Source organism: Denitrobacterium detoxificans, assembly GCF_001643775.1.
Taxonomy (GTDB): Bacteria; Actinomycetota; Coriobacteriia; order Coriobacteriales; family Eggerthellaceae; genus Denitrobacterium; species Denitrobacterium detoxificans.
On the sequence record NZ_CP011402.1, the window covers coordinates 115,343 to 173,013 of the forward strand.

Annotated in this window: 47 protein-coding genes and 1 pseudogene (2 of these 48 running past the window's edge); 41 read left to right on the forward strand and 7 right to left on the reverse strand. The window is 59.6% G+C overall.

Annotated features, from left to right (window positions below; translation table 11 throughout):
* The 5 genes from AAY81_RS00260 to AAY81_RS00280 form a co-directional block, all read left to right on the forward strand.
* A protein-coding gene (locus AAY81_RS00260) for an FAD-binding protein (RefSeq protein ID WP_066659936.1) crosses the window boundary here: on the forward strand, positions 1–306 show its end. 1,398 nt of this gene lie to the left of the window's left edge; only the last 306 of its 1,704 coding nucleotides appear in the window; its start codon lies off the left edge, out of view; its stop codon occupies positions 304–306.
* 197 nt (positions 307–503) lie between these two features.
* Entirely contained in the window at positions 504–1,778 is a 1,275-nt protein-coding gene (locus AAY81_RS00265) for a glycosyltransferase family 2 protein (protein ID WP_066659938.1), read from the forward strand.
* Between the two features lie 5 nt (positions 1,779–1,783).
* Positions 1,784–2,617, forward strand: coding sequence for a sulfite exporter TauE/SafE family protein (locus tag AAY81_RS00270; protein WP_066659941.1), 834 nt, complete (start codon positions 1,784–1,786; stop codon positions 2,615–2,617).
* Between the two features lie 12 nt (positions 2,618–2,629).
* Positions 2,630–3,940 carry a GAF domain-containing sensor histidine kinase gene (locus tag AAY81_RS00275; protein ID WP_066659944.1) on the forward strand — a complete coding sequence of 437 codons (1,311 nt, stop codon included), beginning with the start codon at positions 2,630–2,632 and terminating at the stop codon, positions 3,938–3,940.
* Positions 3,941–4,180: 240 nt separating this feature from the next.
* Positions 4,181–4,894 carry a LytR/AlgR family response regulator transcription factor gene (locus tag AAY81_RS00280; RefSeq protein ID WP_066664661.1) on the forward strand — a complete coding sequence of 238 codons (714 nt, stop codon included), beginning with the start codon at positions 4,181–4,183 and terminating at the stop codon, positions 4,892–4,894.
* A 231-nt stretch (positions 4,895–5,125) separates the two neighbouring features.
* Here AAY81_RS00280 and AAY81_RS00285 read toward each other — a convergent pair whose 3' ends face one another.
* On the reverse strand, positions 5,126–5,545 hold the full coding sequence (locus AAY81_RS00285) for a hypothetical protein (RefSeq protein WP_066659947.1): 420 nt from the start codon (positions 5,543–5,545) through the stop codon (positions 5,126–5,128).
* A gap of 142 nt (positions 5,546–5,687) precedes the next feature.
* Between AAY81_RS00285 and AAY81_RS00290 the strand changes: the two genes are divergently transcribed.
* Together AAY81_RS00290 and AAY81_RS00295 are read left to right on the forward strand one after the other, a co-directional pair.
* Positions 5,688–6,500, forward strand: coding sequence for a DUF6591 domain-containing protein (locus AAY81_RS00290; protein WP_066659949.1), 813 nt, complete (start codon positions 5,688–5,690; stop codon positions 6,498–6,500).
* A gap of 66 nt (positions 6,501–6,566) precedes the next feature.
* On the forward strand, positions 6,567–7,787 hold the full coding sequence (locus AAY81_RS00295) for a serine/threonine protein kinase (RefSeq protein WP_066659952.1): 1,221 nt from the start codon (positions 6,567–6,569) through the stop codon (positions 7,785–7,787).
* 126 nt (positions 7,788–7,913) lie between these two features.
* On the opposite strand, the gene AAY81_RS00300 is transcribed toward AAY81_RS00295, so the two are convergent.
* From AAY81_RS00300 to AAY81_RS00310, 3 genes are all read right to left on the reverse strand, one after another.
* Positions 7,914–8,753 (reverse strand): phosphatase, encoded by an 840-nt coding sequence (locus AAY81_RS00300; protein ID WP_205630832.1) that lies wholly within the window; start codon positions 8,751–8,753, stop codon positions 7,914–7,916.
* A gap of 147 nt (positions 8,754–8,900) precedes the next feature.
* Positions 8,901–11,090, reverse strand: coding sequence for a formate dehydrogenase subunit alpha (fdhF, locus tag AAY81_RS00305; RefSeq protein ID WP_066659955.1), 2,190 nt, complete (start codon positions 11,088–11,090; stop codon positions 8,901–8,903).
* Between the two features lie 16 nt (positions 11,091–11,106).
* Entirely contained in the window at positions 11,107–11,673 is a 567-nt protein-coding gene (locus AAY81_RS00310; protein WP_066664666.1) for a 4Fe-4S dicluster domain-containing protein, read from the reverse strand.
* A gap of 1,156 nt (positions 11,674–12,829) precedes the next feature.
* Between AAY81_RS00310 and AAY81_RS00315 the strand changes: the two genes are divergently transcribed.
* The 15 genes and pseudogenes from AAY81_RS00315 to AAY81_RS00385 all read left to right on the forward strand — a co-directional run bounded on the left by AAY81_RS00315 (position 12,830) and on the right by AAY81_RS00385 (position 28,262).
* Positions 12,830–13,363, forward strand: coding sequence for a 4Fe-4S dicluster domain-containing protein (locus tag AAY81_RS00315; RefSeq protein WP_066659958.1), 534 nt, complete (start codon positions 12,830–12,832; stop codon positions 13,361–13,363).
* Positions 13,364–13,443: 80 nt separating this feature from the next.
* A pseudogene (locus AAY81_RS10855) lies at positions 13,444–13,581 on the forward strand (hypothetical protein); the annotation flags it as partial.
* Between the two features lie 33 nt (positions 13,582–13,614).
* Positions 13,615–15,660 carry a formate dehydrogenase subunit alpha gene (fdhF, locus tag AAY81_RS10755; protein WP_476728646.1) on the forward strand — a complete coding sequence of 682 codons (2,046 nt, stop codon included), beginning with the start codon at positions 13,615–13,617 and terminating at the stop codon, positions 15,658–15,660.
* A 116-nt stretch (positions 15,661–15,776) separates the two neighbouring features.
* Entirely contained in the window at positions 15,777–16,382 is a 606-nt protein-coding gene (locus tag AAY81_RS00330; protein ID WP_066659966.1) for a 4Fe-4S binding protein, read from the forward strand.
* Between the two features lie 6 nt (positions 16,383–16,388).
* Positions 16,389–18,392 carry a hydrogenase 4 subunit B gene (gene hyfB, locus AAY81_RS00335; protein ID WP_066659973.1) on the forward strand — a complete coding sequence of 668 codons (2,004 nt, stop codon included), beginning with the start codon at positions 16,389–16,391 and terminating at the stop codon, positions 18,390–18,392.
* 13 nt (positions 18,393–18,405) lie between these two features.
* Positions 18,406–19,344 (forward strand): respiratory chain complex I subunit 1 family protein, encoded by a 939-nt coding sequence (locus AAY81_RS00340; protein ID WP_240480597.1) that lies wholly within the window; start codon positions 18,406–18,408, stop codon positions 19,342–19,344.
* Between the two features lie 18 nt (positions 19,345–19,362).
* A complete protein-coding gene (locus AAY81_RS00345) occupies positions 19,363–20,802 on the forward strand; it encodes a hydrogenase 4 subunit D (RefSeq protein WP_066659975.1) in 1,440 nt (479 codons plus the stop codon).
* A 12-nt stretch (positions 20,803–20,814) separates the two neighbouring features.
* Positions 20,815–21,474 carry a hydrogenase 4 membrane subunit gene (gene hyfE / locus AAY81_RS00350; protein ID WP_066659979.1) on the forward strand — a complete coding sequence of 220 codons (660 nt, stop codon included), beginning with the start codon at positions 20,815–20,817 and terminating at the stop codon, positions 21,472–21,474.
* 10 nt (positions 21,475–21,484) lie between these two features.
* A complete protein-coding gene (locus AAY81_RS00355) occupies positions 21,485–23,041 on the forward strand; it encodes a hydrogenase 4 subunit F (RefSeq protein WP_066659982.1) in 1,557 nt (518 codons plus the stop codon).
* Positions 23,042–23,068: 27 nt separating this feature from the next.
* The gene (locus AAY81_RS00360; protein WP_082867757.1) at positions 23,069–24,805 is read left to right on the forward strand and encodes a hydrogenase large subunit; all 1,737 of its coding nucleotides are present in this window, start codon (positions 23,069–23,071) and stop codon (positions 24,803–24,805) included.
* 11 nt (positions 24,806–24,816) lie between these two features.
* Positions 24,817–25,455, forward strand: a complete 639-nt coding sequence (locus tag AAY81_RS00365) for a formate hydrogenlyase complex iron-sulfur subunit (protein ID WP_066659987.1) — start codon at positions 24,817–24,819, stop codon at positions 25,453–25,455.
* Positions 25,455–26,339: an NADH-quinone oxidoreductase subunit B family protein gene (locus AAY81_RS00370; RefSeq protein ID WP_082867758.1), complete on the forward strand. Its 885-nt coding sequence runs from the start codon at positions 25,455–25,457 to the stop codon at positions 26,337–26,339. Before AAY81_RS00365 ends, AAY81_RS00370 begins: the two co-directional genes overlap by 1 nt.
* Positions 26,340–26,376: 37 nt before the next feature.
* A complete protein-coding gene (locus AAY81_RS00375) occupies positions 26,377–26,853 on the forward strand; it encodes a formate hydrogenlyase maturation HycH family protein (protein WP_169815765.1) in 477 nt (158 codons plus the stop codon).
* Entirely contained in the window at positions 26,850–27,317 is a 468-nt protein-coding gene (gene hycI, locus AAY81_RS00380; protein ID WP_240480598.1) for a hydrogenase maturation peptidase HycI, read from the forward strand. The genes AAY81_RS00375 and hycI overlap by 4 nt, the downstream gene beginning before the upstream one ends.
* A 66-nt stretch (positions 27,318–27,383) precedes the next feature.
* Complete coding sequence (locus tag AAY81_RS00385; protein ID WP_066659990.1) at positions 27,384–28,262, forward strand: formate/nitrite transporter family protein; 879 nt, start codon at positions 27,384–27,386, stop codon at positions 28,260–28,262.
* Positions 28,263–28,473: 211 nt separating this feature from the next.
* On the opposite strand, the gene AAY81_RS00390 is transcribed toward AAY81_RS00385, so the two are convergent.
* The 3 genes from AAY81_RS00390 to AAY81_RS00400 form a co-directional block, all read right to left on the reverse strand.
* Positions 28,474–28,842, reverse strand: a complete 369-nt coding sequence (locus AAY81_RS00390) for a PIN domain-containing protein (RefSeq protein WP_066659992.1) — start codon at positions 28,840–28,842, stop codon at positions 28,474–28,476.
* Positions 28,823–29,110 (reverse strand): type II toxin-antitoxin system RelB/DinJ family antitoxin, encoded by a 288-nt coding sequence (locus AAY81_RS00395; RefSeq protein ID WP_066659995.1) that lies wholly within the window; start codon positions 29,108–29,110, stop codon positions 28,823–28,825. The genes AAY81_RS00390 and AAY81_RS00395 overlap by 20 nt, the downstream gene beginning before the upstream one ends.
* Before the next feature lie 197 nt (positions 29,111–29,307).
* Positions 29,308–29,793: a hypothetical protein gene (locus AAY81_RS00400; RefSeq protein ID WP_066659998.1), complete on the reverse strand. Its 486-nt coding sequence runs from the start codon at positions 29,791–29,793 to the stop codon at positions 29,308–29,310.
* Positions 29,794–30,237: 444 nt separating this feature from the next.
* Here AAY81_RS00400 and AAY81_RS00405 point away from each other — a divergent pair, with 444 nt between their 5' ends.
* The 19 genes from AAY81_RS00405 to AAY81_RS00495 form a co-directional block, all read left to right on the forward strand.
* Positions 30,238–30,537 (forward strand): hypothetical protein, encoded by a 300-nt coding sequence (locus AAY81_RS00405; RefSeq protein ID WP_066660002.1) that lies wholly within the window; start codon positions 30,238–30,240, stop codon positions 30,535–30,537.
* A 187-nt stretch (positions 30,538–30,724) separates the two neighbouring features.
* Positions 30,725–32,434 (forward strand): glucose-6-phosphate isomerase, encoded by a 1,710-nt coding sequence (locus AAY81_RS00410; protein WP_066660004.1) that lies wholly within the window; start codon positions 30,725–30,727, stop codon positions 32,432–32,434.
* A 69-nt stretch (positions 32,435–32,503) separates the two neighbouring features.
* On the forward strand, positions 32,504–34,954 hold the full coding sequence (gene hypF, locus AAY81_RS00415; protein ID WP_066660006.1) for a carbamoyltransferase HypF: 2,451 nt from the start codon (positions 32,504–32,506) through the stop codon (positions 34,952–34,954).
* Positions 34,955–35,003: 49 nt separating this feature from the next.
* Positions 35,004–35,258, forward strand: coding sequence for a HypC/HybG/HupF family hydrogenase formation chaperone (locus AAY81_RS00420; protein ID WP_066660009.1), 255 nt, complete (start codon positions 35,004–35,006; stop codon positions 35,256–35,258).
* A 1-nt stretch (position 35,259) separates the two neighbouring features.
* Entirely contained in the window at positions 35,260–36,390 is a 1,131-nt protein-coding gene (gene hypD, locus AAY81_RS00425; RefSeq protein WP_066660012.1) for a hydrogenase formation protein HypD, read from the forward strand.
* Positions 36,391–36,541: 151 nt separating this feature from the next.
* Entirely contained in the window at positions 36,542–37,321 is a 780-nt protein-coding gene (locus tag AAY81_RS00430) for a PspC domain-containing protein (RefSeq protein WP_066660015.1), read from the forward strand.
* Complete coding sequence (locus AAY81_RS10035; protein ID WP_205630833.1) at positions 37,321–37,752, forward strand: PspC domain-containing protein; 432 nt, start codon at positions 37,321–37,323, stop codon at positions 37,750–37,752. Before AAY81_RS00430 ends, AAY81_RS10035 begins: the two co-directional genes overlap by 1 nt.
* A gap of 240 nt (positions 37,753–37,992) precedes the next feature.
* On the forward strand, positions 37,993–38,673 hold the full coding sequence (locus AAY81_RS00440) for an RlpA-like double-psi beta-barrel domain-containing protein (RefSeq protein ID WP_156501469.1): 681 nt from the start codon (positions 37,993–37,995) through the stop codon (positions 38,671–38,673).
* 69 nt (positions 38,674–38,742) lie between these two features.
* On the forward strand, positions 38,743–39,405 hold the full coding sequence (locus AAY81_RS00445) for a potassium channel family protein (protein ID WP_066660021.1): 663 nt from the start codon (positions 38,743–38,745) through the stop codon (positions 39,403–39,405).
* Positions 39,406–39,413: 8 nt separating this feature from the next.
* Positions 39,414–40,091 (forward strand): potassium channel family protein, encoded by a 678-nt coding sequence (locus AAY81_RS00450; RefSeq protein WP_066660025.1) that lies wholly within the window; start codon positions 39,414–39,416, stop codon positions 40,089–40,091.
* A gap of 113 nt (positions 40,092–40,204) precedes the next feature.
* The gene (gene purB, locus AAY81_RS00455; protein ID WP_066660028.1) at positions 40,205–41,548 is read left to right on the forward strand and encodes an adenylosuccinate lyase; all 1,344 of its coding nucleotides are present in this window, start codon (positions 40,205–40,207) and stop codon (positions 41,546–41,548) included.
* A gap of 165 nt (positions 41,549–41,713) precedes the next feature.
* Positions 41,714–42,451 (forward strand): LytR/AlgR family response regulator transcription factor, encoded by a 738-nt coding sequence (locus AAY81_RS00460; protein ID WP_169815766.1) that lies wholly within the window; start codon positions 41,714–41,716, stop codon positions 42,449–42,451.
* 2 nt (positions 42,452–42,453) lie between these two features.
* Positions 42,454–43,800 carry a sensor histidine kinase gene (locus AAY81_RS00465; RefSeq protein WP_066660032.1) on the forward strand — a complete coding sequence of 449 codons (1,347 nt, stop codon included), beginning with the start codon at positions 42,454–42,456 and terminating at the stop codon, positions 43,798–43,800.
* Positions 43,801–43,966: 166 nt separating this feature from the next.
* Entirely contained in the window at positions 43,967–45,142 is a 1,176-nt protein-coding gene (locus AAY81_RS00470) for a GGDEF domain-containing protein (protein WP_066660034.1), read from the forward strand.
* Between the two features lie 78 nt (positions 45,143–45,220).
* The gene (locus AAY81_RS00475) at positions 45,221–54,598 is read left to right on the forward strand and encodes an MBG domain-containing protein (RefSeq protein WP_066660036.1); all 9,378 of its coding nucleotides are present in this window, start codon (positions 45,221–45,223) and stop codon (positions 54,596–54,598) included.
* Positions 54,599–54,603: 5 nt separating this feature from the next.
* Positions 54,604–55,119, forward strand: a complete 516-nt coding sequence (locus AAY81_RS00480; protein ID WP_066660039.1) for a hypothetical protein — start codon at positions 54,604–54,606, stop codon at positions 55,117–55,119.
* Between the two features lie 141 nt (positions 55,120–55,260).
* Entirely contained in the window at positions 55,261–56,238 is a 978-nt protein-coding gene (locus AAY81_RS00485) for an MBL fold metallo-hydrolase (protein ID WP_066660042.1), read from the forward strand.
* 87 nt (positions 56,239–56,325) lie between these two features.
* Positions 56,326–57,558, forward strand: coding sequence for a sensor histidine kinase (locus tag AAY81_RS00490; protein WP_066660043.1), 1,233 nt, complete (start codon positions 56,326–56,328; stop codon positions 57,556–57,558).
* A 1-nt stretch (position 57,559) separates the two neighbouring features.
* On the forward strand, positions 57,560–57,671 hold the beginning of the coding sequence (locus AAY81_RS00495) for a response regulator (protein ID WP_082867764.1). Its footprint extends 674 nt past the window's final position; 112 of the gene's 786 nt are visible here — the first part of the coding sequence; its start codon is at positions 57,560–57,562; the stop codon falls past the right edge of the window.

Genomic DNA, 57,671 nt, shown 5'->3' on the forward strand with positions numbered 1-57,671 from the left:
GGCGTGGATGCCGAGTTCGGCACGAATCCCTGGTACCTTTCGAAGGTGGCAACGCCTCCGTTCTACGTTACGCAGAACGAGCCTAGCGCCTGGAGCACCTTCGGCGGCGTGCGCACCGACGATAACTGCAACGTGCTGAAGGCCGAGGACAACACGCCCATGCCCGGCCTGTACGCTGCGGGCACCGACTCGGGCAGCCTGTACTATTCGCCGTACTATGACGTCCCCGGCTTCTGCTATGGCCTGTGCATCGATTCCGGCTATATCTCGGCCACGGAGGCTCTCGAGTACATCAAGAAAGCCTAGGAATAGCGCATAACATCGCTCCCTGTCAGCACATCCCTCCCAGTGTTGGCATGGTATGGGCCCGCCTTCTACCTCAGGAAGGCGGGCCTGCGTTGCATCTGGCGCATTGCCGGCAAGCGGAACGCGGCTGGTTTGGTGAAACATGATGCCAAGGCCCGTTACGTCGGCTACAATAAAGCGGTTTCGAAAGGAGGGGCATGAATCCGCTAATCATCGTCCCGACATACATTTCCGCCCGCGAGAAGGCGCGCCCCACGGGGCATCATACGGTGTACGACCACGTTACCCCGCTTTCCCGCCCCGGCGAGCTGGGCCGCATGCTGAAATCGCTCCAGCGCGTGCGTGGCGTGGGCCAGGTCGTCATTCCCGTGGCAGCAGAGCGCGACGCCGCCGTTCCGGCTATGCAGAAGGTGCAGGCCATCTGCGCCCAGTTTCCGTCGCTGAACATCATCGCCGTTGGTCAGGCCGAACTCGCGCTCATTCGTCAGCGCTTCGAGCAGCTGAACATGGGCCGTATGGAATACGAAATCGGCCTGGAAGGCTATAGCGCCGTTCGCAATCTGGGCCTGGTGCTGGCCAATATCTTCGGCTACGACTCCGTGGTGTTCCTCGACGACGACGTCGTCATTCAGGATCCGGAGTTCCTGGCGAAGGGCGTCTACGGCCTGGGCAAGCTTACGCGCCGTGGTATTCCCATTCTGGCCAAGACGGGCTACTACCTGAATTCCGAAGGCACCTACCATTCGAAGAGCCAGGACAAGTGGTACAACCGCTACTGGGAGCAGGGCTCCGCGTTCAATTCCTGGATCGATTCGGCCATGCGTGGCCCGCGTCTTTCGCGCAGCAACCATGTCTGCGGCGGTTGCCTGGTGCTCCATCGCGAAGCGTATCGTCGTGTTTGCTTCGACCCCTGGGTCGTGCGCGGCGAAGACCTCGACTACATGCTCAACCTGCGCATGTACGGTTCCGACATTTGGTTCGACAACAAATGGGTCATGCTGCACCTTCCGCCCGACACGAAGAGCGAGGGCACGCGTTTCCGCCAGGACATCTTCCGTTGGCTCTACGAGTACCGCAAGATGGAATACGCGCGTACGCAGATTGACTTGAACCAGGTGAAGCCCGAATCGCTCATGCCGTATCCTGGGCCGTTCCTGGAGTCGGGCATTCGCCATCGCATCATGCGCACGGCGTTGCTGCGCAGTTTCGGGCGTCCCGACAAGAAGCAGTATCGCAATGCCGCGAAAGTGGCGTTTACCGATGCCACGGCATACGCGGAATCGAACTGCTCGAAGTATTTCGAGTTCCAGTACATATGGCCCGAGCTTATGGCTCGCACGGAAAACGATCGTATTCTGCGTACGGCGCTGCTGGAATCGGCGGCTTTGCGCCATGGCGAAATGCGCCAGCAGGAAAGCCTCGACCCGGGCGCTACCAGCGAGATTCGCTTGAATCTGCCCGATTCCGAATAGCATAGGTGCCCCTTTTGGCGACGTTTGCCATATCCGTTTTCGTTGGGGTCATCGTAGGCGTCCTTTCGGGGATGCTTGGCATAGGCGGGGGAACGATCATCGTTCCCCTGCTTCGTTTGGGCTACGGCCTGCAGGCCATTCAGGCTACCGCCACTTCGCTCTTCACCATCATCCCTACGTCGATTGCCGGCGTGATTACGCATGTTCGCAACCGCACGTGCCTGGTGCCCGTGGGGTTGGCGGCTGGCTTGGGCGGTGCCTGCACGAGCCCTGTGGGCGTGTGGCTTGCAAGCGTATCGCCGTCGTGGCTTATCATGCTGGTGGCGGCTGGCGTTATCGTCTACAGTGCATCTCGCATGCTCGCAAAGGGCCTGCGCAAGCCCAAGGCGTCCGTGCGCAAGGTCGATGCGGTATCGCAGGATGCTCGCGGCCCTGAATCGAGCGATGATGCCATATCCCCTCGTCGTCGCATCCTGGTGGGAGCTAGCGTTGGTCTTGCCGCCGGCGTGCTGAGTGGTTACGTGGGCGTGGGCGGCGGCTTTATCATGGTGCCGCTGTTTCTAGCCTATGCGGGTGTTTCCATGCGCCAGGCGTCGGGCACGTCGCTTCTGGCCGTGGCTATCCTGTCCGTTCCCGGTGCGGCCACGCAATACCTGCTGGGAAACGTGCAAGTGCTTGCGGGCCTCGCCCTGGCCGTGGGGTCTATTCCCGGTGCCGTATTGGGTGCTCAGCTTGCGCGTCGCATTCCCGACCGCGTGCTGCGTCTTATCTTTGGCGGTATGTTGATGCTTATGGCCATCATGCTCGCCGTGAACGAGATCGTCTCTTTGGGCAATTAGGAAGGTCTGCCTATGTTCTCGCATGTTTCCCGTCATACTCAATACTTGCTGGCGGAAGCCGCATTCGCCTTTGTCGCGGTTATTGCGGCAGTGTGTATGATCGTGATGGTCATCGACCCCATGCGCAACATGCAGCTCATGGTGGCTGTGGGCACCATTTTCACCATCAGCCTCATCATTCTTATTCGCCTCTGGCTCGACCCCGACCGCATTCGCGCCGTGCAGAGCAACGCCGTGCTGAAGCTGGCCAGCAAGATGGCTGCTAGTATGTCGGGTGGCCTGAACCAGACAAGCGCTCAGGAGATTTGCGAGGCTCTGCTGCCTGCCACCAGCGCCATTGCCGTGGCCATTACCGACGAGCGCGTGATTATCGGCTACGCAGGTAGCGGCAAGGAATACAACAAGCAGGGATCGCCCATTCGAACGGTTGCCACGCATGCCACCATCGACGATGGAAAGATGCGCGTGCTTCATTCCTCGAGCGAAATTGGCTTTCCCGAAGACCATCACATCATCAACGCGGGCATCGTGGCCCCGCTCATCGTGAGCGGCAAGGCCGTGGGCACGCTGAAGTTCTACTACCCGCGCCCGCGCAATATCAACGAGACGCAGCAGTCCATCGCCGCGGGCTTTGCCGAACTGCTTTCCACGCAGGTTGCGGCGTCGGCGCTGGAGGAGCAGAAGAAGCTCGCCACGTCGATGGAACTAAAGGCACTGCAGAGCCAGATCAACCCGCATTTCCTGTTCAACATCATCAATACCATCGCGTCGTTCGTGCGCACCGATCCCGACAAGGCGCGCGTGCTGCTGCGCGAATTTGCCACATTCTACCGTCGCACGCTCGAAGATGCGTCCGACCTTATCCCCCTGTCGCGCGAAATCGATCAGACGCAGCGTTACCTGACGTTCGAGATTGCGCGTTTCGGCGAGGAGCGCCTGCAGATGGAATCCGATATCCCCGCTTCGCTTTCCGGCAAGCTCGTTCCTGCGTTCATGGTGCAGCCCCTGGTGGAGAACTCGGTTAAGCATGCCATGCCCGCGCGCGGCACGCTGCATATTTCCGTGAAGGCATGGAGCGAGGGCGATGATTTGCTCATATCGATTGTGGATGACGGCGTGGGTATGAGCGAGGACAAGCGCCGCAACATTGCCGCCCCCGGTTCTTCCACGGGTTTGGGCATTGCCGTGCGCAATATCAACGAACGCATCTTGGGCTACTTCGGTCCCGATTCCTACATGGACGTGCAGAGCGAAGAGGGCAAGGGAACTACGGTGACCCTGTTCTTGAAGGATTGCTGCAAAGGATTGAATAACCCCAGTTAGAGCGCGTCTTTTGGTGAGATTGCATCCATGGTCGTATATATGCGGACGCATGCCATATATTGTGGCTTGACGCATATGGTTCCAGACGCATACCGTATTCAGATGTAACACGTTTACGTCGTTACGGCGAACATGCGAAATTCTCGGATAAACGGCATGCGTTGTCATATACTTGGAACGGTAAATCGATGCGTACCACCACAATATGTGGGGTAGACCGGTTGAAAGGAGCACCACGTGGTGCTGAAAGCTATTATCGTTGATGACGAAGCTCCTGCTCGTTCAGAGCTTAAGTTCCTGCTCGATGAGCTCGGCCAGACGGAAGTCGTTGCCGAGGCTGCCAGCGTGCGCGAAGCTATCGAGAAGCTGAAGGACTATCCCTGCGATGTCATGTTCCTCGACATCAGTATGCCGGAGGCAAGCGGCCTGCAGCTGGCCGACGCCCTGCAGCATCTGAAGTTCCCGCCGGCCGTGGTGTTCGTTACCGCGTACAGCGAGTTCGCCATCGATGCCTTCAAGGTCAATGCCATCGATTACCTGGTAAAGCCCGTGGAAACCGAGCGCCTGTCTCAGGCAATCGCCCGCGTGAAGGAACATGTGGCGCTGCATGCCAAGGTTCAGAAGCTCGAGCGCATCCCCGTGGAAAAGGGCGGCAAGAAGATTCTCATCGGCATCGACAGCATCCGCTATGTCATGGCGCGCGACGATTACGCGTACCTGCAGACCGATACCGACAAGTACTTCAGCACCGTGAGCCTGGCCCAGCTGGAAAAGCGCCTCGATGGTCATGGATTCTTCCGCGTGCATCGCGGCTATCTGGTCAACCTTTCCCAGGTGGCGGAAGTCGAGTCCGTTTCCGGCGGCACGCTGCTGCTCACGCTCGATGGCTGTGAGGAAAAGGTTCCCGTTTCCCGCCGCCGTGTGTCTTCCCTGAAGAAAGCTCTGGGCCTGTAGTTCGGCCTGGTCATAACAGTGCAACGCCCGGTTCGCTTATGCGGCCGGGCGTTTTCGTGCGTGATAGACGTGGCGTGCGGCGGAAACGCTTTGGGCGTTGAGTGCGCACCTCGGGAATTTGGGTCGCTTTAGGCATTCGGGCGCGTTGCGTGCAAATGCCAGAAGTCCGCGGGCACGTGCATGCTCGCGGGCTTCTCGTGCTTGGCTTATGCGTGGGGTACCGCCAAGCTGCTAGCCGATGATTTCCTCCCCGAAGCGGTAGAGCTCTTCGTTTGTCTTCTGCAAGCTGCAGCCGCGGTCGATGCAGAAGATGATGATGGCGTCGCGCCTGTTCTTCGAATACAGAAGGCTTGCGCCAGCCGCTTCGAGCGCGCGGTTGGTTTCGGTGAGGTTCAGCGCCATGGCAAGGGCGATTTGGAGCACCTTGTTACGGCTTGGTCGGCGTTGCCCCTTGAAGATCATGTAGCCGTAGGTGGGGATGATGTTGGCCATGCGCGTAACCTGGGCCTCTTCAAGACCCTTCTCTTTGAGCAGGGTCTGCAGGTATTCCGAAAGCGAACGCTCGGTGAATTCGTGCCCATCGATGAACTCGTCAACGCTGGGAGCGTTGAGCAGCTCGTCGAGCATCTTGTCAGTTAGCGGTTCTTGCATGGGTTTCCTTTCTGTTTCAAGGGTACCCTACCCGAACTTTTTTGGCGCTTCATTAACTGCGAGTTAATGAAATCGCTTTTCGCCTCAACCAAACTGGGTGGTGCCGTAACGGAGTGTTTCATATGTTTGAGAGGGGTAGATTATGAACGCAGGGATAAGAATTCGCAGCGTGTTTGCCGCGTGCGTGGTGGTTGCTGCGCTCGTGGTTGGAGCGTGCATGACTGGTTGCTCGGGGTCTGGATCGCAGCAGTCGAATTCGTCTTCGACTACTCAGGAGCAGAAGAGCGAGTTCGTGGGCTATTGGCAGCTTGATTCGGGAAAGGTGAAGGGGACGACCTATACGTCGGATCAGATTTCTCAGGCGCGGAAGCAGAATGGTTTCAATTACGTGATGGTTGTGAATGCCGATGGTACGGGTTCCGTCACTTCGTCGGAGGATGACCCGTTCAAGTGGACGGAATCGGATGGGTTGGCGACAATTAAGTCTTCGGAAGCTGATGACGACTGGAGCGCAGTGGCTCAGATGGAAGATGGGAAGCTCTCTTTCCAGATGGGGTCGGATACGCTTCTTTTCACTCCCGTTGATGAATCGACGTACAAGACCGCATACGATGCCCTTATGAATTCGTCCAGTTCTTCGTCGTCCTCCTCGAGCTCGTCAGGCTCCTCCAGTTCGTCTAGCTCCTCGAGCGATAGCGAGGTAACGCCTGAACTCAAGTCCTTCCTGGACGAGTATGAGGCGTTCATTGACGAGTACGTCGACTTCATGAAGGAGTACAAGAGCTCGGGCAATGTCTCGTCGCTGCTGAGCAAGTATTCCAGCATCATGTCGAGGTACAGTTCGTTCATGGAGAAGTACAACGCTATCGATAAGGATTCGCTTTCCACTGCCGATGCGGCGTATTACGCCGAAGTGAGCGCACGCGTTACGCAGAAGCTTGCCGAAGTCATGTAGCGTTTGGCGAAATACGTTGTGAGGGGGGTCGCTCTGTGCGGCCCCTCTTTTGGTACGATGGCCTGTATGAACGAAGACTCTCTACATCAGGACCTAAGCAGCTACCTGCAGGCGCGTGAAGAGCGCGATCGGTATCGCGTCGATGCCGTGCTGAAGGAGTCTCCCTTCGAGATAACGCAGCGCGTATATCGTTCTAACCCCGACGATTCCGAAGATGGCCCGTATGTGCGCAAGATCTTTTCCGGCGAAGCCGATAAGCGCCAGGTGGGCGGCACGTATGGTTTGCTTTGGCGGGAGCAGCAGGCTGGCGGGGAGATGCGCAACCTGCCTTGTTTGTACGGTGTGTATGACGCTGTAGATTCCCTTGAAGTGCTTATGGAATGCGTGGGTGGCACGTCGTTGCGCTCGCGCATACTTGCGCATCCCGAGCGACGGATGGCCCTTACGGCAACGGTGTTTCCGCAGGTGTGCGATGCCGTAGCGTCCTTGCATGATGCTTCGGTGGGCCCTATCATCCATCGTGATATCACGCCTTCGAATGTCATGTGCGATGGGGCGGACGACGGTCGTGTTCGTGCCGTTCTCATTGATTTCGGCGTTGCGCGCGTTCATAAGCGGGAAGCCACCGCCGATACTGCTCACTTTGGCACGGCTGCGTATGCGGCGCCCGAGCAATACGGCTTTCGCCAGACCGACGTGCGTACCGATGTGTATGGCCTTGGGGCGTTGCTGGCGTTTTGCCTGCAAGCGCATGACCCCGTATGGTCTGGCAGGGGAGTGGAGTTTCGTGTTCCGGGGGTTCCCGAGGCGTTGGCTGCGGTGGTGAGGAAGGCGATGGCCTTCGACCCCGATGATCGCTATCAGACGGCTCGCGAGCTCAAGGAGGCGTTTCTCTGTGCGCTAGAAGGCCGCGTTGCTCCTCGAGCGCAGCAGGGTTCGCGTGTGCCTGCAGGGGTGGGTGTCGCATGGAATGCGCTGCTGCTCATTTTGTTCGTGGCCTGGACGGCGAGCATAGGATTCGCTTGGGCGAACAAACCGCTATTGCTTTTTGGTTGGCCGGTGGGGATGAAGGCGTTCCTCTTTGTAGTGTTTGCTGCGCTGTTCTTCGTCTTTCCTGCGGTACTCGTCTGGTTTGCCGCAGATAAGCGTAGGCTTCGCAGGAGGTTTCCTCGTATCGATCGTGGGTCCACGCGGAGGAATGTGCCCATCTTGCTGGTAGCACTGGTAGCGTGCCTGCTGCTGTTTGGCCTGCTCTGGTGGCTGATACGCGCCTTGGGTTTGCAATAGGACGCTATACGGGCCGTCCATTGTTGGAGTGGGCTCAACTGCAGGGGCGAATGTCCGAATGTGAAAGGAGCCTGCAGCCAAGATGGCGGCAGGCTCCTTGTAGCGTATGAGGTGGATATGCAGCGTTTACAGCCCGGGTATGGGCTCGCACTCTTCGGCAGGTGCGATATGTGCGGCACGCAGGGCGTCCAGGAACGCGTCAGCCGAGCGCGTGGCGATGAGCTCGCGCGGGAAGTGCATCTCCTCTAGCAGCTTGGGGACGTAGCGGAAGTCTCCGATTTCGGCCGAGATGTGGCTATCGGTGTTCACGGCGATGGGCGTGTTGGTCTCCGCGCAGCGTTCAAGGATTTCCAGGCACATCTCGTGCGACTTCTCTACGTGCGTGAAGCTGTATTCGTTGATCTCGATGAGCTTGTGGTTCACGCGGGCGGCTTCCAGCACGGTGTCGATGTCGTAGCGAATGCCCGAACGGCCCGAGTGACCCAGCGTGAGCACCTTCGGGTGCTCGAGGGCGCATACGTACATATCGGTTGCCTGGCCAATGGTTGCGTTGCGTGCGAACCACTTGTTGTGAACGCTTGCGACCACGTAGTCGCAGCGGCGGAAGACGTAGTCCTGCATGGATATGGGTTCTACGGGCGTGCCGTCGATGCTGGTGGCGAATACGTCGTCGGCGCCATATAGGTCGCCGTGCAGGTTAACGATGTCCGCTTCAGCGCCATGCAGCAGTTTTACGCCGTGCCATTCGCGCGGCCATACGCGATAGTTGTTGTAGTACTGGTAGTTGCGAATGTCGCGCTGTAGGTACAGCATGTCGCTGAAATGATCGGTGCTGCCCAGCAGCTCGATGCCGCGTTCTGCGGCGGTGCGCACGTTTTCTTCGATGGTGGAGTATGCGTGGCGGGAAAAGATGGTGTGCGTATGCGTGTCACATGCAAGGCGCAGAGGTTCGGTTTGCGTGCTCATGGCTGCCCTTTCGTTCGCGTGTCTTCCGTTCGTATTGTTCTCCCTCGTTTGGCGCGGCGCAAGCTCATCGGGAAATGATACGGCGTAAAAGCACGCGGGCGACCCCGTGAGGGGCCGCCCGCTACAGCATGAGGCTGAGGAGGCTAGTTATGCAAGGATGGTTTGTGCTTCTTTAACTTCCTCATCCTGAGCAGCGGCTTCGCCAGCCAGGAAGTCCTTCATCTCGTTGTACAGAGCGGTAACCTTGCGCTCTGCGGCAACCTGATCGGGAAGGGCGATGACCTGGCAAGCGGAGTGCTTGTCTTCGGGCGTGCCGGACAGGGGGTCGACCTGGTGCATGGTGAGGACGTTGCACTTGCCGATCCACCACTGGTAGGTCATGTAGACGGCACCCTTGTTGATGCGGTCGTCGATGATGGCACGCGTGTACACGGAGCCACGGCGCGACTTGACCTGAACGATGTCCTGGTCATTGATGCCACGCGCAGCTGCGTCGGCAGGATTCATGTGAATCTCGCCCGGCTCGTCGGCGAGCGCGGTGAGGGTGCGGCAGTTGCCCGTCATGGAACGGCAGCTGTAGTGACCAACCTCGCGAACGGTGCACAGAACGAGGGGATATACCTCGTCGGGCGTCTCGGTCGGCTTGATGTAGTCGTGAGCCATCAGGATGGCCTTGTGGTCGGCCGTGGTGAACTGGCCGCCCTTGTACAGCGTGGGGGTGCCGGGGCAGTCGAGCGTGGGGATAGGCCACTGGGCATGGCCCGTGCCTTCCATCTTCTCGTACGTGGCGCCATAGAAGTTGGGGCATAGCTCGCGCATTTCGTCCCAAATCTCCTTGGTGTTGTTGTAGTGCATCGGGTAGCCCATGCGCGTGGACAGGTCGGCAAAGATCTCCCAGTCGTGACGGCACTCGCCCTTGGGCGGTACGGCAGCGGTGAAGCGCTGGAACGTACGGTCGCTGGCGGAGAACACGCCGTCATGCTCGCCCCAGCTGGTGCCGGGCAGAACGACGTCGGCCAGAGCAGTGGTCTGCGTCATGAAGATGTCCTGGCTGATGAACAGGTCGAGTTTGCTAAGCGATTCGATCATGTCGGTAGAATCGGGCTCGGTCTGAACCGGGTCCTCGCCGAAGTTGTAGAACGCACGAATCTCGCCGCTCTTCGCGCCATGGGGCACGTCGGTGAGCTTGAAGCCCTCGCGGCCGGACAGGAAGCCCTCGGGGAGGTTCCAGGCCTGCTCGAACTTGGCGCGCGCCTTCGGGTCGGCAACCTTCTGGTAGCCGGGGAACAGGCTGGGCCACATGCCCATGTCGCAGCTGCCCTGAACGTTGTTCTGGCCACGAACGGGAGCAACGCCTGCGGCATCGCGGCCGATCTGGTTGGTGATGCAGGCGATGGCGGCAATCGTATGGACCGTCTTGACGCCCTGGTTCTGCTGCGTAACGCCCATGCCCCAACCGATGATGGAGTTGGGGGACTCGGCGTACATGTGCACGGCGCGACGGAACGTGGCCGGGTCGACGCCTGTGATGTCCTGTACGTATTCGGGGGTGTACTTGGAGATGACCTTCCACCACTCGTCGAAGCCGTTGGTGTGAGCGTCAACGAATTCCTTGTCCATCAGGCCGTCGTTCACGATGACGTTCGCGAAGGCGTTCATGAAGGCCAGGTTGCAGCCGTTCTTGATGGGCATGTAGATGTCGGCGATGCGGGCGCTTTCGGTAACGCGCGGGTCGGCGACGATGAGCTTGGCACCGCGGGCCTTGGCCTTCACGATGCGGCGGGCAACGATAGGATGCGACGCGCTGGGGTTGTAGCCAAACAGGAAGATGCAGTCAGCCTTTTCCATGTTCGGGATGGACACGCTCATGGCGCCAGAGCCCAGGGTGTCCATGAGGCCGATAACGCTGGGGCCATGGCAGGTACGGGCGCAGTTATCGATGTTGTTGGTACCGATGCAGGCGCGCGTGAACTTCTGCATGACGTAGTTGGCTTCGTTTCCGGGACCGCGGGAAGAGCCGGTGGTCATGATGGCGTCGGGGCCATACTCTTCCTTGATGGCCATGAGCTTCTTAGCGGTGAAGTCGAGAGCTTCGTCCCAGCTCACGCGCTCGAGCGGACCGCCCTTGGTGCGGCGGATCATGGGGTGCAGAATGCGGGGAGTGAGAATCTTCGTGTCGTTGATGAAGTCGTAGCCGCACATGCCCTTCAGGCAGAGCTCGCCTTCATTGGTGACGCCGTCGATGCCCTCGGCATCTACGACAACACCGTTCTCGACAATAAGATTGAGCTTGCAGCCTGCTCCGCAGTACGGGCAGACCGCCATATGCTTTTCCATAGTGTTCTTCTCTCTGCTAGGCAAGGACCGGATTCAGGGGAACGCTCGAAAGCGCGCCAGCCGCCTCGGCGGCTTCAGCCCATTTGGTCTTGCGAGACGTATCGAAGGAGACGTTGTCCTGGACATGCAGTGCGCCAGTCAGGCAGGCTCCGACGCATGCGGGTCCGTCTTCGCGATCGTGGCAGAGATCGCATTTGACGATGTACGGGTTGCCGGCTTCGCCAATGAAGAGCTCGTCCGCGCAACCGGTGTATACGTTTTCGGGACGGCCGACAATCTGAATAGCGCCATAGGGGCATGCCATCATGCAGCTACGGCAGCCAATGCAGCGGTCTTCACGCATGGCTACGCGGCCATCGTCTTCGTGATAGAGCGCATTGACGGGGCATGCACGGGCGCAGGGGGCGTCCTGGCAATGACGACATGCGATAGGGGTAGATACCTTCAGGGTAGAAACTACGTTGAGGCGCGGGATAGCCACGTCACCAACAATGTCGTGCTTGTCAAAGCACGCGGCCATGCAGGTCCTGCATCCAATGCAGAGTCCAGCATCGCCGACGATGAACTTGTTTCCGTCCACCATCGTCTCCTTCTCTTGGCTGGATAAAACCCTCTCCTGGCCCTTGAAGGCGAGATTCATGCGCTCTTTGAAATGGGCAGGGGAATGCCCGTCAGCTCTTCCTCGCAGAATAGGAAGTGGGATTGTTGCTGATGATGAAACGCAGAAAAGAAGCGCCCTATGTCTCGTCTTACATACGGGCTACCGAAACTCTATAAACCTCCATAATTGTTGTCAATATATTCTCTACTGAGAACAAGTTGGAACGTATAAGGGTCAGTTAGCAGTGCAATGTATCTCATCTGGGAAAACGTAAGAACTTAGTAAGGTAGTTGCGGCGTTTTGCCGTTACCGCACCGGAATAATGCCTTCAACTTTGTATAACGGACGTAACACTATCTGAATACAAAGTGCAAGGTCAGAGCGTTTTTGGGTTTCAAAAACGCGATAAAGCGAAAAGGGCGTTTCTGTACCCTTCCTGGCAGCGTGCGAGAATTGATCTATGGGTTGCGGGAAAAGGTATGAGCACTGCCGATTTTAGGCGTTCCACCTGGACTTTTAGAGAAGTTGTGAGGGCCGTGCAACTCTTCGTTTCGCTGTGTGAACGTATCGTGAATCGGTTGTGTTTGGAGCGGTTATTACGCAGCTCTTTTTCCGGCTTTAAAACCCGTCGATTTCGACCGTAATGCGGCCTTCGTTTTACGTCGCCCTGGATGCACAGAAATACGCGGTTTTGTTTTTCTAAAAACTCAAAAGCCCAGGAAAGTTAAAGAATATGTAACACATTTGTGTGTACCCGTAATTACCTATTTTTCGGCAAGCCCCTTTGTTCGCCTACATTTGCTGTATTACAAATGTAATATTCCCTTATTTCCAACTAAGTATAAAGTACCAAGAGTTGCAATCTGGCAAGAAAAAGTGTCTTTAATAAATAATGATGTTTAGCTGGGGTGATACGAATAGCTGAACTAATAATATCGGTGCCTTAATTGACGATTAGATGTCAAAACGGTAATCTTCTTCATATCGAGTTCACGAAATTTCGAACTTGCTCACTTTTTAGAAGGGCAAAACATAAATGTGATGTCCTTCGTTCCAAATATGAATTTCTTGCATACAACCTAATCAGGTTCCCCATACGAGTCGCTCGGGAGAAGCGAGAGGGAAAGGACGGGCTTTTATGGGAAGCAAGTTTGTTGTGTCAGATCCGCGTAAGTGCGTGGGATGCAAGGCATGCATGACCGCATGCCTGGTTAAGCATTTCCAGCCGGGCGATGTGCCCATTTCGCGCCTCAATGTCGTGCATGCCGACGTAGATACTACTGCGCCGGTCGTTTGCCGTCATTGCGAGGACGCCCCCTGCGCGGCGGCGTGCCCCACGGGCGCCCTCTATCGCGACGGCAACCGCGTCGCCGTCGACATCGCTCTATGCATCGGATGCCGCGGCTGCGTAATGGCATGCCCGTTCGGTGCGGTAGACGTCGCGGAGATCTTCCGCCCCTACACAGTTAATGATGTCGAGCTTTCTGCTCGCACCACCCCCGTTGTCGTGAAATGCGACCGTTGCGTCGATAGGCCCGATGGCCCGGCATGCATTTCGGCATGCACCTCGGGCGCGCTCTCGCTGGTTGATCAGCGAGACATCGACGCCAATGTCAGGGACAAACGTCTGAACGCTGCCGAGGCGTCTCAGACTTTTGCCGCAAGGTTTTAGTAGGTCGCGCAGGCCGGCGCCGGATGGAAGGCGTCGGCCTGCGCACGGAAGAGGAGAGAGAGGGCAATATGGAGAAGCACATGGTTGTGTGCCCATATTGCGGAACAGGCTGCAAGTTCAACCTTCTCGTGGAAAACGAGAAGGTTGTCGGCGCTGAACCGCTAATGGGTCTCACAAACGAGGGCGAACTCTGCCTGAAGGGCTGGAGTGGCTATGACTTCATCAATGACACGAAGATCCTAACGCCACGCCTGCTCCACCCCATGATGCGTACGTCTCGCAGCAAGCCTTTCCAGCGCGTTAGTTGGGATACTGCGCTCGACTACGTGGCGGAGAAGCTTACCGCCATCAAGGAGAAGTATGGTCCCGACGCCATCATGACCACTGGGTCGTCGCGTGGCACGGGCAACGAATCCAACTTGGCGATGCAGCGTTTTGCTCGCGCATGCCTGGGTACCAACAACGTAGATAACTGCGCGCGAACTTGACATGGCCCCACAGTCGTCGGTCTGATTGACACAGTTGGAGCAGGTTCTATGAGTTGCGGCACTCCTGGCATGGAGGACGCTGGTTGTCTATTCTTGTTCGGCTATAACCCGAACACTTCGCATCCTCTGGTTGCGCGTCGTATCGTGCGCGCCAAGGAAAAGGGCGCGAAGATCATCGTCGCCGATCCTCGTTTCATCGAGACGGCGCGAATTGCCGATATTTACATGCCCATTAAAAACGGCTGCAATATCGCATTCCTTAACTCGTTCGCGTACGCAATCATCGAGCAGGGTCTGGTCGATGAGGAATTCGTGCGCGAGCACACGACAGGTTACGAGGACTTCGTGAAAGTAGTGCAGAAATACTCTCCCGAAGCCACGAAGGACATTACGGGTATCGACCCGGCTATGATGAGGGAGGCTGCACGCATGTATGCAACGGCAGAGCCTTCTTCTATTCTGTGCTGGGGCATGGGCGTTTGCCAAAGCGCTCAGAACGTCGAAGCGGTGCACATGTGCGCTGCCATCGCGTGCATTACCCATCAGATTGGCAAGCCGAATTCGGGTCTCGCGCCGGTGCGCGGGCAGAACAACGTGCAGGGTGCCTGCGACATGGGCGCGCTGCCGAACTTCTTCCCGGGCTACCAGAGCGTTACGGACCCTGCCATCAAGCAGAAATTCGCCGATGCCTGGCATATTCCCGTTGAACAGCTCTCCGATCACGTGGGATACAAGATCACGGATATCGGCCATTTGGTGGATGAGGGGAAAATCCACGGTTTCGTTTGTATGGGCGAAGACGGCCTGCAGACCGAGCCGGATGCGAAGAAGCTGAAGGAACAGCTCATGAAGCTGGACTTCAACGTCACTATCGACATCTTCATGACGCAGACGGCCGAAATCTCCGACGTAATCTTGCCGGCAACCAGCTGGGGCGAGCACGAAGGCGTATTCTCCGCCTGCGACCGCACGTTCCAGTACTTCAGCGCAGCGGTTCCCCCCAAGGGTGAATGCCGTCATGACTGGGATATCATCGCGGACCTCTCCACGCGTATGGGTCACCCCATGCACTACGAGAACACGAAGCAGATTTGGGACGAAGAATGCCGTGCCCTGTGGCCTGCCGCCTATGGCGCCACGTACGAAAAGATGGAAGGCTTGGGTTACGCGCAGTGGCCGTGCCCCACGCTCGACCATCCGGGCTCGCCGGACTTGTTCCTGGGCGGCAACTTCAGCATGCCCGATGGCAAAGCCAAGCTCATGGCATGCGATTACGAGGGCCCCACGGAAGTGCCCGATCGCGAGTACCCGTTGGTGCTCTGCACGGTGCGCGAAGTGGGCCACTACAGCTGCCGTTCCATGACGGGCAACTGCCGCGAGCTTACCGACCTGGCAGACGAGCCTGGTTACGCGCATATCAGCCCGAAGGAAGCTGAGTCTCGTGGTATCAAGCACAACGACCTTATCTGGGCATATTCTCGCCGTGGAAAGATCATCACTCGTGCATTCGTAGACGACCGCGTAAACGACGGTGCGGTTTACATGACGTACCAGTGGTGGATTGGCAAGTGCAACGATTTGGCCCTGCATCATGTGGACACGCGTTCGCATACGCCCGAGGACAAATACAGCGCTTGCCAGATCGAGCGAATCGATGACCAGGTATGGGCAGAGCAGCACTGCATGGAACTCTATATGGAGCTCAAGGAACGACTGGCAGTTGCGGCGGATGGTCAGTTCAGCGAGTTGGCCGATGAGCAGTTCGCGCGTAGTGAACAGGAAAGCGAATCGGCAGCGGTTCTTAATTAGTGATAGGAGGAGCGTCGCGCGGGGTCGCAAGACGAGGCCCCGCGCTTAGGGCGCGCCCGTGGAAGCGATACGCGGGTGCGGAGGAGAGAACGAGTTTCACACAAAGGGGTGAATTCATGAATCGCTTTATCGCAATCAATCCGAATCGATGCATTGCGTGCGGCACATGCCGTGCGGAGTGCGCCGAAGGGCATCGCAATGCCGGATTGCTTGACGAGCCGCGTTTGGCGCTCTACGAGAGCCGAGACGTGGTGGCATCAGTAACATGCCATCACTGCTCAGGCGCTCCTTGCGCTCGCGTGTGCCCGGTAGATGCAATCACGATTTGCGATGACGGCTGCGTGCGTGTAGACGAGCACGTTTGCATCGGCTGTAAGCTATGCGCAGTCACCTGCCCGTTCGGGGCTATCCACATGTTCGGTACGCCCATTGCGGGTGTTGCGGGTACGGAGTACAAGACTCCTACGTTCCCCGCATCCACCGACCCGATTCTCCAGTGGGAAATCGGCGTTTACTCCGCTGCGGTCAAATGCGACCTGTGCGAGTACGACCACGGCCATCCCCATTGCGTCGATGCATGCCTCACCAACGCCCTGCGTTTGGTGGAGTGCGATGACGACGCAACCGAAATCGAGGGTAAGCGCCTCGAGGCCATCAAGGGGAACATGGTCATTGTCGAAAACTTCGACCAACAGCAAGAACACGACAAGGAAGGGAGGTAGAGAGCCATGAATCTATTGATTGCTTCACTAGGCATCTCCACGGTGGGCGGCATCCTGTCGCTTCTCTGCGGAAAGAATGAAAGCGCGGGCAAGACGGTAGGTTGCGCTTTCGGCGCGATCGCTGCCATTGCCTCGCTGATCGCTGGTCTTGGAGCCATTACCGGTTCGGTGCAGACCTTCCAGATGGGTACCGTGTTCTTTGCGTTCACGCTTCGCCTGGACGCTCTGTCCGGCATCATGGTAACGGTCCTTTCCGTGCTTGCTCTGGCGGCGTGGATCTACGGTTTCTCGTATTTCGACGATTACCGTGGCAAGGGCATTTCGGCTATGGCGTTCTTCATGAACCTGTTCGTAGCGTCCATGAACTGCGTCTGCACTACCGATAGCGCCTTCTGGTTCCTGGTATTCTTCGAGCTCATGTCGCTCACCAGCTATTTCCTGGTTATTACCGAGCAGAACGACGTTTCCATCAAGGGCGGCTTCATGTATTTCGTGATGGCTCACGTGGGCTTCTTCATGATCATGATTTCGTTCCTTACCATGGCGGCTCTTACGGGCAGCTTCGAATTCGAGGCGTTCCGTTCCGCGCAGTTCTCGCCCGTCATCGCGAGCCTCTGCTTCACGCTTGCGTTCCTGGGCTTCGGTTTCAAGGCTGGTATGATTCCGTTCCATTCTTGGCTGCCCATGGCACATCCCGCGGCGCCCTCCAATGTGAGTGCGCTCATGTCCGGCGGCATGATCAAGATTGGTATCTTCGGTATCGTAAAGGTCGGCTTCGACCTGCTGGGTGCCTGCCAGATCGAACTGTGGTGGGGCATTATGGTGCTTCTGTTTGGTGCCATCTCCAGTGTGCTTGGCGTAGCCTACGCTCTGGGTGAGCACGACATTAAGCGCCTGCTGGCCTATCACTCGGTGGAAAACATTGGCATTATCCTTCTGGGTGTTGGCATTGCCCTTATCGGCGCTGCCACCGGTTCTGATGCGCTTACCGTTATCGGTCTGCTGGCTGGCCTGTTCCACCTCATCAACCACGCCATGTTCAAGGGCCTCCTGTTCCTGGGCGCTGGTTCGGTGCTGTACTCCACGGGTACGCGTAATATGGAAATCCTGGGCGGCCTGCGCAAGCTCATGCCTACCACGGCTGTGTGCTTCCTCATTGGCTCGCTGGCCATTTCCGCTATCCCGCCGCTGAACGGCTTTGTTTCCGAATGGTTCACCTACCAGGGTCTGTTCACCGCCGCAATGGCGGGCGACGGTCTGGTGAAGGTGATCTGCGCCTTTGGCGCGGTCATGCTGGCCATCACGGGTGCGCTTGCCGTTACCTGCTTCGTGAAGGCCTACGGCGTAACGTTCCTGGGCGCTGCCCGCAGCGATGTGGCCGCCAACGCCAAGGAAGTTCCCGCACCCATGCGCCTTGCCATGGTGCTGCTGGCTATCATCTGCGTCGTTCTGGGCGTGTGCGCTCCCTGGATCGTGCCTTCGCTCACCCAGGCTGCTGCTAGCATCGCCGATACCGCCATCGCGGGTACCGCAACCGGTGCGAACCTGGTCAATCCCGTTCTGGAGAGCGTCATCTCCACGCCCCTCGTTGCGATTCTGCTCCTCGGCGTCATCGTCGCCGTTTGGGCCGTGTTCCGCGCGAAGAGCACGGGTGGTGTTTCCAACGAGCCCGATCCCTGGGCTTGCGGTTACAACCCCACGTCCGATATGCCCCTGGTGGCCAACAGCGTTGGCGCTCAGGTAAAGCATTTCTGGGCTCCGTTCTATCGTCTGCGTGACAGCCTGTCCGCGCAGAGCCCCGCATGCGCTCGCATGTTCCAGGGTCTCTCGAAGTGGGCTTATCGCGTTCAGAACTGGGGCGATTTGGCATTGGTCGATCCTACGGCGCAGTTTGTCGAATGGCTTGCGCGCCAGTCGAGCAAGTTGGAAGCCGGCGATTTCCGCGTATACATCTGCTATATCGTGGTCGCGCTCGTTGCCTTCCTGATCCTCGGCGTCGTATTCATGTAAGGGGGTGCTTCACATGCTAGAACCGATTCAAATTGTTATCGCTCTCGTGCAGGGCATCCTCTTGGTACTGCTCGCTCCGCTGGTATCGGGCATCGCGCGCAAGTTCCGCGCCAAGATGCACACGCGTCGCGGACCAAGCGTATTCCAGGATTACTACGATATTGCGAAGCTGCTGAAACGTCAGGATGTGCACAGCAATCATTCCAGCAACATTTCGCGTATCCTGCCGCCGCTCTACATCGGCACCATGTTCGTGCTGGCAATGGGGCTCCCCATGGCTACGCGCGTCAGCCCCATCCCGGCGCTGGCCGACGCGATCCTGATCGTGTACCTGCTCGCGCTGCCGCGCTTCTTCTTTGGCCTGGCCGGCCTCGATTCCGGAAGCGCTTATGCTGGCACCGGTAGCGTTCGCGAGCTGCTCATCGGCACGCTCGTCGAGCCCTCCCTCATGCTGGCCCTGTTCGTAGCTGCCCTGGCCTGCGGCACCACCAACATCGCCGAAATGGGCGTTGCGGTAGGCGCGGGTTCCATCGCCAGCCCCATCGCCTTCGTCGTTGCGGGCGTCGCCTTCGCGGTCGACTGCTACATCGAAATGGGCAAGCTGCCCTACGACTTGGCAGAAGCCGAACAGGAACTTCAGGAAGGTCCTCTGGCTGAAATGAGCGGTCCTGCGCTCGCCATGATGCACATCGCCATGCCCATGAAGCAGGCGATCATGGCTACGCTGCTCATCGCCATCTTCCTGCCCTTCGGCAGCTCGGTTGACTTCAGCTTCGCCGGCGTGGCCCTGGGCACGGTGGTGTATGTCCTGAAGATGCTGGTCATCCTACTCATCACGATGGTCCTGGAAAACGTGGTCAGCCGCGTTCGCTGGAACATCACTGGTCGTCAGACGTGGTTCGTGGTCGCAGTTACCGTTTGCGCCTTCGCGTTCTGCGTGCTGGGTATTTAACGAAAGGGGGAATGAGACATGACATTGTTCGCAAGTGCATCCATTCTCGTGCCTTTCGTATGCGCGCTCCTCACGATTATTTCGCCGAGGCACGCCGATAAGGGTATCTGCATCACGGGTGCAACGCTGGCCTCTCTTGCCACTCTGGTGGTCGGCGCTCAGTTCGTTGGCGGTGGCATGGAGCCGGTTACGGTAACCTGGCTCTCGTTTGGCACGGTTCCCATCATGGGATTTGTGTTCGACAAGGTGAGCTGCCTGCTTGCTCCCACCTTCGTCATCATTGGCCTGCTGGTAACCATTTACTCTACGGCGTACATGGCTCCCACGAATCGTGAGCATCCCGACAAGCCCCGTAGGCGCTTCTATGCGTTCCTGATCATCTTCATTGCTGCCATGGCTGGTCTGGTATACAGCTCCACCATTATCGGTCAGCTGGTGTTCTTCGAAGTGACGGGCGCTTGCTCCTGGGCTCTCATTGGCTACTACGACACGGAAGTCGCTCGTGCCTCCGCCATGAAGGCTCTCATCGTCACGCACATTGGCTCCTTGGGCCTGTACCTGGCGACGGCGATTCTTTTCGCTCAGACGGGTTCGTTCGAACTGGCTGCCATCGGCACGCTGGCCAAAGGTCCCAAGACGTTCGTCATGCTGGCAATCCTGTTTGCCGCGTGGGGCAAGTCCGCGCAGGTTCCGTTCTACATGTGGCTGCCTTCCGCAATGAACGCTCCCACGCCCGTTTCCGCTTACCTGCATGGCGCGTCCATGGTTAAGGTTGGCGTATGCGTGTTCGCTCGTGCGCTCATCTGCGCTGGTACGGTATCCGAGGTCGTTGGTTGGGTCGTCGTTATCGGCGGCATCGTCACCTGCGTCTTCGCGTTCCTCATGTACCTGCCTCAGGACGACATGAAGCGCCTGCTGGCGTTCTCCACGATCAGCCAGCTCAGCTACATCTTCCTGGGCTTCGGCTTCTACATCTTCGGAAGCGGCATGGCCTTCGACGGCGCGGTTATGCATATCTTCAACCACGCTTGGGCTAAGACCCTGTTCTTCCTGCTCGCAGGTGCATTCAGCTGCACCATGGGCACCCGCATGCTGCCTCAGCTGCGCGGCGTTCTGAAGAAGCGCCCCATCCTGGGTATCGGCTTCGGCGTTGCCGCCCTGGCAATCGCTGGCTGCCCCCCGATGAATGCCTTCTTCAGCAAGTTCTACATCTTCAGCGGTGGCTTCTTTACCGCCGCGAACAATGGCCCGCTGCTCTTCATCGTGGTCATTGCCCTCATCGAAACCGTCGTTTGCTTCATGTGGTTCCTGAAGTGGATGGGTTCGGTAATGTTCGGCGAGCCCAGCGAGGTTGTTGAGAACTCGGCTCCTGTGCCCGCTGCCATGAAGGGCGTCTTCATCGTCCTCATCATCATGACGTTCTGCTCCGGCTTCTTCGCCGCAGCCTGGATTGGTTAGGAGGTGCCCTTAATGGAAACAGGATTTCTGATCGTCAACCTGCTAGGCTGCGTCCTGGTTATCACCTCCACGCTCGTGGTGCTCGCTCGCAAGTTGCGCGTAGCGGCCTACATGTACGCGTTGCAGTCGCTCGTTATCGTGGCCATGTTCGCCACGCTTGGCGCCACTACCGGTTCAAGCGAGCTCTTTATGTGGTCCGTGTCGGCGTTCGTCACAAAAGTGGTACTTGTTCCGGGCATTATGCTCTACACGATTAAGAAGATTGGCGAAGACGCCGATGTCGAGCTTCCCTCGAAGCTATCGCCGGTTGGTTGCGTACTGCTGGTCATTGCCGAAGTGGTTGTTTGCTACCTGGCGGTTATGGGCATTTCCCTGCCTACGGCGGCGGCTGTGCATCCCGCACTCGCCATTTCGCTGGCGCACTTCGCCATCGGCCTCACGTGCATCGTGTCTCAGCGCAACATCGTGAAGCAGGTCTTCGGCTACTGCCTGATGGAGAACGGCTCTCACGTAACGCTGGCCCTGCTGGCTCCCTGCGCTCCCGGTCTGGTGGAAACGGGTATCGCCACCGACGCCGTGTTCGCGGTAGTCATCATGGTGTTCATCGCCTGCAAGATTCACCGTGTGAACAAAACGCTCGATGCCCACGACCTTATGAACCTGAGGGGGTAGGTGATAACACATGGATCTTTCAACTATGCTTGTAGCGTTGTTGGCGTTGCCGCTTGCCGCCACGCTGCTTATGGCCGTGTTGCCTGCTCGCTCCGTTTCTCATACGGCGTATGAGCTCATACACACGCTGTCCATTGTTGGCGTGCTCATCCTTTCGATGATACTGGTGGTCAGCGAATTCACGAGTGGCGAGACCATCACGGCACTGGGCATGTGGTTTAGGCTCGACTCGCTGTCTAGCGTGTTCGTAACGCTCATTGGCGTTATCGGCGTACTCGTTGGCGTCTTCTCCGTTCCGTATATCCAGCACGATATCGAGGCGGGCAACATGCAGCCCCAGCAGGTAAAGAACTACTACGCGTTCTTCAGCCTGTTCGTCTTCACCATGCTGCTGGCCGCTACGTCCAACAACATCATCATGATGTGGATCTGCATCGAGGCTACTACGCTGGCTACGGTGTTCCTGGTTGGCTGCTACGAGACCAAGCTCGCTCTGGAAGCAGCGTGGAAGTACGTTATCGTGTGCACCGCTGGCGTTGCCTTCGGTCTGTACGGTACGCTGCTCATCTACGCGAACGCTGCAGCGGTCATGTCCGACAATACGCAGGCTGCCTTCTGGACGTCCATCGTTCCTATCGCCAGCCAGCTCGACCCCGTCGTGGTCACCATCGCCTTCACCTTCATCGTGGTGGGCTTTGGCACCAAGGCTGGCCTGTTCCCGATGCACACCTGGCTGCCCGACGCTCACTCCGAGGCTCCCAGCCCCGTGTCGGCTCTGCTCTCCGGCGTTCTGCTGAAGTGCGCGGTGCTCGTCATTATCCGCTTCTACGTTCTGGCCGTTGCGAGCATCGGAACCACGTATCCCCGCACGATTCTGCTCACGCTTGGCATTCTGTCGATCTGCGTTGCCGCCTTCGCTGTGTACACGCAGGACGACCTGAAGCGCAAGCTGGCGTATCACTCGTGCGAGAACATCGGCATCGTCGTTCTCTGCCTGGGCTTTGGTGGCCCTCTGGGCATCGCCGCGGCTCTGCTGCACAGCATCTTCCATGGCCTTACCAAGGCGCTGCTGTTCTGCGTATCCGGCAACATCCTCATGAAGTACGGTACGCGCGACCTGCGTAAGGTCACCGGCGTGATCAAGGTTGCTCCTATTACGGGCACGCTCATGGCCGTTGGCTTCTTTGCCCTGGCTGGCTTCCCGCCGTTCGCCATGTTCACCTCCGAGATCACGGCGTTCCTCGCGGGCATCCAGGCCGATTGCCTGGCCATCATCATCGCGCTTGCCATTGCGCTCACCATCGTGGTTTGCGCGTGCGCCCATGTTGTTGGCTGCTCGGTCCTGGGCAAGACGCCCGAAGGCATGGAAAAGAAGGATATGCCCTTCATGGCTCTCGTTCCCGAGGTTATCCTGGCCGCCTGCATCCTGTGGTTCGGCGTGGCTATGCCTCAGCCGCTTATGACGGGCATTAACAACGCCACTGGAATCGTCATGCAGGAAGATGTCGACGCCTTTGATACTGGCTCGCTGCTTTCGGGTGTGAGCGACCTTATCCAAGCCAATTAGTCCCGTGCACGACAAAGGAGATATATCGTGACATCAAGAAAGAAACAAGCGCTCCGCACGGGCGAATCCCACATTCAGGCGGTCCGCGAGAGGTATCCGGGCGTGGTGCTTTCGGAAAGCTGGTCGACTGATTATCAGCCGGTCATCACCGTTGCCCGCGACTCCGCTCCCGTGGTCATCGAGTACCTGTACTATCAGCGCGGTGGCTGGATGCCCGTCATGATTGGCAATGACGAGCGTTCCTTCAACAACTGCTTCGCTCTCTACTACATCCTCTCCATGGAGGAAGAAGATCGTTGCATGCTCACCGTGCGCGTGGAGGTACCTGCCGATACGTGTGAGTTCTACGCCGTGTCGCCCAAGGTTCCTGCTGCGGTGTGGAGTGAGCGCGAAGTTCAGGACATGTTCGGTCTGCATGCCATTGGCATCATCGACAACCGCAACCTGGTCCTGCCCGACGACTGGCCGATGGACATCCATCCGCTCCGCAAGGACGCCATGGATTATCGCTATCGCCCCGCGCCTACGAGGGACATCGAGAACTACGAGTTCCTGAAGGACACGGGCGATCACGAGACGACCACGATCCCCATGGGCCCCATGCATATCACCTCCGACGAGCCGGGCCATTTCCGCCTGTACGTCGAAGGCGAGGAGATCATTGACGCCGACTACCGCATGTTCTTCGTGCATCGCGGCATGGAAAAGTGCGCCGAGGCTCGCATGGACTACGATAACGTGTCGTTCCTGGCCGAGCGCATCTGCGGCATTTGCGGATACGCTCACTCGGTTGCCTATTCGGAAACGGTGGAACGCGCCCAGGGCATTGAGGTTCCGCTGCGCGCCCAGTACATCCGCGCCATCCTGCTGGAGACCGAGCGCCTGCACTCTCATCTGCTGAATCTGGGCCTCGTGTGCCACTACAGCGGCTTCGACACGGGCTTCCAGCACTTCTTCCGCATCCGCGAGAAGTCGATGGACCTGGCCGAGCTGCTCACCGGCGCCCGCAAGACGTATGGCTACAACCTCATCGGTGGCGTGCGTCGCGACATTCTGGCCGAGCAGAAGCTCGAGACGCTGCGCCTGATTGGCGAGCTGCGTGCCGACGCAAAGCGTTTGGTAGACGAACTGCTGAGCACGCCGAACTTCCTGAAGCGCGCTCAAGGCGTTGGCAAGCTCGATCCGAAGATCGCCCGCGACTACAGCCCCGTTGGTCCGTGCGTGCGTGGTAGTGGCTTTGCCCGCGACGTGCGTTGGGTGCATCCCTTCGACGGCTATGCTGCCATCGCCGCGAAGCACAAGCCCATCACCGCCGATACGTGCGACGTCTTCGGCCGTACCGTGGTTCGCGTGGGCGAGTTCCTCGACTCCATCGACATCATCGAGGAGCTGCTGTCCGCCGACCTGCCTTCCGGCATCGTGCTGAACGACAAGTTCAACATCGACCCGCACAAGTTCGCCCTTGGCTGGACGGAAGCTCCTCGTGGCGAGGACGTGCACTGGTCGATGATCGGCAATGATCAGAAGTGCTACCGTTGGCGCGCCAAGGCCAGCACGTACAGCAACTGGCCGGTCCTGCGTTACATGTTCCGCGGCAACACCATTTCCGACGCTGCTCTCATCGTTGGCTCCATCGACCCGTGCTATTCCTGCACGGAGCGCGTGAGCATCATCGACGTGAAGAAGGGCACGGAAAAGGTAGTTACGAAACAGCAACTGGAAACCTATGCTCGCACGCGCAAGCATAGCCCGCTCGCGGATTAGGAGGTGCGAAGATGTTTAAGACTATCAAGGAAATACTCCGCACCGGCGATGCGACCATTCAGTATCCCGCAGCGCCTCTCCATCAGTACGACCACTATCGCGGTAAGCCCGAGCACAACCTGAAGGATTGCATTGCATGTGGTGCGTGCGCAATTGCGTGCCCGCCGAATGCCATCCAGATGAAGCTCGACATGAACGCCGGAACCACCACGTGGTCCATCAACTTCGGCCGTTGCATCTTCTGCGGTCGATGCGAAGAGGTGTGCCCCACGAAGGCCATCGAGCTCACCAAGGAATTCGAGCTTGCGGTATTCGCAAAGGACGACCTGGAGCAGACGGCTACCTATGGCTTGCAGAAGTGCAGCGAGTGCGGTTCGTACTACGCTTCCGCCAAGGAAGTGGACTACGCTTCCCGCATCATCGCCCAGTCCGATGCGCAGGACGCCGAAACGCGCCAGGCCATGAAGACGATGGGGATGTGCCCCGCTTGCAGGCAGAAGGCCGATGCCTATCGCGCCAAGGAGCGCGTGGACGCTCAGGGCGACCCCACTCCCGAGCCTTCGGAGGAACAGCTCGCTGAAGCACGTCGCATTGCCGAGCAGAACCGCCTGAGGAAGATCAAAGAGCTTTATGGTGGAGGTGCCCGCTAATGATTATCGATCACAACGTTCCCGATCGTCTGCAGTACAAGCCCGATCCGGTTACGCTTGAGGAAAGCGTGCAGAAAGCCAAGCTGGCACTTCTGAACGACATTAAGCGATCCGTCTACATCTACCGTTGCGACCTGGGCGGTTGCAACGGTTGCGAAATCGAGATTTTCGCGACGATCACGCCTGTGTTCGACGCCGAGCGTTTCGGCATCAAGAACACCCCCAGTCCTCGACATGCTGACATCCTGGTGTATACCGGCGCCGTCACGCGCGCCATGCGCATGCCAGGATTGCGCGCCTACGAAGCAGCCCCTAACCCCAAACTTGTAGTTTCGTACGGCGCATGCGGTTGCACGGGCGGCATCTTCCACGACAATTATTGTGTGTGGGGAGGTACCGACAAGATTCTACCGGTCGACGTCTACATCCCTGGATGTCCGCCCACGCCCGCTCAGACCATCTACGGCTTCGCAATCGCCCTGGGCTTGCTTGGCCAGAAGCTGCATCACCTCGACGAGGTGGACGACGGCAGCCCGGCAACGCTTCGTTTCGAGGACATTCCGTACAAGGTGATGACGAAGATCGAGAAGGACGCACGTCTGTATTCGGGCTATCGTTACGGCAAAGACCTGTCCGACGCGTTCCTTTCCGCCATGGAAAAGGAAGGTGGCGTGTTCGCGAACGTGAACGCGCTCATTGAGGCCGAAATCGATCCGCGTAAGGTCGAGGTATATACGAAGCTTCGCAACGACCTTGCCGAAATGACCGTTTCCGGCGACCGCCGCGATGCGGCGCTCCGAGAGGGGCTCTCGCGTCTTGCGCCCAACGGGGAATCGCTTGACCCCGCTGCTCAGGCAATCCTTTCTGGTGTAGGGAGGCACTAGTATGGGCGTAGCTGCGTCTATGAGTGCAGCGGAAGCAATGAGCCGGCACCACGCGAGCGAGGAATCGCTCGTGGTGGGGCCGGCCCAGCGGCCGGCTGAAGACATGGTGGTGTTCTATCGCTTGGGTAGGAAGTTCGTCGACGACGAACGTTCCATCCCCAAAGAGGGCACGCGCGAGGAAGACATTGTGTACTACACGCTTGCCGTGGGACATCATACGGGCGTCATCGATTGCTTCGATGAGTGCCTGTCGTGCAGCGTAACGTGCTATCGTTCCATCTGCGAACTTATGCCGGAAGGTCATGCGCGCTACAAGATGGAGGGCATTCTCCGTTCCGGGGAAATTCAGATCCTCCACGAAAACGTGCCGGAGCTGTTTGCGGCCGCGGAAGCGGCGCAGGAGGCTGCTTCCGATGCGGCGCAGCGTGTTTGGCTCGATGGGTTCAAGTCCGTGTTGAAGGCAATGGCTGGCAATAAGGCCATTTACATGATGGGAAGGGAACGACGCTCGTGAGTGAACAGATGGTTCTCACAGTAGGTGCGGTGCTTCGCGGTGATGATGCCGTCGGGCCGCATCTGGCAAAGCTTTTGGAAAACGAACCTGCCCCCAACTGGGAGGTTCTTGATGGTGGCCAGATGCCCGAGGACTTTGTCTCCGTGGTGCGCAGGGAGCATCCACGCGTTTTGGTAGTGGTGGATGCCGCTTCCATGGAATTGGAACCGGGCGCCCTTCGTAGGCTTTCTGCCGAAGATGTTGCTACCGATTACATGATGACCACTCACTCGCTTCCCATTTCGTTTATGCTAAGCGAGCTTGAATCGTGCTGTGATGAATTGATTTTCCTAGGTATTCAGCCAGCCCAAATGGAGTTTATGGGGGCGCTAACCCCCGCCGTTCGCGAGACTGCCGAAGAATTGCACACTCGATTCGTGCAAGGCTATGACTTTTCGGCTGTGCCCGCGCTAGCGGTTGATTAAAGGTCAATCGTTTGCGGGTAGCTGCTGGGAGGGTAGTTACCCGCGAGTCTCTTTTTAGGAGGAGATATGGAACAGATTACGAAGGAAGACATTGCCGCTGTCGCGCCTGATTGTCGCGCCGCCGCTTCCCTGGAAGCCAAGGCCGAGGCCGTAGGCGTTGGCAAGGCGAACATGGACGTGCCCCGCATGTTCACGCTGGCTATCATGGCTGGTATCCAGATTGGCATGGGTGCTCTGTTCATGACGTACGTCAAAGCCGATCAGACGCTTTCGTTTGCCGCGGCTAACGTGCTCGGTGGCCTCTGCTTCTCGTTGGGCCTCATCTGCGTTATCGTTGCCGGTTCCGAGCTCTTCACGGGCAACTGCCTCATGGTTATGGCTGCGAACAGCAAGAAGGCTGCGTGGTCTGCCGTTCTGAAGAACTGGGTCGTTGTCTGGTTGGGCAACCTGGTTGGTTCGCTCATCCTGGTTGGCATCATCGTTGGCTGCGGCCTGATGGGCACCAAGGCTGGCGACAATACGATCGGCGCTCAGATGGTCGCTGTGGCTGCTGGCAAGATCAACCTTGCTCCTACGCAGATTCTTTTCCGTGGCATCATGTGCAACCTGCTCGTGTGCCTGGCTGTGTGGATGGGCTTTGCTGGTCGTAGCGTCATCGACAAGATCTTCACCGCCGTGTTCCCCGTCATGGCCTTTGTTGCCATGGGCTTTGAGCACTGCGTTGCCAACATGTTCTTCCTGCCCATGGGCGTTGTTGCCTCGAGCATGGGCTATGGCACTCAGGCTCTTACGTGGGCTGGTGCCTTCTACAACATCGGCCTTGCCACCATTGGTAACACCATCGGTGGCGCGGTGTTCGTTGGCCTGATCTACTGGATCGCCTACCACAAGAAGCAGAAGGCTGCTCAGGCTGCTCCGCAGGCTAAGCGCGCTACCGTGAAGTAGTTCACGCGCACATACCGCTGCTGAAGAGGCCGTCGACGTTATGTCGGCGGCCTCCTGCTTTGGTGCTGGTTGTTTACGTTCGCAAGGTGCGTGGAGCTGTGCAGCCCCTATGCATGAGGGGCTTTGCTTGCGGTGTTTGCGCGCGGGGCGGCTAGCCCGTCCAGGGGGCGTTCCCTCGGGACGCGGTCCGCGGGGAACCTGCTTGGCGCCCTTACAGAACGAGCGTGCGCTTCATGAGGGGCTTGTCGAAGGACATGATCTTTTCCCCATGGAGGGCGTTGCGCGCCACGAGGAGGCAGTCCACGAAGTCGAGCATGCTCGAGCCGAAGAGGCGCGAGGCGTAGCGTGCCACGTCTTCGTCGACCACGTAGATGTCGTCCATAAGCTCGATGAGCGTGTAGCCAATCTGGCTGCGAGGTACACGGTACACGTCACGCAGGGATACGGCTACGCGAGCTAGGATTTCTGGGTAGGTATACGCTTCGCCCGTGGCGATTGCCTTGGCTGCTTCGCGCGAATGGCCCTTCTGGTCGTTCAGAAGGTAGCGAAGGATTACGGTCTCATCGATTAAAAGCTTCATACTTATCACTCAGCGATCTGATCCAGGCTTCACGTTCTGCTTCGCGCATTTCCTGATGCGCATACGCTTCTAGGCGTCCCTGTGCGTGCAGGCCACCCTTTCCCTGCGACGAGGTGGGGTGGAAGGGGAGCCCGTTTACCTTGATGCTCTGCTTTACGAAAATGCGCACCGCCTCGGAAAGGCTTGTGCCTTGGTCTGCGAAAATGCGTTCTGCCGCTTCCTTGTCTTCGGCGTTGATGCGCACATGCAGGATGGCATCTTTGCTCATGAGGAAACCCTCGCTAACATGCATTCGTAACGGATGTGATACATGAGTATAGCAGTGAATCAGAGGGCTGGTTGGTCATTCTGGCCGCTGTATGCAAATCGTCCCGCACCAGGCTTGGCTGCTGGAGCGGGACGAGGTTCGTATGCCTGAACCACGTGCATGCACGGCGGGGTGGCCGTGCATGCAAGAGGGGCTGGTTAGAACTGCTGCGGTGCGGCTGGCTGCTCTTCGAGCTGCTTGCGCGTCTGCATGACGCCCACCAGGTAGAGCACGGGGAGCACCAGGCCAACGAGGCCGGAGGCGATGGTGTTGGCGCCATTTGCAACGCCGAAAATCAGGCTGATCGCAGCGCAGATGACGCCGATGATGCCCAGGACGAATGCGGCCGTGTACTTGCCGTTTTCACCCGAGGCCTTTACTCCCACGATGCCGATGATGAGGTCGACGATGCCCGAGAAGAGCATGAGCCCACCCAGCATGCCTACGATGATGCCGCTGCCGATGGCCGCTTCTGCTCCCGTGTAGGTAGTGCCGTTGATATCGAGGGTTCCGGTGGTGGTAGCGCCGGAGGTGGCTGCGATGCCGCCGCCCGCCAGGAACAGAATTCCGGCGATGATGGCTAGGCCTGCGAACACAATCATGATGATGGATACGACTTTCAGGAGCGTGCTACCTTGTTTCATGGCTTTCTCCTTGCGTTGTGCGCATTGCTGCGCGCCGATTGTGAGAAGCGGATTACCCCTTTTCGCACGGCTGTGCGAACCCGCATTTCGTGCCCGTTTTGCCGAATGAACAGGCCAAGCGCAAAGAAGAGCACAAATTGTATTGTACATCAAATCTCCATGACTGGACAGGGGGAAAGACTCGTTGCCCAGGGGGAACGAAAAGAAGCTCCTTGCTGCTGCATTTCTACATTTTTATTTGCTAGCATGGCGCGGAGGAATCGCGCTATGCGCGAGGGGAGAGTTTTGAGGAGGACGGTCATGGGTCGACCGAAGAAGCAAGTTGAGGCCCCCAAGGAGGAAGCACCTATAGTTCCCAGACGTGATGCCAAAGCTATAGCGGCCATAACCATTCTGGTTGTCGCCGCTATAGCTTTGGCATGCTATGAGCTTTCAACGGGTCAAATGTATGTCAAGGTAGATACGCAGGACGATGTGGGTAATGCCAGCGTCATGGCGGTGGTGTACCAGGGCGATGTTTCGAGCAAGCTGGAAAAGGGAGATCTGGCTTCGTGCGGGCAAGCGCTTGCGGCTGTGGGCGTAGAGCCAGGGCAGGAAGTGTTCGTCGAGGGACGCTGGTTCGGCACCTACACCGTTGCGGTCCTCGATATGGATGGCAAAATCGACCCGCGTGGTACGTGCGTCGTTACCACCGTGGGTCGTGGCGAGACGCATGTGAGCATTATGCTTTCGGCGCGTTCGTAATAATCCCATACCGTTCACCTGGGCGAACGCGTTCAGGTGTTGATATTGGATGTCGCGAAGGTCACAGCGTCTCCACTTTCCATGTGGGCTGCATTCGGCTGCGCTATACTACTGGAATTTGATACGCATATTCCGACTGCCCGTGCGGGCGGTCTTTAGTTGTACTGATTATTCCGAAAGGAAGCATATGCTTAACGGCGACATGGAGAAGGTGTACCCCTCCGCCAAGACTCTGGTGAAGGAACAGGTGGCGAGCCGCCTTCACGCGAAGGATGCCACGCTCTACAGCTTTTCCGAAGAAGCGCAGGAATGCGCCCAGAACTTCATGGGCTGGGCCGACTTGGCCAGCAACCCTCCGTATCCCATCGAGGACATCAAGCAGTTCGCTCAGCGCGTGCATGAGAGCGGCATCGAAGCCGTGGTGCTTCTGGGCGAGGGTGGCTCCACTCAGGCTCCCATGACCATTACGAAGTACAACAGCATCGATTCGAATCGCATTAAGTTCCGCACGCTCGACTCCGATTCTCCGGTGCGCGTGCGTGCCATCCTGGCCGAGCTGAATCCGCACACCACGCTGTTCATGATCTCGTCGAAAAGCGGCACCACCATCGAGCCGAACTCGGGTCTGGTGGCCGTGCGCAAGGCGCTGTGCGAGTCCATGTCCGAAGAGGACGTGGTGAAGCACCTGGTGGCCATTACCGACCCGGGCAGCGAACTGCAGAAGATGGCAGAGCGCGAAGGCTGGCTGAAGGTGTTCACCGGCGAGCCCACCGTGGGTGGCCGCTATAGCGCTCTTTCCGTATTCGGCCTGGTACCTGCCGCGCTGGTAGGCATCGATCTCGACGATTACATCGCGCACGCCATCGAGGCAGAGCGCGCATGCAGCGAGGACTCGGTGGACAACCCCGCCATCAAGCTCGCCGCGTTCCTGTACGATAACTACGTTGCGGGCCGCGACAAGTTCAGCTTCCTTACGCCCAAGCGCGGCCGCGTTCTGGGTCTGTGGATTGAGCAGCTGGTGGCCGAAAGCCTGGGCAAGGAAGGCCATGGCATTCTGCCCAACATCGAGTGCGATGCCCTTACGCTTTCGAAGGACCAGGGCGACCGTACGGTCGTGGTGTACCAGACGAAGACCGACCTGTGGGACGAGCGCAAGAATTTCGAGATGAGTTTGGCCTACATCGACCAGGCCATTCCGCGCCTGAACTTCCGCATCGACAATGTGTGCGAGCTCTCGCAAGACTTCATCGTGTGGGAATACGCCATTGCCATGTGCGGTTACCTCATGAAGGTGTGCCCGTTCGACCAGCCCGACGTGGCATCGGCCAAGGCCGCCACGCTGGAAATCCTCAGCGGTGGCCACACCGAGCCCGATTTCGTGCAGAACGAACTGGGCTGCACGCCTTTGGGCGAGATCGAGGTGCGCCTCAGCTCTGCCATGAAGGAAGCGAAGACGGTCGAGAAGGCTCTGAAGAACCTCATGCGCAGCATCGAGCCCGGCGATTATTTTGCCCTCAACGCCTTCGTGCCCTTCACGGGCGAGGGTCGTCGCGAGGCGCTCGAGCTCATTCGCCACACGTTCGCCAAGGAATTCCAGATGGCGTCCTGCCTGGAAATCGGCCCGCGCTATCTGCACTCCACCGGTCAGCTGCAGAAGGGCGGCAAGAACAACGGCGTGTTCCTGATCATCTCGGCCGACGAGTTGAAGGACATCCCGCTGGAAGACTGCAAGGCCCCCTCGCTGGGCGCCCTGGCCAAGGGTCAGGCCGAAGGCGACCTGAAGGTGCTTTCCGAGCGTGGCCGTCGCTGCGTGTACCTGCATCTTCCCGATAACTCCGGCGTAACCCTGCGTATGCTGGGCGAAACCGTGGCCAAGGTAGCACGTTCTCTGAAGTAATCGTTTCGCCGCCACCGGCGCACGTGCGTGCCTCCCCATGGCGGCGATTTCTGCCATGAAAGGCACACCATGCACGAAGCGCTTGATATTCACGTTATAGGTATTGTGCAAGGGGTGGGTTTCCGCCCCTTTGTCTATCGCATTGCCAGCACGCATAACATCTGCGGCTGGGTGCTGAATGCCACCGACGGCGTTCATATCCATGCGGAGGCGTCGTCGGACGACCTGGACGCCTTCGTGATGGAGATTTCCGAAAACGCCCCGGCTGCCGCGCGTGTCGAGCGCATCAAGATGGACGAGGTGCCCGTGGAGGGCTTCGGCGATTTTCAAATTCGCTTTTCCGACGATGTGGATTCCAACGCCACGACGCTCGTTTCCCCCGACCTTGCCACCTGCGACGATTGCCTTGCCGAGTTGTTCGATCCAGCCAATCGCCGGTACCATTACCCGTTCATCAATTGCACGAACTGCGGTCCGCGCTTCACGATCATGCGCGCGTTGCCTTACGACCGCCCGCAGACGTCCATGAGCGAATTCCCCATGTGCCCCGATTGCGCGCACGAATATGCCGACCCGGCCGACCGCCGCTTCCATGCGCAGCCCGACGCCTGCTTCGACTGCGGTCCGCGCCTGTGCTTCGTCGACCTTACGCAGCAGGGTGAGGCGAAGAGCCAGCTGCTGGGCACCCATGCGTTCCAGAAAGGGCGGCTGGGCGACGGCGAGGCCCTGTGGGCCACCAACGTGGGCGAGAGCGATGCGCTTATCGACGCAGTGGTGTCGCTGCTGAAGGCGGGCTCCATCGTGGCCGTAAAGGGCTTGGGTGGGTTCCATCTGGTGTGCGACGCATCCAATCCTGTTGCTCTGGCCAATCTGCGCAAGCGCAAGCGCCGCGAGGGCAAGGCGTTTGCGTGCATGGTGGCCAGCGTCGAAGACGCTCGTGCGTTTTGCCTGGTCTCCGAAGAGGAAGAGCGCCTGCTCGCGTCTCCTGCGCGCCCCATCGTGCTGCTGAAGAAGAAGCCCTCCGTGCAGCTTGCCGCGGGGTTGGCCGATGGCCTTACCGAGTTGGGGCTTATGCTGCCCGCAACGCCGCTTCAGCACCTGATCGTGCGTGCGTTTGGCGGCATGTTGGTTATGACGTCGGGCAATGTGCACGATGAGCCCATCCAGACCGATGATGCCCAGGCGGTTTCCGCGCTTGCCGGCATTGCCGACGCCCTGCTGGGCAACAATCGCGCCATCCTTTCGCGCTACGACGATTCCGTGCTTCGCGTGCTGAGCGTGGGCGAGGGCCAGACGGCGGTGCAGTTCATCCGTCGCGCCCGCGGATTCGCGCCGCTGCCCATCGCGCTCCCCGCACGCCCCGAAGGCGATACGGGCCAGGATGCATGCTTGTTTGCAACGGGTCCCGAGCAGAAGAACACGTTCTGCTATACGCGTCCGGGCGAGGCGTTCGTGTCCCAGCACATTGGCGACATGGAAAACGTGGCCACCAACGACGCATGGCTCGAGGCCAAGGGGGCGTACGCATCGCTTCTACGGCTGGATCCCGTGGCGGTGGCCTGCGATAAGCATCCCGAATACCTCACCTCGAAGTGGGCATCGGGCCAGGATCTGCCCGTGACGGCCGTTCAGCATCATCATGCGCATATCGTTTCCGCCATGGCTGAAAATGGTCTGGAGGGGCCGGTGTGCGGTATTGCCTTCGATGGCACTGGCTATGGCGAAGATGGCGCTATCTGGGGCGGCGAGGTTCTCATGGCGAATCTTGCCACGTTCGAGCGACTGGCGAACTTCGCCTATATTCCGCTTCCCGGTGGCGCAGCGGCCATCAAGCATCCAATGCGTTGCGCTTATGGCGCGCTGTGGGCCTTTGACCTGCTGGAACATCCTGCTGCGAAGGCCTTGCTCGATGTCATGGGCGACGAGGCCGACATCTGCGAACAGATGATCGAGCGCGGCCTGAACACGCCCTATACGTCGTCGGTCGGCCGCCTGTTTGACGCCGCCAGCGCCTTGCTGGGCGTATGCACCCAGCCTACGTACGAGGGCGAAGGCGCCGTGCTGCTCGAGGCGGCAATCGATCATGACGTTCAGGCGGACGCCGAGGCAGCTGCGGCGTATCGCGTGGAGGTCGTGAAGAATACGGCCACGGAGAACAGCACCGCACTCGATACCTCGGTCGTGTTGTTCGACGCGGCGCCGCTCTTCAAGGCTATGCTCGACGATATGGCCGCGGGCGTTTCCGTGGGCGTCATCGCGCGTCGTTTCCACGATGCGATGGTCGAGGTCATTGTCATGTCCGCTCAGCTTGCGGAGGCCGCGTATGGCGTGCGTACCGTGGTGCTTTCGGGCGGCGTGTTCATGAATCGATACCTTATGGAACATGCGGTTCCTGCGCTTGGAGCGCTTGGCTATACCGCTGCGATGAATAAAGACCTACCTCCCAACGATGCTTGCATTTCATACGGGCAGGCTGTGGTAGCATTGCGGACGATAGACACGCTCCCTGCGGGGGAGTAACGAAGGGTGCCGCGCCGCAAGCCGGCGTTGGCTGAAAAGGAGATGCGGTATGTGCTTGGCAATTCCCGCTCAAATTACCGAAGTTAAAGATGGCAACATGGTGGAAGTCACGGTCATGGGCGCCACGCGTGAGGTTTCTATCGACCTGACGCCCCAGGCCACGTTGGGCGACTTCGTCCTCGTCCATGCGGGGTTCGCCATCGAGGTTGTCGACCCCCAGTTCGCCGAGGACACGCTTGAGTTGGTGCGCCAGTTCCCCGACATGGTGGAAGAGGAAATCGGCATCACTGAGCAGGCGATGTAGCATGTCTGCGGCAGAAGGAGCGGCAGAGGCCCTGCCCGAAAACGTGCTCACGCGCGATCTTTCTCAGTTCAAGAACCCCGAACTTGCAAAGGGGCTCATCGATTCCATCCAGGCGCTTGCGCCCGAGAGCTGCGCGCTCATGGAGGTATGCGGCACGCATACGGTTTCCATTGCCCGCGCGGGCATTCGTGCCATCATGCCTGAGGGAACGCGCCTGCTTTCGGGTCCGGGTTGTCCCGTGTGCGTTACGGCCAACCGCGATATCGATACCGTTATCGCGCTGTGCCGCATCCCCGACGTCACCATTACTACGTTTGGCAACATGACGCGCGTACCTGGTTCCACGTCGAGTCTGCTTGCCGAAAAGGCAGCGGGCCGCAGCGTGGAAATCGTGTACTCGCCGCTCGATGCGCTGCGCTATGCGCAGGAGCATCCCGAACGCCAGGTCATCTTCGTGGGCGTGGGCTTCGAGACCACCACGCCGCTCATCGCCATGGCCATTCGCCGTGCGAAGCAGATGGGGCTTACCAACTTCACCGTCTTCGTGGCGCACAAGAACATGCCCGGTGCACTCGAGGCCATTGTGTCCGACCCGTCGCTTCAGGTGGACGCCCTTATTCTGCCTGGTCATGTATCCACTATTACGGGCATGGCTCCGTACCAGTTCCTGGCCGAACGCTATGGCATTCCCGGCGTGATCACTGGCTTCGAACCGGTGGACGTGCTGCAGGGCATTGCCATGCTCATGCGCCAGCTGCACGAAGGCCGTGCGGAAATCGAGATCGCGTACACGCGCGGCGTGCGTGCGGAAGGCAATCCCGTGGCGCTGGCCGCTATCGACGAGGTGTTCGAAACTTGCACTGCTACCTGGCGTGGGCTGGGCCCCATTCCCGGAAGCGGATATCACATTCGCCCCGAGTTCGCGGAGTTCGACGCGGTGGAGCGATTCCATCCCGAAGTGGAACCCACCATCGAACCGCGCGGATGTCGTTGCGGCGATGTGCTGCGCGGGGCCATCACGCCGAAGGCGTGCCCGCACTTCAATCGTAGCTGCACGCCCGAGAACCCCGTTGGCCCCTGCATGGTGTCTTCCGAGGGCAGCTGCGCGGCTTACTACCGCTATTACCGATAAGCCTTTCTGCCTGGCGCGCGGGGCGCGACAACGTTTCCCGCGCGCTACAGAAGGGTAACAGTGACGCGCCATGCGTCGACCGCCCCGCTTACGCGGGGTTACCATCACAAGCGATATCAGCGAGCCGCCTGGTGCGGGAAAGGAACGATGCGTGCGCGTCAGCGAGGAAAAGATTCATCGCTCGCAAAATGGCGTGTTTGGTGGGGTTGCGGCTGGTCTGGCCACCCATGTCGACATCGACCCTGCCATCATGCGCATCGTATGCGTCGTGCTCGCCCTGCTTACCGCTGGCGCCATCATTCCGCTCTACATTGCACTCTGGCTCATCTTCCCCGAAGAGGAGGAGACGTGGGAGCCCGTGGACATCGATCCGAGCATGTATGGGGCAACATGCCCCATTCGCCCCATCGACGCCGCAAGCAAGCGTTCGCGTCGACGTACGCTGGTCATTTGCGTGTGCCTAGCTGTGGGACTTCTTCTTGTGTCCCTGGTTTCCGTTGCCGTGCTGGCTCAATTCGATGCGTCCTTTGGGCTCGTTCAAATTCCGGCCGCCTTTGCCATGGCAGTGGGCAGTGCCCGGTTTGTCATTCCCGGAAAGCATGGATACAACATTGTTACCTGTGCCGAAGGCGCCATGCTCTTTTTCGTGGGGCTGCTCGTGATGCTGTGGTCGGTCGACCTCGTCTCGATACGCCTCGATGCGTGGTTTGCGGAAACCTGGCCACTGCTTGCCATCACGCTCGGCTTGCTCATTCAGGCTCGTGCACTTGACGCGCCAGCTCTTGTGGTGTGCGCTATCGCGGCGTTTGTGGTGTTCTGCGCCATCGGCTTTACCACGTATACGTTCATCGGCGCGCATGAGGGCCTGTGGCAGCCGCTCCAGTTCCGCGATGATGTCTTGGCGCCCTTGGATTGGTGGGGGAGGGCATAGTGGCAAGGAAATTATCCTCGTATCCCCTGAAGAACCGCATCTGGGCGGGCGTAGGCATGGTTATCACGTTCGTGGGAGCCATTGCCCTTTTGGGCATGTACGCCCACTTGGGCTGGTGGGTTACGCTGGGGCAGGCGGTTGCCTTCATCCTGAACGTTCTGCTGCCCATTTCGCTTGTGCTGTTGGTTGTCTACCTATTCTGGGCATGGCGCGTGGGCAAGTTCGCGTCGCTGGGTTGGGTGGATGGAACCAAGCGGCTTTGCCGTAGCGAGACCGACGTTCGCCTCTTTGGCGTATGTGGAGGATTTGCGCAGCGCTATGGGCTGGACAGCACGGTGGTGCGCGTGGTTGTTTTGCTCCTCTTCTTTGTATCGCCCCTGCTCATGACGCTGGCGTATGCACTCTTCGCCCTTTTAATGCCACGGGAGTAATCCCATTTCAGAGGCCGTGTGGGGCATGCAAAATTTTGTATAGAATGCCCGTTTCGGTATAATTTTCGAGCTTTCAAATACGTTTCGGGATGGCAAAACACACCAGACACGCACGAAGCCGTCCTTGCGCAGGCGTTCGCCTGCCATTCGATTAACGGGAGATGCGTGGTTCAAACGCAAGCACATATGCGCCGCTTTGCGGTGCCTGGGGTTGTTGCCCTTCTCGCGCTTGTTGCCTGTGTGACACTGTGCGTTTTGGTCATTCCCCGTGGCATTGCGCAGGGCGCTGCCCAGGCCGATGATTCTACGCTGGGCGTGGGCGATACGCTTTCGGTTGCGCAAGCGGGCGAAAGCGCCACGACGTTTGCGAACGCAACTGCTTCCACTACGCAAGCCGTTTCCGATAGCGGTGCCTCTCTCCAGAAGGCGCAGACGCGATCTATCACCGTGAGCGACCCCGACCCCGTCGTGCTGCTTTCCGCGGTCGACATGGGCAATGTCGATACGATTCAGGCTGCTGCCCAGGTGGGCACCACCAATCCGCTTCCCACGGCGCCGCTCATTCAGCCCGATATGTCCGAAGAGGGTTGGATGTCGGGCGAGGCTTCGGCCTATTCCGTGTCCGACTGCATCAACGCCGACCCCGACAACCCCGATGCCGGCCGTCTTACCGCCTCTGGCCGTGCATTTAGCGACAGCGGCGTTACGGTTGCCGTACCCCAGGGCCAGGAATATCTGCTGGGCCGTGCGGTCGAAATCAATTACAACGGCATTACGGTCGTTGCCACGGTTACCGATACGGGCAGCTTCGGCAGCAAGTACGGTCGCGTGCTCGACCTGGCCGGTGGCGTCTACAAGGCCTTCGGCTATTCCTCTTCGAGCGACTGGGGCGTGCACACCGTCTCGTATCGCTTCCTGTAGTTCTGAAATCGCTTGGGTGCACGGTTCTGCCGCGTTATACTTCGCATTGCATGACGTGAAAGGAATCGGATGAGTAGGAACGTAATCGTCGTTGGCTGCGGCCGCGTGGGCTCGCAGCTGGCAAATATGCTTTCCGAGAATGGCAATAACGTGTGCGTCGTCGACCGCGACGCGAACGCCTTCTCCAACCTGGGCCGTGCATTCAATGGCTCGGTCGTTCAGGGCGTCGGCTTCGACGAGGACGTGCTTACTCGCGCCGGTATTGCCACGGCCGATTGCGTTGCCGCGGTAACGCAATCCGACAACGCCAACCTCATGACGGTGGAAGTTGCCTCGCACATCTTCAACGTGCCCCACGTCATCGCGCGCCTGTACAACCCCGGCCATGAACGTGCGTACGAGCAGTTGGGCTTGGATTACGTGTGCGGCACCTCGCTCGTTGCCGAAGAAGTCTTCTCTAAGATCTCTTCGGGCCATGGCTTCCATCTCGATACGTTCGGCGACTACGAGGTCCTGCGATTCTCGTTGAACCTGGAACGCAATGATATGAAGTCCATTCGCGTTTCCCAGCTGGAAAAGGCTCATGACGTGCGCATTATCTGCTTCGAACGAGCTGATGGCCGTACGAGCTCCATTCCCACGGGCGATAGCGTGCTGGAGCATGGCGACTCCGTGCTCGCCTGCGTGCGCAGCACCATGGTGCCTTCGTTCGCGCGTTGGATTCAAGACTAGGGGCCACTATGTACATTGTTATCAACGGAGGCGGCAAAGTTGGCGAGTATCTTGCCACGGTAATGCTGCGCGATGGCAACGAAGTCGCCATCATCGAGGAAGACCAGGAAACGGCCGACCATCTTGCCAACGTGCTCACGGGTCGCTATCTGGTTATCTGGGGCGACGGCTGCATGTCGCGCTACCAGGAAGATGCCGACATCCGTCGCGCCGACGTATTCGTATCCACTACGGGCAAGGACGACGCCAACTTGGTGTCGTGCGAAATCGCCACGCGCGTTTTCGATGTGCCGCGTTGCATTGCCCGCGTGAACACTCCCAAGAACATGCGCATCTTCCGTGAGGTGGGCATCGAATGCGTGTCGTCCACGGCACTCATTGCCACCATCATCGAGGAAGACGCCATGCTGGGTGGCATTAGCGTGCTTTCCAGCTTGTCCCATGGCAACGTGGCGCTGAACCAGGTTACCGTTCCGCGCATGCGCCATCATGACAACGACGAGGGCGTGCTTGCCTACGACGTTCCCATGCCCGAGGGCTGCCTTCTCGTGGCCGTTTCGCATGGCGATGACGACGATATGGAAGTCGTGGGCGAGGACACGTACCTGTATCCGGGCGACGCCGTGATCATCGCGTCCGACAAGGATCAGCGCGCAGCCGCGGTTGCCGTATTCAAGCAGCTGTAGCCTTTGTGCCCGCGCCTCTCGTGGCGTTTTCTCGTGCTTGCTTCACTTGCGCGCATTGGAGTGCCATGCGGATTTAAAATGTGTGCAGCATTCCGCAAGAAGAAAGGGCAGGCATGATCCCTCGTTACACGCGCCCCCAGATGGGCCACATTTGGACGAACGAGAACAAGTTCGCCGTTTGGAAGGAAATCGAGCTTTTGGCATGCGAAGCGCAGGCCGAGCTGGGCGCATCGGGCATCACGAAAGAGGAAGCCGCGTGGATTCGCGCGCATGCCGATTTCCGCGTAGACCGCATCGACGAAATCGAGGCCGTAACCAACCACGACGTTATTGCGTTCCTTACCTGCATGGCAGAATACATCGATGCCGACGTGCCCGAAGGCCAGGAAAAGCCCAGCCGCTGGGTGCATTACGGCATGACGAGCAGCGACCTGGGCGACACGGCGCTTTCCTATCAGATTACCCAGGCGCTCGACATCATCATCGAAGACGTGCGCCAAATCGGCGAGATCTGCAAGCGTCGCGCGTTCGAATTCCAGAATACGCTGTGCGTGGGCCGCACCCATGGCATCCATGCCGAGCCCATGACCTTTGGCATGAAGTTCGGTAGCTGGGCCTGGGCCATGAAGCGCGCTCTCGACCGTCTGCTTCAGGCGCGTGAAGTTGCCGCTACGGGTGCCATCAGCGGCGCCGTGGGCACGTATTCCAGCATCGACCCGTTCGTAGAGCAGTACGTGTGCGAGCATATGGGCCTTACGCCCGATCCGCTGTCCACCCAGGTTCTGGCGCGCGACCGTCATGCGCAGGTCATGAGCACGCTCGCATGCACCGCTGCCAGCTTCGAGAGCATTGCCATGCAGGTGCGCCTGCTGCAGCAGTCCGACGTCATCGAGGCCGAGGAGCCGTTCAAGAAGGGTCAGAAGGGCTCTTCCGCCATGCCTCACAAGCGCAACCCCATCACCGCCGAGCGCGTGTGCGGCCTGGCCCGCACTGTGAAGGCCAATGCGCAGGTTGGCTTCGACGACGTTGCCCTGTGGTACGAGCGCGATATCTCGCACTCCGGCGCCGAGCGCACCGCGCTTGCTGATAGTTTCATCGCCCTCGACTACATTGCCGAGAAGCTGCGCTGGATCCTGGACGGCCTGCAGACGTACCCCGAGGCCATGCAGGCGAACATGTACAAGACGCGTGGCCTGATCTTCTCGAGCAAGGTTTTGCTTGCCCTGGTTCAGACGGGCATCACGCGTGAAGACGCCTACGTCATCGTGCAGCGCAACGCCATGGCCACGTGGCACGACGTGCAGCAGGCCAAGGAAGGCCCCAGCTATCGCGAACGCTTGGAAGCCGACCCCGAGTGCACGCTTACGCAGGAAGTGCTCGACGAGATCTTCGATCCGTGGGATTTCCTACAGCGCAAGGACATCGTATTCGACCGTCTGAAGGAACTTGAGTTCTAGGCCAATCTCGTATGGCTTTCGCGCCGGCTTAGCGGGCGCGGTGAACGCCCCGGTGCGTGCTGTAGTACCTGCAGCCGCCCCGGGGCGTTTTGCGTCATGTGCGTGCTGGGCGGCAAGGTGATATGCTTATTGTCCTGTAATGGGCCAATTAGCTAGAATATGGGCATGCAAATCGCCGTTGTCGAAGATAATCTGTACGACATGAAGCACATGCGCTTCCTTTTGGAGCGCTATCTTTCCGTGCGCGGCGTTATAGCCTCCATCGACACGTACCGCACGGCTGCGGAATTCCTGGAGGGCCTGGAGGCTGGCCGTCACGATGTCGTTCTCTTCGACTGCTATCTCGACGAAGCGGGCATGGTGCCCGACCCCAATGCCATGACGGGGCTGGATGCATCGCGCAAGTTGCGACAGGTCGATCCCGACTGCGTCATCGTGTTTACCACTACCAGCCGTGATTTCGCGGTTGAAAGCTATGAGGTGCAAGCGCAGGGCTATCTCATCAAGCCCGTTGCGTACGAAGACTTATCGATGCTGCTCGACCGCGTCATGGCGCAGCGTGCTCCAACGCGCATGGTGACCCTGGGCGGGGAAGGCTTCGACGCGAATTCTCTCTACTGGGCTCGCTCGGCGGGTCATTATCTTGAACTGCATTTGGCCGAGCGCGTGTTTTTGCGCGTGCGTTCTACGTTTGCTCAGCTGGAAGGCGCAGTGGCTGGCTTGCAGCAGTTCTACGTTCCTGCGCGTGGCTACATCGTGAACCTCGATGTAGTCGACCGCATGGATGGCAACGAATTCGTGGTGCGTGGGGGCGATAGGATTCCCGTGAGTCGTCGCAGCCTGCCTCAGGCTCGTGCCGCATGGGCCGATTGGATGTCCCAACGCAATGGCCGAGGGTTCTAGTCGTGGTTAGCTTCTCGAACATCTTCTATTCGGTTTGCGAGCAGCTCATGATGGTCTCGTCGGCGTACCTTACGCTTACGCCGTTGGTTGCTGCTGAGTGGATATCGCGTCGTACGCGCGTGACGTTCATGTTGCTCGTTGCCGCCATGGGGGTTACCTGTGGCGTTATGTATGAGGTTCTCCCCGAAAGCAAGCTGCCGCTGTTTATCCTTACGAGCGTCGTGTCCATCGGCGTGCTCATTGCCGTTACGCGCATTCGTCCGTACTTCTTGCTCTACCTGTTCTTTACGTCGGAGTTCTTCGTGTATTCCCTTTCGACGTTTGCGCGTGTTGCGGATGCGTTCATGTATCCCGAATCGCTGGCTGCTTCGCATTACACGTGGTTCGGGGAAATCGTGCTTTGGAGCTCGTTGGTGCTGTTTTGCGCGGCGTCGTATTCTCTGTTTCACGATCGCATTCCCTACATTTTGGAAAATGGCGTTATGGGGCAGTCGGGGCGTTCGTTCTGGCATAATGCGTGGCTGCTGCCCTTCATGTGCTATCTGGTGGACGTGCTCGCAATCGATGTTCCGTCCGACCCGTCGCTCGTGGACGGGAACGTGCTCTTCTCGCTCGTGTTCCTGCAGCTTGTCATCATGACGCTGTATTTGTCTATTCTGGGTTTGGAATACTATCTCATGCATAGTGCAAAGGATGCTCAGGAGGGTTTGAACCGCGAGCACTTGCTCGATATGCAATTGCGGCAGAATACGGTCATGAAGGAGCGCATCGATCAAGCGCGGCGCGCGCGGCACGACTTGCGTCATTTTCGAAACACCGTTGCGATGTATCTTCGAAATGACGACCCAGATGGCCTAAAAACGTATCTTGGTCAATTAGACGAAATCACGGATGATAGCCCCCTTATTTGGTGCGAGAACTCCATTGTGAACGCCATCGTGGGCCATTACGTGTCTCGAGCGCAGGCGTTGGGTGCCGAAGTACAAGTGCATGCTCAGGTTCCGCAAGAGTGCGGCATAACCGAGGCGCAGTTTTCCGTGGTGGTTGGCAACGTGCTCGAAAACGCCGTTGCCGCCCTGGAGCGCGCGAAGGAAGAGGGCGGTATTCGCCTGGCGCTCATCATAGCAATCGACGTAGGCGTTGGTCGTCAGTTCACGCTTGACGTACGCAATACATACGCAGGTGAGATACTGAAAAACGGCCAGGGCGAGTTGCTGTCCACCAAGCACGAGGGAACGGGCGTTGGCACGGCTAGCGTAACCGCCGTTGCCGAACGCATGGGCGGCTTTGCCCGCTTTGGGAACGAGGGCGGCATGTTCCGCGCGTACGTTCTCATGCCCCTGGGATAGACTCTTTTCAGCAGAAATCCCCCAAATGTCATAAACGGTATTTGTTTGGCACGAACGGCATGCCGTTTGGCACCAACTGCAATGCCCCGCTTCCTACAATGCAAATAGTAGGGAAAGGTACGCCTGTGCCCGTGTGCACAAGAGAGAACAGCAGGGGGTGTGCGTTATGTTCGAGCTGGAAGCATGGATCGCAATCGACGCGGTTTCCGCAGCTGTGCTCGTTATTCTGTTCGCTGCCACTCACGATGGCTCTGTTCTGCGCAGCCGTCAGCGCCGCTTCTTCCGTCGTGCCCTGTGCATGATGGCTGGCCTGGTGCTGGTCGATGTGCTTGCTCACCTGCTGCAGGGCGTGCCCAGCGTTTCCTTCCCCCTGGCGTTTCTCCAGCAGGCGCTCGTTCCCGTCTGCCTGTTCCTGGGCGTTGCATATGCCGCCTCTTGCATCGAAGTTCATCGTGCAATGCCCACGTGGTGGTACGTCGCGAACGGCGTCGTTTGCGCGGCCGATATCATCTTTCTGTCCGTGATGGCAACCGCTGGCGTGCTGCCCGGCCCGTTCGGCTCCCTGGTTCCGTCAGACGGATGGATCTGGTGGGCGCAGGCGGCGTTCCTCTGCATCTACCTTGTCGTCGATGCGATCTTCTTCTTGGTGCGTCAGGTACGCATCGGAACGACGACGGCCTACTCGCTCTTGCTTGCGATGGCCATCACCATCGCGGGCATTGGGCTTCAGCTTATCGTCTCCAACACTCTGATTCTTCCTGCCGCGCTCGCCGTCGCGGCGCTTTCGCGTTACGCGGTCGTGCAAGCCGAAGGCACGAGCGTCGATTTCCTCACGGGCATCTGGAATCGCCGCGCGCTTGATCGCAAGCTCGATCAGCTCGTGCGTTCGCATCGCACGTTCGGAGGTCTGCTCATCGACATCGATGAGTTCAAGAACATCAACGATCGCTTCGGCCACGTAACGGGCGACGCCGTTCTGGTCGAATTCTCCAAGCTGCTCGTCGACTGCTTCCGCGTCGACGATACCGTCGCTCGCTACGGCGGCGACGAATTCTTCGTCATTGTGGAAGTAAATGACGAAGCAATTCTCTCTCTTATCACCAAGCGCGTGCGCGAGACGCTCATTCGTTTCAACGGCGAAAGCGCTCTGCCGTGCGAGGTTCAGGTTTCCATCGGCAGCGCACTCTACGTGCCGGGCGATGGCATCGATGATCTTCGAGATAAGGCGAAGCGTGCGAGCTCCGCTTTGGAATACGTAAATCGGTTGGACGCGGCTATGTATGCCGAGAAGGCGCAGAAGCGCATTCTGCGTGGGAACGTCCAATCGTACGTTTCGGCTTAGGCCGTTAGTCGGGAGTGAACGCAGGCGTCCGGATGACGCGTTGCGACGAGAAGGTAGGTGTCGAAAATGAAACGGGATATGAAGCAGTCAAACACGGAAAGCGTTGGCGACAAGCCAACATCTTCCAAGGCTCGTATGCGCAAGCGCTTCGACAAGGTCGTTGCCGTCATGTGCACCATTGCCATGGTGTTTGCCATGGTGCCGAATGTGGCACTGGGCAATGACGACGCACTGTTCGAGGCCATGCAGCAGGGCGAGTCTGAAAGCGTAGCCGCCGCAAGCGGCGACGCCCAGACGAATGACGCGACTGCCGTCGTTCAAGCTGCCAGCGAAGAGGCAGATGCGCAGCAGGCTACTAATACTAGTAAGGAAGCAGATACGGCGCAGGCCGAATCCGCTACTACTAATACTAAGGCCGAGTCGGGCGCAACCGAGCAGAAGGCAACTGAGTATCCCGCCGTCACGTTCGATACCGAACATGCCAATGGCGTTGCCGTGAACGTTTCCGCTCCCAAGGGCGCGCTGCCCGAGGGAGCCAAGCTTGTCGTTACGGGTGTTTCTGCGGCAAGCGTTTTGGGCACCGTGAACGATGTCGTAGAGGGCAACGTAACCACTGGCAACATTGCCGCCGTGGATATCTCCTTTACCTACGAGGATCCCGCTACGGGCAAGACGAGTGAAATCGAGCCCAAGCTTCCCGTCACCGTGAAGCTCGCTTCCGATGGCATTCGCGAAGCGCAAGCCGATGCCGATGCAAACGTTGACATCGTCCACATTCCCGACGCTGGCTCCGCCGAAGTTATCCCGTCTTCGACGACCGCCTCCGATCAGGTTCAGATTTCCTCCCAGGACTTCTCGGTTTATGCAATCGTCACCACCGTCACGCCGCGCCTGACCGTTACCTTCCAGAACGGCGCGAGCGAGAATCCCGCAATGACCATAAAGGCGAATGACACCGCCGAGGAAGTCGAGAGCATTATCTACGATCCCGGCGTAGAGGGCCTTGCCTCCAACGAGATTTTCCGCGGTTGGACGACCGATCCGAATTACACCGCCGACACCGAACTGCTTACCATCGCGGAAGTGCGCGAAGCTGCCATGAATGCCGTTGCTTCGCTTACGGGCGATAGCAGCGTTACCTACTATCCGGCGATCTTCAAGCAGTACAAGATCGACTACGTTGACGAGAGCGGCGTTTCCCAGGGTGCGGAAACCGTCGAGGTTCCCAGCAACCTGCAGTCGGGCGAAGGCACCTATACGGTGAACATGGGCTACACGCCCACCGACCCCGAGCGTAACTTCGAGGGTTGGCTGGTTTCCGAGGGCAAGTCGAACATCGCGGGTTACGAAGAGGGCCACGTATACAAGAACGGCGACACCATTACCGTTACCGGCGATGTGAAGTTCTCCGTTTCCGAGCCCCTGGGCCATTGGCTCGTGTTCGACGAGAATGGCAAGGGCGGCACGTATAACGCTCCCGAGTTCGTGAAGGCTGGAGAAGTCACCACGAAGCCGTGCGACGACAGCGTAATGGTCCGCTTTGGCTATACGTTCGGTGGTTGGTTCACCGATCAGGCTTGCACGGCTGGCCATGAGTTCGCGTTCGGCAGCGAACTGGCCGAGGGAATGACCATCTATGCCAAGTGGATTCCCAATGCTACTGCTAACTACACGGTCATCATCTGGAAGCAGAACCTGAACGCCGATGGCTACGACTTCGAAGAGGCCATCACGCTTTCCGGCCGCGTAGGTTCTACCGTGAACACCGTTTCGAAGCAGGGCAATGGCGATAACGCCTACGCGCGCATCAACGGCACCAACAAGCAGTACACGGGCTTCCATTTGGATAGCTTCGACCAGAACGTAACCATCACCACCGAGGGCAACGCCGTGGTGAATGTGTACTACGACCGCACCCAGTACACGCTTACGTTCCGTAAGCCCGGTGGCTGGTTCTCCCACAGCACGACGTATAAGACCATCACGGCGCTGTATGGTCAGTACATCGGGGACAACTTCCCCATTACCGATAACGGTGCCGACGCCGAATGGCGCTGGGATCCCCAGGATAGCGAGACCTTCGATCAGGTGCTCGTGTACATCGACGTCATGCCTGCCGAGAATGTCACGTTCGATCGCAGTACGTCCAACGCTAGCACCAAGTACATGGAGTTCTACGTTGAGGCTCTTCCCGGGCAGGCGGCAGACCGCACCTGGAACGGCAAGAGCTTCGTGAAGTATGGCAATACCATCCCGGCCAAGTATGGTTTCTTCACCGAGGCCGAAGACTTCGTCGAGCTTACGGGCTATGAGAAGTATGGTTCCGATCCCGCGTTTGTGAACGGAAGGGCCGACGTGGACGGTGGAGCCACCATTCGCTTCTACTACACGCGTAATTCCTACACTATTAACTACATGGACGGCGTCTACGTAGATGGCAATGGCAATGCGCTGGACGAGATGAACCGCGGGCAGCTGGGCGAGAACGACGGCATTAGCTTTGGCGCGGACCTCAGCTCGTACAACGCGGGCGGCGCGAACTACTTCGCTCCCGAGTGTACGGGGTATGCATTCGAGGGATGGTACATGGATCCCGAATGCACCCAGGCTTACAACTTCACGACCATGCCCGAGGGTGGCGTTACGGTGTATGCCAAGTGGCGCCAGGTTCAGTATCGTGTGTTCCTGCATCCCAATGCCGGCACGCAGCAGAGCGATCCGAGCCTCGATTGGGGTTCCACGAGCCAGTCGATGAACTTCCGCGTTGGGTACGAGGGAACCGTTTCCCTTCCCAATACGGCCCTGCGTGATGGCTACGAGTTCGTGGGTTGGTATTCCGACGCCGCTTGCACGAAGGTGTTCAACGAGAACACCAAGCTCACCGATGCCATCGCCACCGACTACAACAAGCTGACCGACTTTACGGACGTCATGGACCAGTGGGGCAATGGCGCAACCTACAATTCCGATATCACGGGCTTCAACGGCTCTGATCGTTTCTGGATCACCAAGCGCGTAGATGTATACGCCAAGTGGCGTGCCGTTCTGGTTGGTGCCGATGGAATCAACGTCCTGTACGACGCCAATACCGCCGAGGGCGGCAAGCAGGGCTCCCAGCCCACCGATACTAGCTTCTATACGGAGGCTGCATACGTAACCGCTGCTTCGGCTGCACAGCCGGCCGATCCTACGGCAAAGCGCTTCAAGTGCTGGGTCGTGCAGACGTGGGATGAGGCATCCCAGTCGTACGTTGATACCGACAAAATGGTTCTGCCGGGCGAGTCCTTCGAAATCCATCAGGCAGATGCTCGCGTTGTCGAGCGTTCTGGCAGCACGCCCGAAGATCCGAAGTACACCTACACGGTGCAGCTGAAGGCCGTCTACGAAGACGTTGAGGAAAAGACCCCCACGCACATCGATTGGTACAGCAACTATGGCACCGAAAATGAAGGCAAGGGCATCCTCTACCACAGCGATAGCGACCTGAGCATCAACGAGGCCGTAAACATCCAGAGCGCGCCTACGCGCGAGGGCTACACCTTCATGGGTTGGACGAAGACCCGGGGTGGCACGGAAGCTGACTTCCTGGCATGGGATGGCGAGCAGTACACCACCACCGTTGATGGCGAGACGTACGTAGTGACGCAGGTTGCCGCTGACGAGAAGCAGCCGTACGAGGATCTGTATGCGGTATGGCAGCCCAGCCTGAACGTTCAGATCACGGGCAACACCAGCACGGTTACCTACAACGGTTCCGAGCAGTCGGTTACGGGCTACACCGTTACTTATATGTATGCGGGCGGCGAAGCCACTTCCACCGCTCCCGAAGGCGTGACCGTAACGCTGAAGCCGGGCAAGGAAGCCGTTGCCAAGGGCACCGACGCTTCCGAGCAGAAGTACATGATGGGCCTCACGCTCGACGACTTCGAGATTACCGCACCGGGTTACAACTACGATCCCACGAATGCGTTTAACACCTACACCGACGGCTGGCTGAAGATCGACAAGCAGACGCTGGACGTTACCGCTATTACCTACAGTGGCGCGTATGACGGCCAGGCTCATGAGGGCGGCGTTTCCTCCACCCTGCCCGAGGGCACCACGCTTCAGTACACCACCGACAATGGCGAAACCTGGAGCAGCGAGGCTCCCAGCATTACCAATGTTGGCTCCATCACGTACGCCGTGAAGGCCACGAACCCGAACTACCAGGATGGTATCGCCCTGGGTACGCTGACCGTTACCAAGAAGGCGGTTACCGTTACCGCTCAGAACAAGGAGTTCACCTACAACGGCACGGCTCAGAGCTGGAGCGGATACGACGTGACCGGCCTGGTCGGCGATGATGCCATCAACGCCACGGTTGCCGGCTCCATCACCTTCCCGAGCCAGAGCCCCGTGGCCAACGTGGTCACCTCCTACGAGTTCACCTCTGGCAACGCCGGCAACTACGCCGTCACAACCGCCAACGGCGAGCTCACGATGAAGGCTGCCTCGCAGGCGATCACCATCACGGCCGCCAACGGCTCCAAGACCTACGACGGCACCGCGCTCACCGCTAGCGGCGTCACCGTCACCGAGGGCGAACTGCTTCCGGGCGACACCCTGGTGGCCACCGCCGAGGGCTCGGCCACCAACGTGGCCGACACCGCCGCCGGCAACAACCCCGTGGCAGCCGGCTACAAGGTCATGCACGGCACCGAGGACGTGACCGCCAGTTACGTGATCACCCCGGTCGCCGGTACGCTGACCATTAATCCCAAGGCCGTGACCATCACCGCCCAGAGCAAGGCCTTCGCCTACACGGGCCAGGCCCAGAGCTGGCCCGAGTACGACGTGGCCGGCCTGGTCGGCGATGACGCCATCAGCGTCACCGTCACCGGATCGATCACCTTCCCGAGCGAGAGCCCCGTGGCCAACGAGGTCGCCTCCTACGAGTTCACTTCCGGCACGGCGGGCAACTACAGCGTGACCACCGCCAACGGCGAGCTCACGATGGCCAACGCCTCCCAGGCGATCACCATTACGGCCGCCAGCGACTCCAAGACCTACGACGGCGCCGCACTCACCGCTAGCGACGTCTCGATCACCGAGGGCAGCCTGCTCCCGGGCGACGAGCTCGTGGCCGAGGCCACCGGCTCCGCCACGAACGTGGCTGACACGGTAGCTGGTAACAACCCCATCTCCGAGGGCTACTTGATCATGCACGGCGACGAGGACGTGACCGCCAGCTACGTGGTCACCACCCAGGCCGGAACGCTCACCATTAATCCCAAGGCGGTCACCATCACGGCCGCCAGCGAGGAATTCACCTACGACGGCACGGCGCACTCCAACGCGGGCTTCGAGGTCGAGGGCCTGGTCGGCGATGACGCCATCAGCGCCACGGTGACCGGCTCCATCACCTTCCCGAGCCAGAGCCCCGTGGCCAACAAGGTGGAGGGATACAGCTTCACCACCGGCACCGCCGGCAACTACAGCGTGTCCACCGCCAACGGCGAGCTCACGATGGCGAACGCCTCGCAGGAGATCACCATCGCGGCGGCCTCCGATTCCAAGACCTATGACGGCACGGCCCTGACCGCCGCGGGCGTTACGGTCTCCGAGGGCGCGCTCTTCGAGGGCGACGAGCTCGTGGCCGAGGCCACCGGCTCCGCCACCAACGTGGCCGACTCCACCGAGGGCAACAACCCGGTCGCGGCTGGCTACAAGGTCATGCACGGCACCGAGGACGTGACCGCCAGCTACAGCATCACCGCCGAAGCCGGCACGCTCACCATCGAGCCCGCAGCCGTGACCATCACGGCCCAGAGCAAGGCCTTCGCCTACACGGGCCAGGCCCAGAGCTGGCCCGAGTACGACGTGGCGGGCCTGGTCGGCGATGACGCCATCAGCGCCACCGTCACCGGATCGATCACCTTCCCGAGCGAGAGCCCCGTGGCCAACGTGGTCACCGGCTTCGAGTTCGCCACCGGCACGGCCGGCAACTACAACGTGTCCACCGTGGACGGCGAGCTCACGATGAGCAACGCCTCGCAGGCGATCACCATCACGGCGGCCTCCGATTCCAAGACGTATGACGGCACGGCCCTGACCGCCGCGGGCGTCACCGTCACCGAGGGCGGCCTGCTCCCGGGCGACGAGCTCGTGGCCGAGGCCACCGGCTCCGCCACCGACGTGGCCGACACCGCCGCCGGCAACAACCCGGTCGCGGCCGGCTACAAGGTCATGCACGGCACCGAGGACGTGACCGCCAACTACGCGATCACCCCGGTCGCCGGCACGCTGACGATCAACCCGAAGGCCGTCACCGTCACGGCTGCCAGCGAGGAATTCACCTACGACGGCACGGCGCACTCCAACGACGGCTTCCAGGTCGAGGGCCTGGTCGGCAGCGACGCCATCAGCGCCACGGTGACTGGCTCCATCACCTTCCCGAGCCAGAGCCCCGTCACGAACGTGGTCACCGGCTTCGAGTTCACCGCGGGCGACCCCGACAACTACAGCGTGACCACCGCCAACGGCGAGCTCACGATGAGCAACGCCTCGCAGGCGATCACCATCACGGCCGCCAGCGACTCCAAGACCTACGACGGCACCGCGCTCACCGCTAGCGGCGTCACCGTCACCGAGGGCACGCTCTTCGCGGGCGACACCCTGGTCGCCGAGGCCAATGGCTCCGCCACCAACGTGGCCGACACCGCCGCCGGCAACAACCCCGTGGCCGCCGGCTACAAGGTCATGCACGGCACCGAGGACGTGACCGCCAGCTACAGCATCACCGCCGAAGCCGGCACGCTGACCATCGAGCCCAAGGCCGTGACCATCACGGCCCAGGACAAGGCGTTCACGTACAACGGAACGCCCCAGAGCTGGGGTGGCTACGACGTGGCCGGCCTGGTCGGCAGCGACGCCATCAGCGCCACCGTCACCGGGTCGATCACCTTCCCGAGCGAGAGCCCCGTGGCCAACGTGGTCACCGGCTTCGAGTTCACCGCGGGCGACCCCGACAACTACAGCGTGACCACCGCCAACGGCGAGCTCACGATGAGCAACGCCTCGCAGGCGATCACCATCACGGCCGCCAGCGACTCCAAGACGTATGACGGCACGGCCCTGACCGCCGCGGGCGTCACCGTCACCGAGGGCACGCTCTTCGAGGGCGACGAGCTCGTGGCAACCGCTGAGGGCTCCGCCACCAACGTGGCCGACACCGCCGCCGGCAACAACCCGGTCGCGGCTGGCTATGCGGTTATGCACGACGGCATGGACGTGACCGCGAGCTACGCGATTACCGCCCAGGCCGGCACGCTGACCATCGAGCCGAAGGCTGCAACGATTACCGTTGCCGACGCTTCTAAGGTTTACGGTGAAGCCGATCCTACCTTCACGGGCGTCGTTGATGGCCTAGTCAACGACAATGATTTGGGCGAGGTTGCCTATCTCCGCACCAACCACGCAGAAGACGTTGATGTCTACGAAGAGGTTCTCGACGCAACCTATACTGCAAACGAGAACTACAGCGTAACCGTTGACAAGGGCGATTTCGAAATCACGCCTGCTCAGATTCCGGGCGAAAAGCCGGATCCCGATAATCCGGATAATCGCTTCAGCGTGTTTGGTCCGTCCGACGCCATTTACAACGGCTTGCCTCAGTATTCGCAGGTGATCATCTTCGATCGCGCGACTCAGGAATATCTGGTCGAGGGCACTGACTACACGCTGAGCTATAGCGACGACGTTACCAACGTTGGCCAGAAGACCGTTGCAGTTAATTGCCAGGGCAAGTATTCGGGCACGATGAACCTTTCGTATCAGGTCATTCCCGCCAAGATCACCATCAAGGCCGACGGCAAGACGAAGGTCTACGACAACGATGCCGCGACCGACCCCGAGCTGACCGCGACGGTGTCTGGCGTTCCCGCAAACGGCGTTGCCCCGGTCTACCAGCTGACCCGCGAATCCGGCCAGGACGTTGACGACTACGCCATCAGCGTTGCCGCTAGCGCGGATGACAACCCGAACTACACGGTGGCAACCGAGGGCGCCACGTTCCAGATCACGCCTGCGGCCATCACCATCAAGGCCGACGGCAAGACGAAGGTCTACGACAACGATGCCGCGACCGACCCCGAGCTGACCGCGACGGTAACGGGCGTTCCCGCAAACGGCGTTGCCCCGGTCTACCAGCTGACCCGCGAAGCCGGCCAGGACGTTGACGACTACGCGATCAGCGTTGCCGCTAGCGCGGATGACAACCCGAACTACACGGTGGCAACCGAGGGCGCCACGTTCCAGATCACGCCTGCGGCCATCACCATCAAGGCCGACGACAAGACGAAGGTCTACGACAACGATGCCGCGACCGACCCCGAGCTGACCGCCACGGTAACGGGCGTTCCCGCAAACGGCGTTGCCCCGGTCTACCAGCTGACCCGCGAAGCCGGCCAGGAAGTCAACGACTACGCAATCTCGGTCCTGTTCGTGGCAGATGACAACCCGAACTACCAGATTGCCACGGAAGGCGGAACCTTCTCCATCACGCCGGCTGTCTTCCCCGATGTGAAGCCCGATCCGGATGACCCGAACGCACGCTTCACGGTAACCGGTCCCGATGACGCTGTGTACAACGGCCTGGCGCAGGCCATGCCCGTGACCATCGTCGACACGACGACGGGCGCAACGCTCGTTGAGGGTACCGATTACACGCTGGAGTACAGCGAAGACGTCACGAACGTTGGCACGAAGGAAGTCCGCGTGATTGGCATGGGCGACTACGCTGGTGAGATGCACGCCACCTACGCCATCACTCCCGCGGCGCTCAACGTCACCACCGGCACCGCCACGAAGGTCTTCGACGGCACGGCTCTTACGGCTCCCGTTACCTACGAAGGTCTGGCTGTGGCCGACGAGGGCAAGGTGACCATCGCCGCTACCGGTTCTCAGACGGCCGTTGGTTCTTCCCAGAACACCTACAAGATCGACTGGGGCGAGGTGAGCTCCGATAACTACGTGCTCACCGACTCGCTTGGCACGCTCACGGTGACCGCGGCTGTCGTTCCCGGTGGCGTAACGCCTGCGGGCTTCACTCCGGTTCCCGCGCCTGGCGCTCCCGCGGCGATCACGCCTGCCGCTGCTGGTCCTGCGGCCACGATCATCCCCGATGATGCCACTCCGCTGGCTGGTCCCGAAGAGTCCATCCTGGACGATGAGACCCCGCTGGCCGCCGATGACGCCTTCGCGGCCGACTCCGAGCAGCCCACCTGCTGGGTCCACTGGGCAATGGCCTTCGGCATCCTGGCTTCCGCCGTTATCTACGCCGTGGCTATCGCACGTCGTCGTTCGTTCACCAACGGACTTGGCGCTGATGCCGACAGCATCCGCGGCCTCGAGCCCGAAAGCAAGCAACCGATGCAGGATGGCGCCAAGAACGCTCCTGCCTACAAGGAGGTGTAACCGTCATGCGTAAGCCCACTATCATCATCACGGTTATCCTGGTCGCCATCTCGATTGGTCTGCTGATCGCCTGGTACGCACTGGGGCTCTACCGCATCGACAGCCCGCTCGACCTTATCGTCGACGTGGTTTGGTGGCTGGTCATCGCCGGGTGCTGCCTGCTGGTGGTACGCAGCGAACAGGCGCGCCGCCGCGCGATTCGCACCATCTACGTTTCGCCCACCGCGCTGTACAACAGCAGCACGGGCCTGGTGCCTTGCACCGACCCTGCTCAGCGTCCCGCGGCCATGCGTCGCATCCTGAGCGACGTGGACTACGGGTTTCATAAGCGCGAGCTTCCTGCGGAGGGCACGTTCGACTGCCTGTACGTGGTGAGCACCGACCATTATGAAGACGGCGACGCCGAGAACGAGGTGCGCACGTGGGACGGTACCGTGGACATGGTCACTCCCGGCGTTCGCAAGCCCGTTTCTTCCATCCAGTTCAACGGGGTGAAGCAGCTTTCGGCGCTCATGGCGTAAGCAACCGTGCCTGAAAGGGCGGTCGACCCGAGCTCTTCCATCTGGCAAGTCCAGTAGAAGTTGTTCGGTTTCCGGCCGCCCTTCGCTATGCCCATGTGCCTTCTTCCTATAATGGGGCGAAACGCGTGAAGGGATAGGCATATGGAAACCACGTCCGCGAATGGTCCAATCAAGCTGTACGAAGACGCCCAGGGGAGCTATGCCCTCTATCGTGTGGGCGCCGACATCGGCGGGGAATCGGTCCTGCTGGTTTCTGGCGGGGATGCGGCGCTCATCGACGCTGGCTATGCGTGGTGCGCCCCACGGACGTACCGCAACATTCAGGCCGTTTTGGGCGATGAGCCGGTAGGGATGCTGCTCCTCACGCATTCCCATTATGATCACGCTGCGGGCGCGGGCTACCTGAAGAAGCGCATGCCCGAAATGGTTATTTGTGCTCATGCCCATGCGGCACGCGTGTTCGAGCGTTCGGGTGCCCTTGCCACCATGCGCAAGCTGAACGACGCCGAGGCCCATGCACAGGGCCTTTCTGAGTACGAGGACGTTTCCGACATCCGCGTCGACCGCGTGCTCGAGCCGGGCGAAACCGTGCGCATTGGCGCGCTTTCGCTGCAGGTCATTGAGGCGCCGGGCCACACGCGCGATTCCCTTGCATTCTGGGATGAGGAATATCGCCTGCTTATCTCGTGCGAAAGCGCGGGCGTGTACGCAGGCCCACTTCCCGAAGGCGTTGTGCCGGGAGGCAAGCTGGCGGACGATACCGCCGTTCCCGAAGACGTTATGTTCTGCTGCCAGATTCCCGCGCTTACGGGCTATGCCGATTGCCTGGCGTACATCGAGCGCGCGCAGGCGTTGGATCCGGCGGTTATGCTAGTTCCCCATAGCGGCGTCATGGTGGGGCAGGAAGTGCGTGACTATCTAGCTGCTGCGGCGTTTTGGGGCGTATACGAAGGTGACCTGGTTGTGCGCCTGCATAATCACGGGCTTTCCCCCGATGCCATTCTCGAGTGCTTCAAGCGCGTGTTCTACACCGAGGCCGTGCGTGCCGTTCAGCCCGAACCCGCATTCGACCTCAACGCCAGCTATACGGTGCCCCTGATCTTGCGCGAACGCGTGTAGTCTGTTTGGAGCTGCGCCGTGCGTGCCTCCGTGGAATACGGTAGGTAGCGTATGGCGTATCGCGGGCGCGTGCCATAGTATGGCAGTATGGAAAATATTCTGGTAAATAAGCGCTCTTTGAGCTCGCGGGATTGGCTGGTCGACGTGCTCGTCGCCCTGGCTGCCCCGCTGTTTGCGTATGTGCAGTTGTATTTGGCCACGTCGCCCATCGTATTTCACGACGATACGTTCCGCGACATGGTGGGCATCCTCACGGGCGCGCCCGATCCGTCGGCATACGTGCTGCTTGCGTTCACCGCGCTGCCGCTGGCGTTTCGCCGCATGTTCCCCTGGCCCGTGTACGTGTTCGTCATCGTGCTGTACTCCTTTGCGCAGGATTCCGCGCCGGGGTACGCCTTCTCCATCATCGGGCCCGTTATCGCCCTGTTCACCTTGGCAAACGAGCGACCGCGCATGGAAGTCATCGTGGCGGCCGTGCTGGCTGCGTTCCTGCTGTGCGTGGCTACCATCCCCAGCGATAACGACAGCGTTGCCCTGGTTGTTCGCGTGCAGAATTTGAGCTACATGGCCCTCGCCGTGGCGGCGGGCGTTGCCTGGCGTGCGTACCAGCATTCGGTGCGGGAAACCGAGCAGCGCGCACTCGAGGCGGAACGCACGCGCGAGACGGAAGCCGCGCGTCGCGTGGAAGAGGAGCGCGTGCGCATCGCGCGTGAGATTCACGACATCACGGCCCATTCGCTTTCCGCGGTGGGCATTCAGGCGGCTGCCGCCGAAAAGCTCATCGACCGCAATCCCGAGGCGGCGCGCGAGGCCATCGTGCAAGTGCGCATGACCTCGAAGTCCGCGCTCGAGGAAATTCGCTCCATGATTGGCGTGCTGCGTAACGAAGATGCCGAAGCGGAAATGCGTCCTACAAACGGCACCGACCGCATGCCTGACCTGTGCGAATACGCGCGTAAGGCCGGTTTGGAAGTGCATTACGAGGCGGGCAGCTATCAGCGCCAGAACGCCCCTGCATTCGTGGACGTGGCGCTGTTTGGCATCGCCCGCGAGGCCGTTACCAATACGGTGCGCCACGCGCAGGCCAAAAACCTGTGGGTGCGCTTGGCCATGTCCGACGGCTATGCCATGCTCACTGTGGAAGACGACGGTATTGGCCTGAGCAGCAAGGTTGCTACCGAGCATTCCCCGCTCAGCGGCCATGGCGTGCAGGGCATGGAAGAGCGCGTGCGCGTGCTGCATGGCACGTTCCAGGCGGGGGATAGAGCGGCAGGTGGCTACCGCGTTCAGGTGAGCTTGCCTCTAGGCGAAAGGGAATAGCATGGACGATCTGATCGGAGCATCCAACCCGAATAGCGAGAGCTTCCGCGAGGCGAATGCCCGCTTGCGTGCGCAGAGCGAGGAGGCGGCCCGTTTGGCGGAGGCCGCGCTCA

What these genes read in the sequence shown, in the direction of transcription:
- AAY81_RS00265 (WP_066659938.1), top strand. Translation starts at nt 504, where the DNA reads ATGAATCCGCTAATCATCGTCCCGACATACATTTCCGCCCGCGAGAAG.
- AAY81_RS00275 (WP_066659944.1), top strand. Translation starts at nt 2,630, where the DNA reads ATGTTCTCGCATGTTTCCCGTCATACTCAATACTTGCTGGCGGAAGCC.
- AAY81_RS00285 (WP_066659947.1), bottom strand. Translation starts at nt 5,545, where the DNA reads ATGCAAGAACCGCTAACTGACAAGATGCTCGACGAGCTGCTCAACGCT.
- AAY81_RS00290 (WP_066659949.1), top strand. Translation starts at nt 5,688, where the DNA reads ATGAACGCAGGGATAAGAATTCGCAGCGTGTTTGCCGCGTGCGTGGTG.
- AAY81_RS00295 (WP_066659952.1), top strand. Translation starts at nt 6,567, where the DNA reads ATGAACGAAGACTCTCTACATCAGGACCTAAGCAGCTACCTGCAGGCG.
- AAY81_RS00300 (WP_205630832.1), bottom strand. Translation starts at nt 8,753, where the DNA reads ATGAGCACGCAAACCGAACCTCTGCGCCTTGCATGTGACACGCATACG.
- fdhF (WP_066659955.1), bottom strand. Translation starts at nt 11,090, where the DNA reads ATGGAAAAGCATATGGCGGTCTGCCCGTACTGCGGAGCAGGCTGCAAG.
- AAY81_RS00310 (WP_066664666.1), bottom strand. Translation starts at nt 11,673, where the DNA reads ATGGTGGACGGAAACAAGTTCATCGTCGGCGATGCTGGACTCTGCATT.
- AAY81_RS00315 (WP_066659958.1), top strand. Translation starts at nt 12,830, where the DNA reads ATGGGAAGCAAGTTTGTTGTGTCAGATCCGCGTAAGTGCGTGGGATGC.
- AAY81_RS00330 (WP_066659966.1), top strand. Translation starts at nt 15,777, where the DNA reads ATGAATCGCTTTATCGCAATCAATCCGAATCGATGCATTGCGTGCGGC.
- hyfB (WP_066659973.1), top strand. Translation starts at nt 16,389, where the DNA reads ATGAATCTATTGATTGCTTCACTAGGCATCTCCACGGTGGGCGGCATC.
- AAY81_RS00340 (WP_240480597.1), top strand. Translation starts at nt 18,406, where the DNA reads ATGCTAGAACCGATTCAAATTGTTATCGCTCTCGTGCAGGGCATCCTC.
- AAY81_RS00345 (WP_066659975.1), top strand. Translation starts at nt 19,363, where the DNA reads ATGACATTGTTCGCAAGTGCATCCATTCTCGTGCCTTTCGTATGCGCG.
- hyfE (WP_066659979.1), top strand. Translation starts at nt 20,815, where the DNA reads ATGGAAACAGGATTTCTGATCGTCAACCTGCTAGGCTGCGTCCTGGTT.
- AAY81_RS00355 (WP_066659982.1), top strand. Translation starts at nt 21,485, where the DNA reads ATGGATCTTTCAACTATGCTTGTAGCGTTGTTGGCGTTGCCGCTTGCC.
- AAY81_RS00365 (WP_066659987.1), top strand. Translation starts at nt 24,817, where the DNA reads ATGTTTAAGACTATCAAGGAAATACTCCGCACCGGCGATGCGACCATT.
- AAY81_RS00370 (WP_082867758.1), top strand. Translation starts at nt 25,455, where the DNA reads ATGATTATCGATCACAACGTTCCCGATCGTCTGCAGTACAAGCCCGAT.
- AAY81_RS00375 (WP_169815765.1), top strand. Translation starts at nt 26,377, where the DNA reads ATGAGCCGGCACCACGCGAGCGAGGAATCGCTCGTGGTGGGGCCGGCC.
- AAY81_RS00385 (WP_066659990.1), top strand. Translation starts at nt 27,384, where the DNA reads ATGGAACAGATTACGAAGGAAGACATTGCCGCTGTCGCGCCTGATTGT.
- AAY81_RS00390 (WP_066659992.1), bottom strand. Translation starts at nt 28,842, where the DNA reads ATGAAGCTTTTAATCGATGAGACCGTAATCCTTCGCTACCTTCTGAAC.
- AAY81_RS00395 (WP_066659995.1), bottom strand. Translation starts at nt 29,110, where the DNA reads ATGAGCAAAGATGCCATCCTGCATGTGCGCATCAACGCCGAAGACAAG.
- AAY81_RS00400 (WP_066659998.1), bottom strand. Translation starts at nt 29,793, where the DNA reads ATGAAACAAGGTAGCACGCTCCTGAAAGTCGTATCCATCATCATGATT.
- AAY81_RS00405 (WP_066660002.1), top strand. Translation starts at nt 30,238, where the DNA reads ATGTATGTCAAGGTAGATACGCAGGACGATGTGGGTAATGCCAGCGTC.
- AAY81_RS00410 (WP_066660004.1), top strand. Translation starts at nt 30,725, where the DNA reads ATGCTTAACGGCGACATGGAGAAGGTGTACCCCTCCGCCAAGACTCTG.
- hypF (WP_066660006.1), top strand. Translation starts at nt 32,504, where the DNA reads ATGCACGAAGCGCTTGATATTCACGTTATAGGTATTGTGCAAGGGGTG.
- AAY81_RS00420 (WP_066660009.1), top strand. Translation starts at nt 35,004, where the DNA reads ATGTGCTTGGCAATTCCCGCTCAAATTACCGAAGTTAAAGATGGCAAC.
- hypD (WP_066660012.1), top strand. Translation starts at nt 35,260, where the DNA reads ATGTCTGCGGCAGAAGGAGCGGCAGAGGCCCTGCCCGAAAACGTGCTC.
- AAY81_RS00445 (WP_066660021.1), top strand. Translation starts at nt 38,743, where the DNA reads ATGAGTAGGAACGTAATCGTCGTTGGCTGCGGCCGCGTGGGCTCGCAG.
- AAY81_RS00450 (WP_066660025.1), top strand. Translation starts at nt 39,414, where the DNA reads ATGTACATTGTTATCAACGGAGGCGGCAAAGTTGGCGAGTATCTTGCC.
- purB (WP_066660028.1), top strand. Translation starts at nt 40,205, where the DNA reads ATGATCCCTCGTTACACGCGCCCCCAGATGGGCCACATTTGGACGAAC.
- AAY81_RS00460 (WP_169815766.1), top strand. Translation starts at nt 41,714, where the DNA reads ATGCAAATCGCCGTTGTCGAAGATAATCTGTACGACATGAAGCACATG.
- AAY81_RS00470 (WP_066660034.1), top strand. Translation starts at nt 43,967, where the DNA reads ATGTTCGAGCTGGAAGCATGGATCGCAATCGACGCGGTTTCCGCAGCT.
- AAY81_RS00475 (WP_066660036.1), top strand. Translation starts at nt 45,221, where the DNA reads ATGAAGCAGTCAAACACGGAAAGCGTTGGCGACAAGCCAACATCTTCC.
- AAY81_RS00480 (WP_066660039.1), top strand. Translation starts at nt 54,604, where the DNA reads ATGCGTAAGCCCACTATCATCATCACGGTTATCCTGGTCGCCATCTCG.
- AAY81_RS00485 (WP_066660042.1), top strand. Translation starts at nt 55,261, where the DNA reads ATGGAAACCACGTCCGCGAATGGTCCAATCAAGCTGTACGAAGACGCC.
- AAY81_RS00490 (WP_066660043.1), top strand. Translation starts at nt 56,326, where the DNA reads ATGGAAAATATTCTGGTAAATAAGCGCTCTTTGAGCTCGCGGGATTGG.